Annotated in this window: 57 protein-coding genes and 2 tRNA genes (1 of these 59 only partly in view); 33 read left to right on the forward strand and 26 right to left on the reverse strand. The window is 61.7% G+C overall.

What is annotated here, in order from left to right; all coding sequences use genetic code 11:
• Positions 1-408 precede the first annotated feature (408 nt).
• The gene (locus NTA49_RS15960; RefSeq protein ID WP_258295806.1) at positions 409-1,560 is read left to right on the forward strand and encodes an HPP family protein; all 1,152 of its coding nucleotides are present in this window, start codon (positions 409-411) and stop codon (positions 1,558-1,560) included.
• 138 nt (positions 1,561-1,698) lie between these two features.
• On the opposite strand, the gene NTA49_RS15965 is transcribed toward NTA49_RS15960, so the two are convergent.
• Positions 1,699-2,127, reverse strand: a complete 429-nt coding sequence (locus NTA49_RS15965) for an RrF2 family transcriptional regulator (protein ID WP_261368375.1) — start codon at positions 2,125-2,127, stop codon at positions 1,699-1,701.
• 82 nt (positions 2,128-2,209) lie between these two features.
• Between NTA49_RS15965 and NTA49_RS15970 the strand changes: the two genes are divergently transcribed.
• From NTA49_RS15970 to NTA49_RS15990, 5 genes are all read left to right on the forward strand, one after another.
• A complete protein-coding gene (locus NTA49_RS15970; protein WP_258295808.1) occupies positions 2,210-2,365 on the forward strand; it encodes a hypothetical protein in 156 nt (51 codons plus the stop codon).
• A gap of 2 nt (positions 2,366-2,367) precedes the next feature.
• Entirely contained in the window at positions 2,368-2,769 is a 402-nt protein-coding gene (locus tag NTA49_RS15975) for a group III truncated hemoglobin (protein WP_258295809.1), read from the forward strand.
• Between the two features lie 238 nt (positions 2,770-3,007).
• Positions 3,008-3,460: an Rrf2 family transcriptional regulator gene (locus NTA49_RS15980; RefSeq protein WP_258295810.1), complete on the forward strand. Its 453-nt coding sequence runs from the start codon at positions 3,008-3,010 to the stop codon at positions 3,458-3,460.
• Between the two features lies 1 nt (position 3,461).
• Positions 3,462-3,770 carry a DUF6522 family protein gene (locus tag NTA49_RS15985; RefSeq protein WP_258295811.1) on the forward strand — a complete coding sequence of 103 codons (309 nt, stop codon included), beginning with the start codon at positions 3,462-3,464 and terminating at the stop codon, positions 3,768-3,770.
• A gap of 282 nt (positions 3,771-4,052) precedes the next feature.
• On the forward strand, positions 4,053-4,436 hold the full coding sequence (locus tag NTA49_RS15990; RefSeq protein WP_258295812.1) for a DUF1127 domain-containing protein: 384 nt from the start codon (positions 4,053-4,055) through the stop codon (positions 4,434-4,436).
• Between the two features lie 407 nt (positions 4,437-4,843).
• On the opposite strand, the gene NTA49_RS15995 is transcribed toward NTA49_RS15990, so the two are convergent.
• Both NTA49_RS15995 and NTA49_RS16000 read right to left on the reverse strand, forming a co-directional pair.
• Complete coding sequence (locus NTA49_RS15995) at positions 4,844-5,134, reverse strand: DUF488 domain-containing protein (RefSeq protein ID WP_258295813.1); 291 nt, start codon at positions 5,132-5,134, stop codon at positions 4,844-4,846.
• Between the two features lie 56 nt (positions 5,135-5,190).
• Entirely contained in the window at positions 5,191-5,403 is a 213-nt protein-coding gene (locus NTA49_RS16000) for a hypervirulence associated TUDOR domain-containing protein (RefSeq protein ID WP_258295814.1), read from the reverse strand.
• Between the two features lie 275 nt (positions 5,404-5,678).
• Here NTA49_RS16000 and NTA49_RS16005 point away from each other — a divergent pair, with 275 nt between their 5' ends.
• The 8 genes from NTA49_RS16005 to NTA49_RS16040 all read left to right on the forward strand — a co-directional run bounded on the left by NTA49_RS16005 (position 5,679) and on the right by NTA49_RS16040 (position 13,530).
• Positions 5,679-6,485 carry a hypothetical protein gene (locus tag NTA49_RS16005; protein ID WP_258295815.1) on the forward strand — a complete coding sequence of 269 codons (807 nt, stop codon included), beginning with the start codon at positions 5,679-5,681 and terminating at the stop codon, positions 6,483-6,485.
• 149 nt (positions 6,486-6,634) lie between these two features.
• The gene (locus tag NTA49_RS16010) at positions 6,635-6,862 is read left to right on the forward strand and encodes a helix-turn-helix domain-containing protein (RefSeq protein ID WP_258295816.1); all 228 of its coding nucleotides are present in this window, start codon (positions 6,635-6,637) and stop codon (positions 6,860-6,862) included.
• 27 nt (positions 6,863-6,889) lie between these two features.
• Positions 6,890-8,995, forward strand: a complete 2,106-nt coding sequence (locus tag NTA49_RS16015; RefSeq protein ID WP_258295817.1) for a tyrosine-type recombinase/integrase — start codon at positions 6,890-6,892, stop codon at positions 8,993-8,995.
• Positions 8,996-9,032: 37 nt separating this feature from the next.
• Positions 9,033-10,352, forward strand: coding sequence for a hypothetical protein (locus NTA49_RS16020; protein WP_258295818.1), 1,320 nt, complete (start codon positions 9,033-9,035; stop codon positions 10,350-10,352).
• A 450-nt stretch (positions 10,353-10,802) separates the two neighbouring features.
• Positions 10,803-11,231, forward strand: a complete 429-nt coding sequence (locus NTA49_RS16025) for a hypothetical protein (RefSeq protein WP_258295819.1) — start codon at positions 10,803-10,805, stop codon at positions 11,229-11,231.
• 86 nt (positions 11,232-11,317) lie between these two features.
• Positions 11,318-11,761, forward strand: coding sequence for a hypothetical protein (locus NTA49_RS16030; RefSeq protein ID WP_258295820.1), 444 nt, complete (start codon positions 11,318-11,320; stop codon positions 11,759-11,761).
• A gap of 484 nt (positions 11,762-12,245) precedes the next feature.
• The gene (locus tag NTA49_RS16035) at positions 12,246-12,458 is read left to right on the forward strand and encodes a helix-turn-helix domain-containing protein (RefSeq protein ID WP_258295821.1); all 213 of its coding nucleotides are present in this window, start codon (positions 12,246-12,248) and stop codon (positions 12,456-12,458) included.
• The gene (locus NTA49_RS16040; RefSeq protein WP_258295822.1) at positions 12,445-13,530 is read left to right on the forward strand and encodes a tyrosine-type recombinase/integrase; all 1,086 of its coding nucleotides are present in this window, start codon (positions 12,445-12,447) and stop codon (positions 13,528-13,530) included. The genes NTA49_RS16035 and NTA49_RS16040 overlap by 14 nt, the downstream gene beginning before the upstream one ends.
• Before the next feature lie 86 nt (positions 13,531-13,616).
• On the opposite strand, the gene NTA49_RS16045 is transcribed toward NTA49_RS16040, so the two are convergent.
• A tRNA-Leu gene (locus NTA49_RS16045) sits at positions 13,617-13,700 on the reverse strand.
• A gap of 135 nt (positions 13,701-13,835) precedes the next feature.
• Between NTA49_RS16045 and NTA49_RS16050 the strand changes: the two genes are divergently transcribed.
• Positions 13,836-14,414: a YqaA family protein gene (locus tag NTA49_RS16050; protein WP_258295823.1), complete on the forward strand. Its 579-nt coding sequence runs from the start codon at positions 13,836-13,838 to the stop codon at positions 14,412-14,414.
• Entirely contained in the window at positions 14,411-14,869 is a 459-nt protein-coding gene (locus NTA49_RS16055) for a disulfide bond formation protein B (RefSeq protein ID WP_258295824.1), read from the forward strand. The genes NTA49_RS16050 and NTA49_RS16055 overlap by 4 nt, the downstream gene beginning before the upstream one ends.
• Here NTA49_RS16055 and NTA49_RS16060 read toward each other — a convergent pair.
• Entirely contained in the window at positions 14,866-15,291 is a 426-nt protein-coding gene (locus NTA49_RS16060; protein WP_258295825.1) for an Lrp/AsnC family transcriptional regulator, read from the reverse strand. The genes NTA49_RS16055 and NTA49_RS16060 overlap by 4 nt on opposite strands.
• A 108-nt stretch (positions 15,292-15,399) precedes the next feature.
• Here NTA49_RS16060 and rocF point away from each other — a divergent pair, with 108 nt between their 5' ends.
• Positions 15,400-16,323, forward strand: a complete 924-nt coding sequence (gene rocF / locus NTA49_RS16065; protein ID WP_258295826.1) for an arginase — start codon at positions 15,400-15,402, stop codon at positions 16,321-16,323.
• A gap of 11 nt (positions 16,324-16,334) precedes the next feature.
• Complete coding sequence (locus NTA49_RS16070; protein ID WP_258295827.1) at positions 16,335-17,381, forward strand: ornithine cyclodeaminase; 1,047 nt, start codon at positions 16,335-16,337, stop codon at positions 17,379-17,381.
• Positions 17,382-17,423: 42 nt separating this feature from the next.
• Here the strand turns inward: NTA49_RS16070 and NTA49_RS16075 are convergent, their stop codons facing one another.
• The 6 genes from NTA49_RS16075 to rpiB all read right to left on the reverse strand — a co-directional run bounded on the left by NTA49_RS16075 (position 17,424) and on the right by rpiB (position 21,476).
• Positions 17,424-18,008: an HNH endonuclease gene (locus NTA49_RS16075; RefSeq protein WP_258295828.1), complete on the reverse strand. Its 585-nt coding sequence runs from the start codon at positions 18,006-18,008 to the stop codon at positions 17,424-17,426.
• 241 nt (positions 18,009-18,249) lie between these two features.
• The gene (locus NTA49_RS16080; protein ID WP_258295829.1) at positions 18,250-18,858 is read right to left on the reverse strand and encodes a hypothetical protein; all 609 of its coding nucleotides are present in this window, start codon (positions 18,856-18,858) and stop codon (positions 18,250-18,252) included.
• A gap of 91 nt (positions 18,859-18,949) precedes the next feature.
• On the reverse strand, positions 18,950-19,615 hold the full coding sequence (locus NTA49_RS16085; RefSeq protein WP_258295830.1) for an alpha/beta hydrolase: 666 nt from the start codon (positions 19,613-19,615) through the stop codon (positions 18,950-18,952).
• Positions 19,612-20,256, reverse strand: coding sequence for a DNA-3-methyladenine glycosylase family protein (locus NTA49_RS16090; protein ID WP_258295831.1), 645 nt, complete (start codon positions 20,254-20,256; stop codon positions 19,612-19,614). Before NTA49_RS16090 ends, NTA49_RS16085 begins: the two co-directional genes overlap by 4 nt.
• Positions 20,253-20,990 (reverse strand): precorrin-6A/cobalt-precorrin-6A reductase, encoded by a 738-nt coding sequence (locus NTA49_RS16095; RefSeq protein ID WP_258295832.1) that lies wholly within the window; start codon positions 20,988-20,990, stop codon positions 20,253-20,255. Before NTA49_RS16095 ends, NTA49_RS16090 begins: the two co-directional genes overlap by 4 nt.
• A 15-nt stretch (positions 20,991-21,005) precedes the next feature.
• A complete protein-coding gene (rpiB, locus tag NTA49_RS16100) occupies positions 21,006-21,476 on the reverse strand; it encodes a ribose 5-phosphate isomerase B (RefSeq protein ID WP_258295833.1) in 471 nt (156 codons plus the stop codon).
• Positions 21,477-21,674: 198 nt separating this feature from the next.
• On the opposite strand from rpiB, the gene NTA49_RS16105 reads away from it, so the two are divergent.
• Positions 21,675-22,949 carry an MFS transporter gene (locus NTA49_RS16105; RefSeq protein WP_258295834.1) on the forward strand — a complete coding sequence of 425 codons (1,275 nt, stop codon included), beginning with the start codon at positions 21,675-21,677 and terminating at the stop codon, positions 22,947-22,949.
• Between the two features lie 16 nt (positions 22,950-22,965).
• On the opposite strand, the gene NTA49_RS16110 is transcribed toward NTA49_RS16105, so the two are convergent.
• From NTA49_RS16110 to cysS, 5 genes are read right to left on the reverse strand one after another with little or no spacing between them, the layout of a single operon-like run.
• On the reverse strand, positions 22,966-23,733 hold the full coding sequence (locus NTA49_RS16110) for a squalene/phytoene synthase family protein (protein ID WP_258295835.1): 768 nt from the start codon (positions 23,731-23,733) through the stop codon (positions 22,966-22,968).
• Positions 23,723-24,709, reverse strand: coding sequence for a lysophospholipase (locus NTA49_RS16115; RefSeq protein WP_258295836.1), 987 nt, complete (start codon positions 24,707-24,709; stop codon positions 23,723-23,725). Before NTA49_RS16115 ends, NTA49_RS16110 begins: the two co-directional genes overlap by 11 nt.
• Before the next feature lie 19 nt (positions 24,710-24,728).
• Positions 24,729-25,760, reverse strand: coding sequence for an alpha/beta hydrolase (locus NTA49_RS16120; RefSeq protein ID WP_258295837.1), 1,032 nt, complete (start codon positions 25,758-25,760; stop codon positions 24,729-24,731).
• On the reverse strand, positions 25,750-27,363 hold the full coding sequence (cimA, locus tag NTA49_RS16125; RefSeq protein WP_258295838.1) for a citramalate synthase: 1,614 nt from the start codon (positions 27,361-27,363) through the stop codon (positions 25,750-25,752). Before cimA ends, NTA49_RS16120 begins: the two co-directional genes overlap by 11 nt.
• The gene (gene cysS, locus NTA49_RS16130; protein ID WP_258295839.1) at positions 27,360-28,718 is read right to left on the reverse strand and encodes a cysteine--tRNA ligase; all 1,359 of its coding nucleotides are present in this window, start codon (positions 28,716-28,718) and stop codon (positions 27,360-27,362) included. The genes cimA and cysS overlap by 4 nt, the downstream gene beginning before the upstream one ends.
• A 256-nt stretch (positions 28,719-28,974) precedes the next feature.
• Between cysS and NTA49_RS16135 the strand changes: the two genes are divergently transcribed.
• A complete protein-coding gene (locus NTA49_RS16135; RefSeq protein ID WP_258295840.1) occupies positions 28,975-30,153 on the forward strand; it encodes a pyridoxal phosphate-dependent aminotransferase in 1,179 nt (392 codons plus the stop codon).
• A 122-nt stretch (positions 30,154-30,275) separates the two neighbouring features.
• On the opposite strand, the gene NTA49_RS16140 is transcribed toward NTA49_RS16135, so the two are convergent.
• Positions 30,276-30,857, reverse strand: coding sequence for an outer membrane protein (locus NTA49_RS16140; RefSeq protein ID WP_258295841.1), 582 nt, complete (start codon positions 30,855-30,857; stop codon positions 30,276-30,278).
• Between the two features lie 457 nt (positions 30,858-31,314).
• Here NTA49_RS16140 and NTA49_RS16145 point away from each other — a divergent pair, with 457 nt between their 5' ends.
• A complete protein-coding gene (locus NTA49_RS16145) occupies positions 31,315-32,853 on the forward strand; it encodes a trimethylamine methyltransferase family protein (protein WP_258295842.1) in 1,539 nt (512 codons plus the stop codon).
• 106 nt (positions 32,854-32,959) lie between these two features.
• Positions 32,960-33,874 carry a YghX family hydrolase gene (gene yghX, locus NTA49_RS16150; RefSeq protein ID WP_258295843.1) on the forward strand — a complete coding sequence of 305 codons (915 nt, stop codon included), beginning with the start codon at positions 32,960-32,962 and terminating at the stop codon, positions 33,872-33,874.
• Between the two features lie 69 nt (positions 33,875-33,943).
• Here the strand turns inward: yghX and NTA49_RS16155 are convergent, their stop codons facing one another.
• The 4 genes from NTA49_RS16155 to NTA49_RS16170 all read right to left on the reverse strand — a co-directional run bounded on the left by NTA49_RS16155 (position 33,944) and on the right by NTA49_RS16170 (position 40,937).
• On the reverse strand, positions 33,944-34,390 hold the full coding sequence (locus NTA49_RS16155) for a DUF4126 family protein (RefSeq protein ID WP_258295844.1): 447 nt from the start codon (positions 34,388-34,390) through the stop codon (positions 33,944-33,946).
• A gap of 152 nt (positions 34,391-34,542) precedes the next feature.
• Positions 34,543-35,781, reverse strand: coding sequence for a saccharopine dehydrogenase family protein (locus NTA49_RS16160; RefSeq protein WP_258295845.1), 1,239 nt, complete (start codon positions 35,779-35,781; stop codon positions 34,543-34,545).
• A gap of 28 nt (positions 35,782-35,809) precedes the next feature.
• Positions 35,810-36,904: a carboxynorspermidine decarboxylase gene (locus NTA49_RS16165; protein WP_258295846.1), complete on the reverse strand. Its 1,095-nt coding sequence runs from the start codon at positions 36,902-36,904 to the stop codon at positions 35,810-35,812.
• Between the two features lie 388 nt (positions 36,905-37,292).
• On the reverse strand, positions 37,293-40,937 hold the full coding sequence (locus tag NTA49_RS16170) for a vitamin B12-dependent ribonucleotide reductase (RefSeq protein WP_258295847.1): 3,645 nt from the start codon (positions 40,935-40,937) through the stop codon (positions 37,293-37,295).
• Between the two features lie 541 nt (positions 40,938-41,478).
• On the opposite strand from NTA49_RS16170, the gene NTA49_RS16175 reads away from it, so the two are divergent.
• Positions 41,479-41,943, forward strand: coding sequence for a hypothetical protein (locus NTA49_RS16175; RefSeq protein WP_258295848.1), 465 nt, complete (start codon positions 41,479-41,481; stop codon positions 41,941-41,943).
• Between the two features lie 75 nt (positions 41,944-42,018).
• Here NTA49_RS16175 and NTA49_RS16180 read toward each other — a convergent pair.
• From NTA49_RS16180 to pdxH, 4 genes are all read right to left on the reverse strand, one after another.
• Positions 42,019-42,095, reverse strand: a tRNA-Pro gene (locus NTA49_RS16180).
• A gap of 64 nt (positions 42,096-42,159) precedes the next feature.
• Positions 42,160-42,630, reverse strand: coding sequence for a DUF192 domain-containing protein (locus NTA49_RS16185; RefSeq protein ID WP_258295849.1), 471 nt, complete (start codon positions 42,628-42,630; stop codon positions 42,160-42,162).
• A 2-nt stretch (positions 42,631-42,632) separates the two neighbouring features.
• Positions 42,633-43,184 carry a cold-shock protein gene (locus NTA49_RS16190; protein WP_258295850.1) on the reverse strand — a complete coding sequence of 184 codons (552 nt, stop codon included), beginning with the start codon at positions 43,182-43,184 and terminating at the stop codon, positions 42,633-42,635.
• Between the two features lie 113 nt (positions 43,185-43,297).
• Positions 43,298-43,909, reverse strand: a complete 612-nt coding sequence (gene pdxH / locus NTA49_RS16195; RefSeq protein ID WP_258295851.1) for a pyridoxamine 5'-phosphate oxidase — start codon at positions 43,907-43,909, stop codon at positions 43,298-43,300.
• 159 nt (positions 43,910-44,068) lie between these two features.
• Here pdxH and fabI point away from each other — a divergent pair, with 159 nt between their 5' ends.
• The 7 genes from fabI to NTA49_RS16230 all read left to right on the forward strand — a co-directional run bounded on the left by fabI (position 44,069) and on the right by NTA49_RS16230 (position 51,703).
• On the forward strand, positions 44,069-44,872 hold the full coding sequence (fabI, locus tag NTA49_RS16200) for an enoyl-ACP reductase FabI (protein WP_258295852.1): 804 nt from the start codon (positions 44,069-44,071) through the stop codon (positions 44,870-44,872).
• Positions 44,873-44,879: 7 nt separating this feature from the next.
• Positions 44,880-45,482 carry a LysE family translocator gene (locus NTA49_RS16205; protein WP_258295853.1) on the forward strand — a complete coding sequence of 201 codons (603 nt, stop codon included), beginning with the start codon at positions 44,880-44,882 and terminating at the stop codon, positions 45,480-45,482.
• 4 nt (positions 45,483-45,486) lie between these two features.
• Positions 45,487-45,990 carry a xanthine phosphoribosyltransferase gene (gene gpt, locus NTA49_RS16210; protein WP_258295854.1) on the forward strand — a complete coding sequence of 168 codons (504 nt, stop codon included), beginning with the start codon at positions 45,487-45,489 and terminating at the stop codon, positions 45,988-45,990.
• Positions 45,991-46,035: 45 nt separating this feature from the next.
• A complete protein-coding gene (locus NTA49_RS16215; protein ID WP_258295855.1) occupies positions 46,036-47,217 on the forward strand; it encodes an aminotransferase in 1,182 nt (393 codons plus the stop codon).
• 62 nt (positions 47,218-47,279) lie between these two features.
• The gene (locus NTA49_RS16220) at positions 47,280-49,124 is read left to right on the forward strand and encodes a peptidyl-prolyl cis-trans isomerase (protein ID WP_258295856.1); all 1,845 of its coding nucleotides are present in this window, start codon (positions 47,280-47,282) and stop codon (positions 49,122-49,124) included.
• 14 nt (positions 49,125-49,138) lie between these two features.
• Complete coding sequence (trpE, locus tag NTA49_RS16225; protein ID WP_258295857.1) at positions 49,139-50,647, forward strand: anthranilate synthase component I; 1,509 nt, start codon at positions 49,139-49,141, stop codon at positions 50,645-50,647.
• 18 nt (positions 50,648-50,665) lie between these two features.
• The gene (locus tag NTA49_RS16230; protein ID WP_258295858.1) at positions 50,666-51,703 is read left to right on the forward strand and encodes a succinylglutamate desuccinylase/aspartoacylase family protein; all 1,038 of its coding nucleotides are present in this window, start codon (positions 50,666-50,668) and stop codon (positions 51,701-51,703) included.
• A gap of 3 nt (positions 51,704-51,706) precedes the next feature.
• Here the strand turns inward: NTA49_RS16230 and NTA49_RS16235 are convergent, their stop codons facing one another.
• Positions 51,707-53,152: a divergent polysaccharide deacteylase family protein gene (locus NTA49_RS16235; protein WP_258295859.1), complete on the reverse strand. Its 1,446-nt coding sequence runs from the start codon at positions 53,150-53,152 to the stop codon at positions 51,707-51,709.
• Between the two features lie 233 nt (positions 53,153-53,385).
• Here NTA49_RS16235 and NTA49_RS16240 point away from each other — a divergent pair, with 233 nt between their 5' ends.
• The 3 genes in view from NTA49_RS16240 to trpC are tightly spaced (at most 37 nt apart) and all read left to right on the forward strand, a layout consistent with a single transcriptional unit that may run on beyond the window.
• Complete coding sequence (locus tag NTA49_RS16240; RefSeq protein WP_258295860.1) at positions 53,386-53,967, forward strand: anthranilate synthase component II; 582 nt, start codon at positions 53,386-53,388, stop codon at positions 53,965-53,967.
• The gene (gene trpD / locus NTA49_RS16245; RefSeq protein ID WP_258295861.1) at positions 53,964-54,980 is read left to right on the forward strand and encodes an anthranilate phosphoribosyltransferase; all 1,017 of its coding nucleotides are present in this window, start codon (positions 53,964-53,966) and stop codon (positions 54,978-54,980) included. The genes NTA49_RS16240 and trpD overlap by 4 nt, the downstream gene beginning before the upstream one ends.
• Positions 54,981-55,017: 37 nt before the next feature.
• Positions 55,018-55,590, forward strand: partial view of an indole-3-glycerol phosphate synthase TrpC gene (gene trpC / locus NTA49_RS16250; RefSeq protein WP_258295862.1) — the 5' portion only. It continues 243 nt past the right edge of the window; the window shows 573 of its 816 coding nt (coding positions 1-573); the start codon lies at positions 55,018-55,020; its stop codon lies off the right edge, out of view.

The following is a 55,590-nucleotide window of genomic DNA, read 5'->3' on the forward strand; positions in this document are numbered from 1 at the left end:
TCAAAAATCCCATGTCGATCACTCCATATCTCCCTGATCAGAATCGTCAGGGCAATGTGTTCACATGGGTCAATTCTCAGTGAAAATTTATGGGGCTACCGGGTCAGTTCTCAATGAAAACCAACACCGTCAACAAGGCGAGAGCGAGAGAATGTTCGTACGGCCCGCTTGAAGCAGCGTAGATAGAAGTCCGCACACAGCTTCCAGAATCCACGCCGCGGTCGATCAGTTCTGAGCTGGAAGACCTTGGCCGCATTTGCTTAAAAGTGCACTTGGGGAGGAGAGCACGTTAGGCCCTGACCCCCTCAGGAGGTACTTTGATTCCACCTTATCGGGATTGGACCGCAAGACGCTCGACGTTGAGTTCTGGCTGTGTTCATAACACCCGAGACGCACGGGAGCTCGGGATTGCACATTTTTAGATCACTCGGCCCTGCCGTTGCCCGCGTTTCAGGCATCGAGGCCATGCGTGCAGGGCTTGGGGCGCTGATCGGTCTGGGACTGACCGGCCTGTTGCTTCTGTCGCCACATGTCGATCCGGAACTGGGCCTATATCTTGTTGCGCCCTTCGGAGCCTCATCCGTGCTGCTTTTTGCCGTACCAAACTCCCCCTTGGCGCAGCCTTGGTCCGCGATTGTCGGCAACACTGTTGCAGCGATCGTGGGAGTGGCGGTGTGCCTATCCGTAACGGACCCTACTCTGCGGATCGCGTTGGCGGTTGGCCTCGCGATCACTGCCACTATCCTGTGCCGCGCGCTCCACCCCCCTGCCGGTGCCGTTGCCATGACGGCCGCCATGTCCCCGGACGCGATTGCGGAGTTGGGTTTCTGGTTTGCACTCACACCCATTGCCATAGGAACAATAGCCCTTGTGTTACTCGCGACGGCCTATGCGCGGCTCACCGGAAGGCGTTATCCATTTCGGCAGTTCGACGACCTGAGCAGACATAGAACAGAAGATCGCAATCCCACTGAACGGCTGGGGCTCGCGGAAGAAGAACTGACAGGTATCCTTGAACGCTACAGCCAGTCGTTCAATCTGGGCGTCGAGGACCTGGCGCGGCTGATCGGTGCGGCAGAGTTACAGGCCGCCGCGCAGTCCTCTGGCCCCCTCACAGCGCAGGACATCATGTCCCGCGACCTTGTCACGGTCCGTCCCGAAACGGCACTGGGTGAGGTTGCAGACCTCTTCAAGCAGCATCGGTTTACCTCTCTGCCCGTCGTCGGGGCGGATACCAAGTTCTTGGGTATCATTTTTCAGATGCACCTCATCAGCCAGGCAAGAGCGGACGCTCTACGCCTTGATCGGCGTTACGGGGCTGCTCTCAGGCGGCTTCTGGATCCAGACCGCGAAAAACCGGTAAACGCTGGCGATATCATGAGCGTCGCCGGGCCCCGTGCCACCACGAACACACCCGTTGGTGCCTTGCTGCCGATGATGGCGGACGGAGAAACGGATGCGGTCCCCATCATAGAATATGGAAAGATCGTGGGCATCGTCACCCGGACAGATCTCGTCGCCGCGCTTGCCCGAACCGCAGCGCGTGCTGGCAGTGCCTGACGGACCCGCGCGGAACAGAGATGGTCGCGGGAGTGCCGATCAGTTGGAAAGATGGATCACATGCCGAAAGAAGTGAGCCAAAACGAGCGAGTCAAAGACCATGTCAGCGCTGCCAACCATGACAAGTGACTTGCATCGCTATATGGCCAATAAATCCTGCAAGGCTCCGCGCGCGCGCGTTACTTCCGCCAACGTGTATGCATCCAGCGTGGCGAAAAAAGCCTCCTGCGCCTCGGCAAGTGGGGCGCGCAGTCCGCAGGCGGGAAGGATCAAACAAGACCGGTTGGTGCCGAAACACTCAACCACCGCATCATCACGCTTCATTGCCCGCACCACCGCTCCGATACTGATCTGCTCGGCAGGCCGAGCCAGCACCAGCCCGCCGTTGCGCCCGCGCTCAGAGGTCACGAAGCCCTCGCGCGCCAATTGGGTGGCTACTTTGGACAGGTGATGATCAGAAAGATCAAATAGCGCCGCGATCTGCGAGGTCGGCACCCGTTGGGGCGCGCGCACTGCAAGAGTTATCAATATGCGCAGGGCGTAATCTGTGAATTTGTCCAACTGCATCTGCGGTATTTAGCATTTACAATGCGCAATTAAAAGCGCTATATATTCCGCAAAGTGAATACTTATTTAAGGAGTCCCCCTGATGACACTTTCTGAAGTCTTTCTCTGGCCGGGCACCAAGGCCTGCGAGCGTCTGGGCGTCGACCCCGAGGGCGACGCAGGCCTGATCCGCTGGATGATCAATACGCTGGTTTATTTGATTCTCAGCCTGGTTGTCGTCTGGGCCATCGTGGTGTGACCATGCCGCCGCGTATCCCCGTAACCGAAGCGCAAATCGACCACGTCGTATCTCGGTTTTATGCCCGCGTTCGCGCAGATCCATCTCTCGGACCAGTGTTCCGGGCGCATGTCTCGGACTGGACCGCACACGAGGAAAAGATCGGTCGCTTTTGGCGAAATGCGCTGCTGCTGCAACGGTGCTATGATGGCAATCCGATGCAGGTGCATATGGCCGCAGGCAACGTCAAATCACAGCATTTCGCGGTCTGGCTGTCGCTGTTCGACGAGGTTCTGGAACAAGAATTGCCGCAATCGCTCGCGCGGTCTTGGTCCGCCCTTGCCCACCGCATTGGTCGTGGTCTCAGCTATGGCCTGCCCCAAGACCAAAGCGCCGATCCGGTTCCCTTTTTTGGCGACGGTTGAACCGAAGAAACCACTGGCAAGGCTGCAGACAACAAGGCTGAATAAAGCCGCATCCCCATGGCAGGCGTCTCTTCTTTGTAACCGCGGCTCATCGACCTTCGATAGCGGCGACAATAAATTTAGGGGGTCCCGACAAACCGTGTTGGTCGGGAGTGCATGCGGATCGGAGGAAGGGCGAATTGCATCCGGGACATGGCTGAAACAACCTTAGCGAGTGTTGCAAAAGGGGGATAGAGCGATGCTAATTCAGAGCGAGAGCAGGATGCGCCTGACCAGTTACACCGACTTCGGGCTTCGCGCGCTTATGCGGATGGTCAGCGCGCGTAACCGGGTGTTCTCGACGACCGAGATCACCGATGAGTTCGGCATTTTGCGCAATCATCTCAACAAGATCATCCAGTGCCTTTCGCAGTATGGGTTCGTGCAAACCCATCGCGGCGCCGATGGGGGTGCGATGCTCGCCCGGCCTGCCGGTGAAATCGGTCTCGGCAACCTCGTCCAGCTCCTCGAGCGAGATCAGGCGCTGGTCAAATGTTTCTCACCGGATGGGTCGTGTTGCATCACTCTATCTGGTTGGCTGAAGGGTAAGCTTCATGCCGCGGAGGTCGCCTTTCTGGCCGAACTCGACCGATCGACGCTGGCGGACATCGCCTTGCCCGCGCGGGTCGCCGCAGTGGCAGATGGAGGGTAACATGGGTGAGGTTTCCCTCTTGGCCGATGGTTTCGTCGTCGATGCCGGGATCGTGGGCGCGGCGTTCGATCTTCCACCCGCCGACGTTCCGGCAAAGCTCCGTCTGGGCCAGATCACCAGTCGATGCGAAACTGGCGTCGATGACGATGCGGGCCGTTGGCGGCTGACCTTTTATTGTGGCGGTCGGGCTCTGCGACTTGTTGTCGACACAAGCGGCGCGATCATGTCTCGTGCCACCTTCCCCGCACATGCGCCGAAGGCGGGTCCGATTGACCTCTCCACCATGATTGCGAAAGAAAAGGAGGCGTAGAGCCTCCAATTCAGGCGAACTGCCCAAAACTCACCTCTTTGTGGCGCCAGAAGGTCGCAGAGCGGCGCCGCGCTCTTGATAAGCGCTCCGGGAAAGCCGAAATCAGGTTCATGACCATGTTCAGTCTCCATACGAGGTTCCTGCTCAACGCGGGAAATACACTTAACCGCCGGTAACCCCGGGCGGGATCGGGCTACTTGCCTGTCCGCGCCTCGGGGTCTTCTCGATCTTATCCAGATCAATTGGAATTGACGGGCGCGCCTCAGCGGCAGGTCATCGTGTATGCGCGAATGGACCAGTTCGATGGGTAGCGGACGTCTGGTTCACCCTCTTTTCATGGAGCACGTCATGCACCCTTACATGTTCAACCCCAACATCCTATTTCTCCGTCCTTCTTCCTCCTCAAAAAGCACTAAGCGCCCGGGGGCCTTGCGCCGAATGGCCGGCGCTGCATTTCGCAACTTGAAACGACGCAAGATGATCGCGACCCTGCAACGCATGGACGATCACCTGCTTCGCGACATCGGGATCGAGCGCAGCGATATCCCGCGTGTCGTCGAAAGTTTTTCGACTCGTGAATTGGGTATGCGCCCGGTGTCCCCTGACGTCGCGCGCACGAGCCTGAAACAATCTCGCGCGGCGAAGTCAGATAAAGTTTCGGCATAAGGTGAGCGCCACCGGCAATTCAGAGGCGGGTCGTTCAACACGCATATCGGTTCAATCAGCAAGCAAGGAGCGGCAAAATGATGATTTGTCGAGCGGATTTCGAGGAGTTGTTTCCTGAAACCTTCCGGCCCACCCCGAAGTCAGACAGCGGGCAATCGCGCACTGAAGAATGCCTGGCGCGCTGGGAAAAAGACGGCGGGCGGCCATCGGTAAGGGCGCGAGTGTTCGCGGAACGTCCGCCGAACCGACGGGACCAACCCAGTGCTGAACGTCGCCATGGGAATGGCAATGATCAATACGGCTGTTCACATGGTGACGAAAAATGCGGTCGGCCCCAGTCTCCGCGCCGACCCGCAGGCTGCTGCCATGTAGGCTGATCGCTCACCCGATCATGTGGCCGAAAAAGATCACTGATGATCTCTCGGACGCGCCCGAGGCCCTTCGACAAAGGAGAAACAGATGTCATTCGAATTGATGCGCAACAGCACCCAACCTGCGTCTTCCCATTTCACCCTCGCCGCCGTCACCGAAGAGCTGCAAGGTGTGCTGCGACCTCCGAGCGCCAGGACGTGCCGGTAGGCAATTTGATGCTCAGCCAGCCTATCGGCAAATACGTCATCATTGAAGTCGGGATTGCGTTTGGATTTCGGGAAGGATCGCACGTCCACCACCACTCGCACCCCGGCCTCGCGCAGCATGTCGGTAACCGTCTACTGCGGCCGGTTTGAATGTCCGATGATCGCGAAACCGCCGCTCACGAGTCGGGCTGGGTCAACGCGTCTTCCTTGTGCGCCGCGATGTGGTCCGTCTTGTCGCTCTCAATCTCGTATTGTGGCTCATCTTTCGAAGCGCGCCTGCGGTGCCCCTTGTAGTCGAAATCTGCCTCATGGACCCTCAGGATGTGGCCGCTGACGCGACCCGCTTCGGAATTCCAGCTTACGTTATCGCCTTTCGAATATTTTGCCATTTGTTTTCTCCTTTTTCCTTCTAAACACATGGACCCATGTTCCCTTCAAAGCGTCAAAAACCAGTAGATGCGGGGCGGGCAGGCAAATATAGCCACTCGGCGCGAATTACATGAATGGCCGCCCTTAACTTGTGAAATGGCCATTTTTTCCCGAAAATGGCCAAAACAAGGTTGTCGGAATATGAGCGTCGACAACACCGCAGGGTCGCGCGACATTTTTGCGTGGGTGCGATCACACCAATATTCCGCCTCCACACCGCAGCAGGAGGTTTATCATGCCGCTCGACAACGGAAAGGTCATGATCCCGTCGCCGCTTGCTAAAACGGTTCTTTCATTCGACCTTGGGGCACCGACGCTTCGTCTCCTCATCTCAATGCTGCACCAGCTCGATCTTCGCGGGGTCTGCGGTCCGAACAGCCCTGAGGTTAGCCCGGTCCTCTGGGCAAGCTGTGCGGACCTTCGGGAACGCGTCGGTCCCAAGGGGAGCAACAGCGCACGCGAGATCCGCGACGCTGCCCGCGCTTTGAGCACTTCAGGTTTGGTCGAATACGTCGCCCTGCTGAACAGGGATACGAAGCTGCAAGGGCAGTGCAGCGCGTTGGTCTGGGAAGAGATGCGCATCCGAAACACGAGTAACTATGTGCTCGTCGACCTGGAGGAACTCGGTCACTTCCGCTCGACTTTTCAGATCGGCGTCTACTTAAACGCGCAAAAGCGAAGAGGGTCCAGAGCGCCGCAGTTCATTCTCCCTTACGACTTCCGGGTATCGGAGGAAGCGAATTTGCGTCGGCTGACCAAGACTCTGGAAACAGTCGCAAAAGTGTTGGACTGGATTTGCTTCACAGCACTCGAACTGCGCGAGGACGCGCCGGAGCCGGAGCACTTCAGGGTGCGGATGATCCATCCAGCTGCACGTTGGCACTTCCACGCCTACATGAAGTTTACGCGCCCAAGAGCCGTCTGGAGAGTGGATCGAACCGGCAAGATGAAGTTCGACCCCAAGGTGGCTCGTGATGCCCGCGCTGATCTTGTTGAAGCGGACGACTTGGGGTTGAACCATCAGATCTCCGATAGCGCGTAATCTTATTTGGTGATCTGAATACTCGCTTTGAGCACAATCCCGATGAACTTTTCCTGGTGCAAGCGGCGAACAGAGCCGCTCCATTTTGGGCATTTTTTGGTTCACCTCCGAACCTTCCTAATTCCCCGTGGCCAACAACGGAGGAAACCATGTCGGCACCAAAATACTACTCAGCCAAAAAGCTGGGCGAGATATTCGAGCGCGACCCGCACACGATCCGCGATTGGATCAATAAGGGCTGTCCGACCCCGGACGGTCTGGTGAAGTTGCAGGCCGTCAAACTGGGAAAATCCTGGCAGATCAAAGACGAATGGCTCGCGGTCTTCGAGCTTCGAGCCCGGCCTGACGTTGGAAGGCCGGACCTCGAGCTCGAGTGAGCCGGTCGCCAGTTCAGGAGAAAACCTATGACCCTTGCCGAAACTCTGAAGCAATACCTCGAAGCAAACCAGGAATCCAAGCGCGGTCTCTCACTCCGCTCCGGTCTTGGGGAGAAAGTGGTGTCCGACATTTTGCGGATTCCCGGCCTGAGACCCCGCGCGACGACCCTCACTGCCCTGTCACGCACGACGGGAATCGATCTTTTTCAATGCCTGGATCATCCGCCGGTCTACTACGCGGATCTCATCGCGCGGTTCGACGCAGAGGGGGAAAAACGCAAGGCGACAAGGGTGCGCTGGTTGACCCGCGTCGCCAAGTGGGTTCCCGAGATCACAATCGTGTGCCGCCGTGACGTCATTGAGTTCCTCCGGGACCACCGGGCCGCGGAATTCAACCTGACAAAGGGCAGCTACGCCACTTACTCTTCCGAAGCGATCGAGATCGTCAACAGCTCAGCCATGCGCAATCGGAAGCGTGGTTCCCGCGATCTGACCGGGACGCATGCGGAAATTCTCGCGGCAATCTCCGCCAAGGAATGCGATCTTCGGGAATGGCAAGTCGGTGTCGCACGGCCTTTCTTGGTGTTCTTGCATGACCAGCAAATACTGGTCCCGGAAGTAACGACGGATACGCTCGCAGCCTACTATGCGGAGCGTATGGAGACTTCGTCGAAGAGTGAGGAGAAGTGTCGGCAACATGTCATTGAAGTCGCCAAGTTCTTGAAGGACGCCCGCAGGATAGAACTGTTGCAGCCCTTTGGTTTCTGTCCCGTCGAGACCCCCTTCGAAAAGTATGCTGGTAAATACGGCGTTGCGGACGAAGTCGTCTCCGAGGTCATGATGGAATTCGATCGCGATGTGGCGCCGTGGGCAATTGGGGAAGTATCCCGGACAGGTCAGCCGCTTGCTGCGTTCATCCAGGAATTGGATAAGTGCGAAACATCGGTTTCCGTAAAGAAGGCGCTTTTGAAGAAGCGGCGGGCGGAGAACGCCGCGCGCCCCGGCCAGAAGCCGGTCGAGGACACATGGTCGGATGACGACTTGCTGGCACAGAACGGGTTCCTAACTGACAAGCAGAAGTGGTCGGCGAGAACGCTGAAAACCCGGCGTGGCTACATTGCGTCGTTGGCGAAATCAATGGTCGCGACCCTCGACATCGTGCCTGAATCATTGGAGGAACTGCTCGACCCGGACTTCCTGCACGCCGCCGCCGATGGCATCAGGGATGCCAATGTCGGCGAATTCTCAAGCAGCTATCTTGGGAGCGTTCTGAAATGTGCGCGGAAGATCGCCAAGGAATTTCAGTGCCGATCGAAGAAGGATCTGAAGCGGATCAAGAAGCTGATCAAGATCCACGACCGCAAGCGCAGGGGCATTGCACCGCGCAACAAGGCAAAGCTTCGCGAATTCGATGATCAGCGCATCCAACGCACCATCGACCTGGGCGACGTGATCATCACTGACGTGAACGCTGAGATCGACCGGCGACGGGTGGCCCACCGGAAGAAGCATGGCGTGCTGCCCTCCCGCGTCGATGTGATCGACGCCGAGCTCGGGCGGAACATCATGGCTGCGATCGCGCACGAGATCCTGCTCCGCAATGCGCCGCGCAGCGATAACCTGATCAATGCTCGGCTGGACTGGATCAGTTGGCGAGGAGAAGTGGCGCGTATCACTGTTCCGGCCTTGCATGTGAAAATGCGCGGTCCGGATGACGATGACCTCACGCTGTTTCTCAACGGACGACAGAGCAAGCTTTTGAGGTCCTATCTCGATACGGTGCGGGCGAAATGTCTCGTCAGCGGCGATGATCGGAACCCCTACCTTTTCCCCGCACAAGTCCGGAAAGAGAAGGCCGGGCAGCCCTACAAGACTGTCCTCAAGCGGGTCACCCGCATTCTCAACGACAAGGTCGGCAGCAGGATCAACCCGCACCTCTACCGCCATCTGATCGGGTGGATCTGGCTGAAGCAAAGTATCGATAACCTGCCAAAGGTCCAGAGAATGCTGGGGCACGCGAGCCTCCCGACAACGATCGACTACTATGCCGAGCTCGATCCGAGCTTGGTTTTCGACGCCTGGAACGAACATCTCAACAACAAGTCCAGCACCGGCAAGGTCAGAGCTGCGTAGAGCGCCCTGATCGATGCGCACGGATAGGAGAATAAGCATGAACGCCCATCTCGCCATGCTCGCCGACGTCCGGTCCGGCGAGCCCACGCAACCCGTTCCCGGGATCAGCGCACTGACCGAGCATCTGCGCGAGCGGATGGCGGCGGTCGGTGACGCCGCTTTCCAGGAATTTGCGTATCTGCAACAGGTGGCCGCCGAGACATGGGGCCCGGAGCGGACAAGCCACTTCGCCATCGTCCTGCGGAAGGCGCGTGTCGCGCCGAAAGCGCCCAAGGTCAGCCGATGGAAGATGGCCAGCACCGTCATCGATCGCCTTCCGGCGGATTGGCAGACCTCTTTGCGAGCAGTTGCCGAGCGTTCCGAGGCAGGCCAAACTAAGTCAGGCCTCCCCATTCTGAGTTCCGATTACCTTGGGGCGGTTACGACTGCGCTCTGCCGCTACGTCGAATATGCGCGCAGTCGCGGTGTCGCCCTGGTTCCCTCCGGGTCGGACCTGCATTGCTACGCGCTTTGGCTGACAGATCCGGCCAATGCCGAGCATGGTGTCTCAGTCAGGGCGGCCGCGGATTATCTCTCGCGGATCAAGGCGGGGCTGGCGATCATAGCGCCCTCAGCTGTGTCGTCCGCGCGGGAGTTTGTCTGCCGTTACTGGCGCGAGAAGGGCAGAGCGGGCGGCTCGCCGACGAAGACCGGGAACCAGCTTGTCGGCGCCGTTGCGATCTACGACCTGGGATTTCGGCAGATCGAGGAAGCGCGGAGCAAATCCGTGCGCGGTGTCCGAGCGGCAACAATTTTCCGCAACGGGTTGATCTTGGTCTTGGGCACGGCCTTGCCGCAGCGGGCACGCGCACTCTCGGCGCTCGAGGCCGGAACCACTCTATGGGTCGAGCAGCCTGATCGCCTGCATGTCCGAATCCCGGCGCGGATGTTGAAGAGACGCGAGGACCAAAAGGCCGGCGACCCCTTCGACATCGTGTGGCACAATGCACGCCTCGTGGCGGCACTGGAAGAATATCGTCGCAGTTACCGGCCGCTCTTCGACGAAGGTGCGTGTCTCTTCCCGTCCGTTCATGCGCCGGGGCAATCGATCAGCGAAGGTCGGATCGGACAATTGTCCGCGGAGATCACCGATAAGGAATTCGGTGTGCGCATCCCGATCCATCGGTTGCGGGACAATGTGGGCACTGATGCAGCTGAGAACTTGGTGGGCGGTCGCCTCGCGACGAAGGCGCTGCTCGACCATGCCGACATCGGCACAGGCGATCACTACGACCATTCAACCGCAGCAAAAGTGGCTGCCGAGTTCGGGGACTATATCGACAGTTGCCGCACTACGCCGACGGATCTCGCGCTGTGACGCAGATCCGGTTCAGGCCCCGTCCACCGCTGCGTGCCGCCGCAATTTCCGCAATTTCCGCATCGGGTTGAAAACGGGGTGGCATCACCCGCATGGGGTGATTGCCTACCCTTCTCAACTTTTTCCGTCCATCACCTCAACTTCCTGAGACCGCTGCTGGCCAGAGGGATAACGTTCAACTTTTCGATATAAATGCTTTGGATGGCATATTTTTGGATGTGGGAAAGAACGCAGAATGAGTTGTGGCGTCGTGTTTTTTGTCCGCCGCGCTCCTCTTTCTGAGAGCGCGGCGGACAAAAACACAAACGCCGTATTGAAAACTGATCGGTCAGGATAAACCCTCTTGCTGCTGCCGAGGACCGATCCACAACACGCCCAAGACAGAGGAAGGAGGAAGCGGGCGCTTGACGCTGCCGAAATTGGCGCAGCCCAACCGAGAGACAACACCCAATGACAATCCATACGAAACCGACCACAGCAACTGCCGTCGCGCGATTGACGGACCTCGCCGCGGTTCGAACATTCTTAAGAAAACACGGAACCGCACTGGCAAAGGCCGCACACATGCTTGGAGGAGCAGCCGCCAGTAGACGAGTGTTCATTCTGATGGCAGCAGTGCAGGAAGCATGCAGACTGTCCCATGTCCAGAGGCGTCAGCTGGTTGATTTGCACAGGCTGCTGACCCTCGAGTACGTCGGCGATCCGGAGAGGATCGAGACAGCGCTCTTCAGCGAAATCGATCCAGACTCATCAGTCGTCGACGACATCTGCTTTCTTGCGGAAGCGCTCGAAGCCTTACTTCAGCAGATCTCTGAAGCGGTTAACGTGGAGCCGCGTCTCCTGCACGCCCATCTGACATCCAAAGCAGACGCTGCCTAAGCGGAGTGACGATATGGCCGACCCTACTGGGTCGGCTAACTTGAAGGTCGACCGCGGGGATCGGCCAGAGACCAGGAGATCTGGACATGTCTAACCAAACAGAACCAAAGACACTCGACGAGCTGGCCGTCGACGCTGTGCGCTTTGGCCGAGAAGTCGCAGAAGCGGCGAAGGCTATGCACTTGGGCGGGAACGCAAAGGATGCTGCTTTCGTGGCGCGCGCGCTTTCAAGACTGCACGACCGCCAGCCCTTGCACGATGCAGATGCCGGTGGCCTGATTGCCGTCCGCGAGATACTCGAAGCGGATATTGCTCGTGAGGTTGCAAGCCACGAAACCCGGTTTTTTCCCACTGATTACGATGAATGCGGTCCGATTGGCGAAACGCGGGAAGTACCAATCTATACTGAACGCGGCGAAGAGCTTATCAAGCTGAAAGGCATGTTCGAACAATTCTCAGATGTTCGAGCCGCGCTGTTCGATCATTTAGCGGCGCATCAACTTCTCATTACGAAGTTGGATCGCCTCTGAAGCCGCAATGCCCAGCGATTCAATGTCGCTGGGCAATTTTTTATTGGGCCTTTTCGGCCCTTTCGAGCGTTGGTCTGATAACCAAAAGCGGTGTTCACCACGGCGCTAACCATCGGCTTGTTGGCCTTGTTTGCCTGCATCTTGATTAACCATGGGCCCACCCCAGAGAATGCTGTGCCCGCACCGTAAGACAGTCGACGCCGAGCGTCCTCAATGCCTTCAGCACACCTCAGTCTGACTTCAAAAAAGTATTTCCTTCCGGTTTGCTCTGATCAGCCAATTTTGCAGCTGTGAATGAACGACCGGCGAAAATCAGGGGTAGAAAATGCAGCAACCAGACGGACCCAAGAGACTGGTTTCGATGAGGGCTCCCGATCATAGCCCAGGGTCCCAAATTTTGGCTGCCGCTATATTTCTTCCTTTTTCGTTCCCCCACGAAAATGATCGAACCCAATTCCCGATCTCCAAACAACGGAGATCATAGATGCAACAACGTCCACAACCGATTGCGGTCAAAGACACGACGGCAGCCGCTATGCTCGACATGCCCGCGTCTGAGTTTCGCAGGTTGGTCGACCGCGGTGCATTACCACCGCCCAAGGAAATCGGTGGAACCACAAGGTGGAGGGTAGCTGATCTTGAAGCGATCATGATGGGCCTTGCCGGAAAGCCTGGAGACAACGATGACTTCGAGTAAGAAACGACCACCGAAGCCCAAAATAGCTCGGGAGCGTTTGAAATGGGTTTGGCCAAGGAGCGGCGGTGAATGGGTTCCGTATCATCGCATCACCTGGACCGATGCAACCGGCAAACGGAAAGAGCGAGCAATCAAGCTCAATTGGTGTGGCGACGCCAAGACACTTGATGATGAATATTGGGCGGCAGAGGCTGGTCGGCATCAGAGCCAAGTCAAGGCTGCAAAGCACACATGGGCTAACTGCATCAAGGAGTGGCGGGCAGACGCAAAGATCCAAAAGAAGCTCTCGCTGGGTACGAAAAAGTCCTACAATCGCGAATTTGAAAAAATACTCGACAAAAATGCAGGCAAATCGATGTCGGCGACGACGCGCCAAGCAATAAGAAAGAAACATATCGCGATGTCCGAAACACCCCGCGCAGCAGACTGGATGCTGCAGTCGGTATCCATTTTATGGAATTTTGCGAAGAATCAACTGGATTGGCCGCTTGGTGACAACCCAGCAGCACGTATGGAAAAGTATGGTGCGCAGAGAGAATTTCGAGCCTGGCCTGACTGGATGCTGGATGCACTGGATGATGCTCCCCAAGTCGTTAGGATTGCTGGTGGGCTTATCCGTGGTACAGGTCAGAGACCATCAGCGGCGGTTGCGATGCCCAGAACCGCATTCCAAGGAGAATGGGTGACGGTCGTTGATGAAAAGGGCGATAGTTCCTTTCCCATTTATTGCCCAGAAAATCTGAGATCACTGATCGATAGCTTGAAGACAGGTTCGCAGCACGTTTTGCCGAAATCTGACACAAGTCCGTTGTCGTATAGTTCAGTCGAAAAAGAATTCAGAGCATGGCGCGAAACCCTCGACGACCTGTCTGAATTCCATGACGACAATGCAAGGAAATACAGCCTTCATGGATTACGAAAGCGCGCATGCGTGGAGTTGGCTGAAGCCGGATGCTCTGATGCTGAGATCCAATCTGTTACCGGTCAGAGCCTTGAAATGGTAGCAAAATACCGCAAGGAAGCACGTCGTAAGGAGATGTCGCGCACGGCGCAAATGCGGCGGTCAATGTGATGATGTGGGAGTCCGGTGTGGGAGTCAGCCCAAAATCGCTTCATGTCAGAATCGAAAACTTTGCGAAAAACCCTGAAAAAACAGGGTGGTACCCAAGGCCGGACTCGAACCGGCACGCCTTGCGGCGGGGGATTTTGAATCCCCTGCGTCTACCATTCCGCCACTTGGGCCTCACACAGGCCGTTTACCGTGCACTCTTGCACGCGTCCAGAGGCTTTTTGCACCGGGGCGCCGCGCACCATGGTCTTGACGGAATTTGTCCTGCATGGTCTTGGACAACAAAACACCCGCAACGAGGGCCACAGGTGATACGGACATTATACGATTGGGTTCTGCGCATGGCGGACCACCCCAACGCGCTGTGGCTTTTGGCGTTCATCGCATTCATCGAAAGCTCGGTTTTCCCTATCCCGCCCGACGTGCTGATGATCCCGATGATCATCGCCCGCCCATCGCGGGCCTGGCTGATCGCACTGGTCGCTCTGATCGCCTCGGTTCTGGGCGGCATTCTGGGCTATGCCATCGGCGCGCTGGCGTTCGAGCAGCTGGGCCAGCCGATCCTTGCCGCTCTGGGCAAGGGCGATGCGATGGCGGAATTCAGCACGCGGTTCAACGACATGGGGTTCTGGGCGGTTCTGGCCGCGGGCATCACGCCCTTCCCGTTCAAGGTGATCACGATCATGTCAGGCTGGACCGGCATGCCGCTGGGCGTCTTTATCACCACGTCGATCCTGGCGCGCGGCATCAGGTTCTTTGTCGTCGCCGGATTGCTGTGGAAGTTCGGCGCACCCATTCGTGATTTTATCGAACGCCGCCTGGGGCTTATGTTCACGCTATGCCTTCTGCTGCTGGCAGGAGGCTTCTTCGCCACGAGGTATCTATGACGCAGCGCCACTGGATCGCGATCGCAACGCTGGGTTCGGCGGCGCTGATGTTGGGCGCGCTTGGGTTTCAGTATCTGGGCGGATTCCACCCCTGCAAGATGTGCTACTGGCAGCGCTATCCCCATGTGATCGCGGTAGTGATCGGTGCCATCGCGCTGTGGATGCCTAACCGCCTGCTGATCCTCGCGGGCGCGCTGAGTGCTGCCACGACGGGGGCGTTCGGCGTCTATCATGCGGGCGTCGAATGGAAATGGTGGGAGGGTCCGACCACCTGCACGTCGGGTGACATATCGGGGCTCAGCACCGATGCGCTGCTGGACCAGATCATGAGCGCGCCGCTGACCCGCTGCGATGACATCGTGTGGCAACTGGCCGGTCTGTCGATGGCGGGCTGGAACGCGGTGATCTCGTTTGTGCTGGTCGGGTGCTGGCTGATGGCGCTGCGCCGCGCCTAGGACGACTTGCGCGTCGACAGCAGCAGTGACGTTTCGGATGCGACGATCCCCTCCAGACGGCGGATTTCGAACAGAACCCTGTCAAAACTCTCCAGAGTTTCAGTGCCGATCTCGATGATCACGTCCCAGCGGCCATTGGTCGAATGGATGTGGCGCACGGCACTCATGCCCTGAAGCTGGCGGATAATCCGCTCGGTGCCGCGCCCTTCGATCCCGATCATCATCAGTCCGCGCACCGGGTCTTGCAGAGCGTCCTCGCGCAGGACAACCGAGAACCCAAGGATATCGCCGCGCGCCTGCAGCTTTTCGATGCGCCCGCGCACCGTGGTCCGGGTGACGCCCAGACCGGCGGCCAGATCTGACAGCGACGCGCGCGCGTCGTGGCGCAGGGCGGCAATCAGCCGCTTGTCCATATCGTCCATATTGTCATTCCGTTTTGATCAATCGGCACCCAATACGATCAATTTGTTCGCTTGTCGATGACCCGTTTCGCGCAATACCTCTTGTCCAAGCCAGACAGGAGAACCGCCATGACCACGCAAAACTGCATTTTGATCGGGGCACCGATGGACTGCGGCAAACGTCGCACCGGGTGCCTGATGGGCCCCGACGCCTATCGCACCGCCGATCTGGCGGGGGCGCTGCGATCACTGGGACACACAGTGCAGGACCGTGGCAACGTCACCCCTGCCCCCGTCGATCCGATCCCGCATGACCGCATTCACAAACTTGCCGAAACAATCGCCTGGACCGAAAGCCTGGCCAATGCCAGCGAAGCCGCGCTCAGAGACGGGTTCCCGATCTTCATGGGCGGCGATCATGCGGTGGCGCTTGGCACCGTGCTGGGAGCCACCCGCCATGCCGCCGCCGCAGGCAAGCCTCTGTTCGTGCTGTGGCTGGACGCACATACGGATTACCACACGCCGCAGACATCCGGGTCGGGCAATCTGCATGGCACGCCGATGGGCTATCTTGCAGGTCTGCCCGGCTTTGACGGCTTTCCGGTGGTCGATTATCCGGTGCCGCATGACAACATCTGCATGCTGGGCCTGCGGTCGGTCGATCCGGAGGAACGCGCGGCGCTGCAGGACACAGATGTCACCTATATCGATATGCGAGCCATCGACGAACACGGGATTGCCGGACCGCTCAGCGCCTTCCTGGACAAGGTCCATGCAGCAGGCGGCCATTTGCACGTCTCGCTGGATGTCGATTTCCTTGATCCGTCGGTCGCGCCCGCTGTAGGCACTACCGTTCCGGGCGGCGCCACCGTGCGCGAGGCGCATCTGGTGATGGAGATGCTGCACGACAGCGGCCTGATGACCTCGCTCGACCTGGTCGAACTGAACCCGTTTCTGGATGACCGCGGCCGCACTGCGCAGCTGATGGTCGAGCTGACCGCCTCTGCCCTCGGCCGCCGCATCTTTGACCGCCCCACACGCGCATTCAGCTAAGGAGAGCCCACATGCTGACCCCTTCCGACAAGGCCCTGGTGCCCTTCGTATCCGTTGATCACATGATGCAACTGATCCACCACATCGGCATCGAAGCTGCCCTGCAAGGTCTGGCCGACTATATCGAAGCCGACTTTCGCCGCTGGGAGCTGTTCGACAAATCCCCCCGCGTGGCGTCCCATTCCGCAGAAGGCGTGATCGAACTGATGCCAACCTCGGACGGCGAGGTTTACGGTTTCAAATACGTGAACGGCCACCCCAAGAATACCGCCGACGGATTGCAGACCGTCACCGCCTTCGGCCTGCTGGCCGACGTGGCGACGGGCTATCCGGTGCTGTTGTCGGAAATGACGATGCTGACCGCGCTGCGCACTGCCGCAACCTCGGCGCTGGTGGCGCGGGTGCTCGCACCCGAGGGGGCCACCACTATGGCGATGATCGGCAATGGCGCGCAATCCGAATTTCAAAGCATCGCGATGAAGGCCATCGTGGGCATCGACACAGTCCGGCTCTATGACACCGACCACAAGGCAACGGCGAAATGTGCGGCCAATCTGGCGGGCAGCGGTCTGACCGTGGTGTCGTGCACCAGCGCCCAAGAGGCCATCGAGGGCGCGCAGATCCTGACGACCTGCACGGCGGACAAGCAATATGCGACGATCCTGACCGACAACATGGTGGGCGCCGGTGTGCACATCAACGCCATCGGCGGCGATTGCCCGGGCAAGACGGAGCTGGCCCCCGCGATCCTTGAGCGGTCTGATATCTTTGTGGAATTTCCGCCGCAGACCCGTGTCGAGGGCGAGATCCAGCAATTGGATGCGGATCATCCCGTGACCGAGTTCTGGGAAGTGCTGAGCGGGGCAAAACCGGGACGCACATCGCAAGCGCAGATCACGTTGTTCGACAGCGTGGGCTTTGCGACCGAGGATTTCAGCGCACTGCGCTATGTGCGCGACCAGATCAAGGGCACCGCTTATTTCCACCCGCTCGACCTGCTGGCCGATCCGGACGACCCGCGCGACCTGTTCGGAATGCTGCAAAGGTCGAATGGCTGAGGCAGTCAAAGCCCGGCATCAGGCCGCCGGGCAGAACCGCCCTTACGCTTCCAGTTCCGCATCCCAATAGAGGAAGTCCATCCACGCTTCGTGCAGGTGGTTGGGCGGGAACTTGCGGCCCATGTTGCGCAGTTCTTCTGCGGCGGGCTGACGGGGTGGTTTGCGCAGGGCCATGCCGGTGCGGTGCAGCGCCTTTGACCCCTTCTTGAGGTTACACGGACTGCACGCCGCCACCACGTTCTGCCAGCTGGTCACGCCACCGCTGGCGCGCGGCACCACGTGGTCAAAGGTCAAGTCGCCCTTTGCCCCGCAGTACTGGCAGCGGAATTCATCCCTCAGAAATAAATTAAAGCGCGTGAAGGCCACGCGCTTTTGAGGTTTGACATAATCTTTGAGGACGACAACCGACGGTATCCTGAACACCGTGCTGGGGCTTCGGACCACCTCGTCGTATACGGCGACGATGTCCACCCGGTCGAGCCAGGCCGCCTTGACCGCTTCCTGCCAGGGCCACAGCGACAAGGGGTAGTAGCTGAGAGGCCTGTAATCCGCATTCAGCACCAGTGCCGGATGCTGTTTCAGCGCGCCCGGAGCGCGTGTGAATTCCGTTCTGAAGTCGCCGTCCATTGGTGCAATCATCCTCACCCGATGTGGCACCCGATCCGCGTCTGGCAGTATCGGGTCAGAGCCTGTGCTCCCGCCTGCTGAATTTGACTATATCTCGTAGCAAGCATCTGACAAGTCCGGTTTTTGCCACTAGATGTTCGAAGCGTTCAAGGGGCCGAAATTTCACGCTACCGTTACAAAACGGGGCGCCTGTGGACCGCAACGCAGGCGAGACACCGCCATTGGGACGGTCGAATCACCCCTACTTGCTGGCGACAGGCATGTCGCTCCAGCCCTCGCGCATGCATTTTCGCGCCCGTGCCGACCGTGTGGCGCTGCCGTTCAGGCGCAGTTCGGGCATCACCTCGCGGCTCAGATCATAGACCGCAAGGGCCAGGCACAGGGGCGGCACTTCGCTCACTTGCGACAGGTTCACGAAATGCACGTCGATATGCTGGCCGGTGTGCACGCGCCACTGAAACGACCGGAACAGCGAGGTTTCGGGGCTTTCGCTCAACCGAGCGGCGAAAAGCGCGTGCCAGGGGCTGTCCTTCAGCCAATCGGTCTGATGCCAGTCCTCCAGACCCACCACCCAGACATCGGCACCTGACAGATCGGACACAGGCTGGCGGTTGTTCATCGCCTGGTCGGCGGCGTCGATCCGCATCATTGCCTGCCCGATGCCATCGGGCATTCCAGCCATGCGCAGGACAAATTTGCGCCCCAGCTCTTTTTCCAGCGTGACCGGCGGAACAAAATCACCGGTGCTGCGTTTGGCCGAGGCTGAGGGTGCGTAAAGCTGTGCCCCCAGCACGACCGAGATTGCCATAACTGCCCGCCGCAAGGCGGATTTTGCGCGTGTGTTCAACATGTTCTGCCCCTGTTGCCGTTGCCCTTCTTTGATTGGGGTTCAGTCAGGCACAAAATCTTGTTGAAAAATAGTGTTAAGATACCACCCTTGGCTAAAATCCCAGCTTGTCGCGCAAAAACGCCAGTGAAATGCTCAGACCATCGGGCGCGATACCATGGGCCGTGCCCTTCATCACATGTGCAAAGACGTCCTTCCAGCCGGCCTCCTGCAAGGCTTCGGCGGCCTGTGGCAGCGACTGCGGGGGAACCACGTCGTCCTGATCACCGTGCACCAGAAGGATCGGAGCGCGCGATACGACGTCATCGACCAACGCCTCGGGGTTCAGCAGACGGCCCGAAAACGCCACCACACCGGCCAGCGCGTCCTCGCGGCGCGGGGCGACGTGCAGGGCCATCATCGTGCCTTGGCTAAACCCGAAAAGCGCGACCTGTTCAGGCATCAGATCTTCATCGACCATCAGCGCATCGAGGTAGGCGTTCAGATCCTCGACGGCGGCATTCATCCCGCGTTCGGCCTCTTCCTCGCTGGAATTGTCGATCCATGGGATCGGGAACCATTGAAACGCGTTGGGCATGCCGTCGATCCGCTCGGGCGCATCTGGCGATACGAACAGCGTGTCGGGCAGATGCTCCGACAGCGGATCGGCCAGCCCCAGCAGATCGGCCCCATTGGCACCGTAGCCATGCAGAAACACCAAGGCCGAGCGGACCTCGCCCGATGTCGGTTCGCGGCGCTGCGATTTCAAAACACGTGTCATGTGATCCCTTCCCTGCCTTTTGCAATTCGGTAGTACGCAAAGAGACAGCGCGCCGCAACCGACCGCCACGGGCTCCAGGCCTCGGCCATGATGCGCAATGCCTTTGGCGTGGGGCGCTGGGGCAGATCGTAGAGCACCCGCGCCGCCTCTTGCAGGGCCAGATCGCCGGGGGCGAAGACGTCCGCGCGGCCCAGGCTGAACATCGCATAGATTTCCGCAGTCCAGACGCCGATGCCCTTGACCGCGATCAGGGTCGCGATGACCTGCGCATCCGGGGCCTCGCGAAGGGCGGCATAGTCGATGTCGGCAGCGGCCAGCGCCTGTGCATAGGCAATCTTTTGTCGGCTTAGACCCACGGCGCGCAGGCCATCGTCGCCCGCTGCCAGCACGGCGGTCTCGCGGGTCAGCCCCGCGTCTTCCATCCGCGCCCAGATCGCGGCGGCAGAGGCGGTGCTGACCTGCTGGCTGACGATCGCCGACAGCAGTTGCGCGAAACCATCAGCGCGGCGGCGCAGCGGCAGCGGGCCGGTCTGCGCCAATGCCTGCGCGATACGCGGATCGGAAGCGGCCAGCCACGCGGCCCCTTCGGCCACGTCCGCATCGGTTTCGATGATGCGTCCTATGCCCGCGGGTCCGATCACAGCGTATCGAGCCAGCTGGAAACGGCAGCAATATCCGGCAGATGCATGCCCTTGGGTGCCGCTGGGCGGGCCAGCATCACCATCGCCAGCCCCAACGCACGGGCCGCCGTCACCTTGGTCTCGGACGCCGCACCGCCGGTGTTGCGATAAAGAACCGCCTCGGCCCCCAGATCACGCAGCAAGGCAACCTCGCCCTCATGCAAAAACGGCGGCGTGCCAAAGACAAAGCGCATGTTGTCAGCAGGCGGGGGCGCGTCGTGCCGCGTGGTCTGGCGCACGTAAAGCTGACCTTGATACCCGCACAGGGCAGGCAGCAACGCCCGCCCGACGTTGGTAAAGACGCTTGAATATGGCGCAATCGCGCACGCCGCCGCGTTGATATCCGGCACGTCGGTCCAGTCGTCCCCCAGCTGCGCGCGCCATGCCGGGCGGCGCAGCATGGCATAGGGCAGGCCCGCATCGGCACAGGCCGCTGCCGCGTCGATGCTGATCTGCCCGGCAAAGCCGTGGCTCACATCGAGAAGATGGGTAAAGCGGCCTGAATGCAGCGCCGCCGCAATACCGGCCCGGTCCAGTGTGACATCGGCCAGGTCAGACGCAACGCCCTGATGCGACGCACCGTTTGAAACCACGCGCACCGAGACACCCCGCGCGCGCAGCAACGACAGAACCTGCGCGGTTTCGCCCGCGCCGCCCAGCAGCAGAATGTTCACATCATGTGCCGGTCGGTCCATGCGGGCGCCTCTGGTCTAAGCCATCAGTCCAGCCTCTTGCGTCTCTTGCGCCTCGATCATGTCCACGCGCGTGGCATGGCGTCCACCCTCGAATTCTGCAGTCAGAAACGCATCGACGATCTCCAGCGCCAGCCCCTCGCCCAGCACGCGCACGCCCAGTGACAGCATGTTGGCGTCATTGTGCTGGCGGATCATCCGGGCCGAGAATGTATCGGAACACACGCCACAGCGGATGCCCGGAACCTTGTTCGCGGCCATCATGATGCCCTGCCCCGTGCCGCACAGGATGATGCCAAAGCGGCAATCGCCCGAGGCGACGCGTTCGGCGGCAGCCTTGCCGTGCAAAGGATAATGAGTGCTTTCCGGCGTGACCGGGCCGATATCGACCACCTCCCAGCCCAGATCGGCGACATGTGCGGCGATGGTCTGGCGCAACTCGATGGCGGCGTGGTCGCTGGAAAGGACGATACGTTTGGTGTGTGTCATGAGAGAAGCGTTCCCGGTCGGATGGTGGTGGCGTGTGGAATTTGACGATACGCCGCTGATAGCACAGCGCCCAAAGCTGCGCAGCCGCTGAATCGCACCGTTGCGCCGCGACGTCTCAGCGCAGCGCCGCAGCCCAGGCCATAGCCGTGTACGTACAAGCGCTTGCCGCGCCCGGTGTTCAGGTTTACGCATCTGCAAATGACAGATTCAAATGACAGCCGGGCCAGACGCAATGTGGCCGTTCTGGTCTGCGCGCAGGCGCTCTTGGGCAGCCAGATGCCGATGATTTTCGTGGTGGCGGGGCTGGCGGGGCAATCGCTGGCCTCCAACATCTGCTTTGCCACGCTGCCGATATCGCTGATCGTTCTGGGTTCGATGCTGTCGGCCACGCCGGTGTCTGCGATCATGCAACGCTTTGGCCGTCGCACCGGATTCTTTGTGGGCGCTGCGGGCGGTGCGGTGGGCGGGATCGTCGGGGCCTATGGTCTTTACCTCGGGTCGTTCCCGATCTTCCTTGCAGGCAGCTTCCTCACCGGCATCTACATGTCGGCCCAGGGATTCTATCGCTTTGCCGCCGCCGACACCGCCTCTGACACCTTCCGCCCCAAGGCGATCTCTTACGTGATGGCCGGTGGTCTGGTCTCTGCGGTCATAGGCCCGCAGGTGGTGAAGCTGACCGCCGACGCCTATGTGATCCCGTTCCTTGGCACCTATATGGCGGTGATCGCGGTCAACCTGGTCGGATCGCTTCTGTTTCTGTTCATCGACATCCCCAAGCCGCCGGTGCCCGAACTGGATGCACCGAAGGGCCGCAGCCGGATGGAGCTGTTGCGCACACCGCGCATCGCCGTCGCGGTGATCTGCGGCACGGTATCCTATGCGCTGATGAACCTCGTGATGACCTCGACGCCCCTTGCCGTCGTGGGCTGCGGGCTGTCGGGCGATCTGCTGCCAGCCTCCGAGCATGCGGGGCTCACCCAGGCCGAGCAGCGGGTGGAATTCATCAACATCGCGTCGAACGTGGTCACCGGGCACGTGCTGGCGATGTTCGCACCGTCCTTCTTTACCGGCCACCTTATCAACCGCTTCGGCGTGGAAAAGATCATGGGACTGGGCATCGCCATTCTGGCTGCTGCCGGTGTGGTGGCACTGATGGGCGTCAGCCTGGCGAATTTCTTCATCGCGTTGATCCTGCTGGGGCTGGGCTGGAACTTCGGCTTTATCGGGGCGACCACGATGCTGTCGGGCGCGCATCTGCCGCATGAGCGTGGGCGGATGCAGGGCCTGAACGATCTGCTGGTCTTTGGCGGCGTCACTATGGCCTCGCTGGCCTCGGGCGGGTTGATGAACTGTTCGGGGGGCAGCGCGGTCGAAGGCTGGGCCGCGGTCAATATCGCGATGGTGCCGTTTCTGGTGCTGGCGGGCGGATCGCTGATCTGGCTGATGCTGCGCCCGAAGGAAGCAACGATCTAGCGATCACGACTGCCAATCACGACCACCGCCAGAGCAGCAGCGATTGCAGCGCCGGATTGACCTGAAGCGCCCCCGCCCCCACGCGCGCCGGGGCGCGGGCGGCCTGCTGCAGCAGGTTGCGTGTCAGAAACCCCTCGATCAGCGCGGGCTGCGCGTCCTTGCCGACCGAGCGGCGCAGCGCATTGCGCGACGGCATCGCGGCCAGCGCGCCCTCGGCAAGTGCTGAAATACCCTCTGCCCGGCCATCGACCAGCGGAATGCGCTTTTGCGCCTCAAGCTCGGGCACCGCCTGCAAAAACCGCGCCAGACCCGTGGCGGCACCGAACGCGCGCACCGGCTCTTCGGCATCATCCTTCGCCCCCAGCGCCTGCGCCGCCGCCCACATCAGCGCACCGGAGGTGTCCGCCAGATAGGCGTCGAAATGTTCCGCATCCTCGAATGGATCGCGGTAAATATCCCAGCGGCGCGCAGCCACCAGCCGGTCAAGTGCCCTTGCCGCCTGCGGATTAAGCACGCCTGCCAGCGGTGTCACGACCTCGTGTCGGCGCACCGGAGCGCCCTCGGCGATTTCCTCAAGCGCATCACGCCACCATTGCAACCGCATCTCGGCAATCATCGCCTCCTTCGTGACCCAAGGGGCGCGCGCCACCTCGACGTTGAACGCATAGAGCGCAAACAGCACCGGGCGCGCGGCAACGGGGGCTGCCATCGCGGCGCGGAACCGGTCGTTGTCGGCCCGCTCGACCAATGCGGCGCAGGCGGTCAGGTCGGCATCAAAGGGCATGGATCACCTCTCGGATCAGCTTGGCAGTTTGCGGGGTATCCACGATGCCCATATGTCCTACATCCGGCACCATGTGATAGAGGCCCTTGTCGGTGACGGCGCGCATCAGCGGCGCATAGGCTTCGGCGTAGAACGTCTCGTCCGCCGTCCCCACGATCACGGCAAAGGGCGGCAGGGCCGCGATGTCCCGTCTGAAATCCATGCGCGGACCGTAAGAGGCGCTGAGCCGGTAGGAATAGGCCTTGCAGGTCAGATGGCCCCCCGGCTTGTCCTGCACCTGGCGCGGAATGTTGAATTGCACCACACTCAGGTGGTTCAGTGCCCGGATACCGATGGCGTTTAGCATGTTCAACCCGATCGTGCGGCGCACCATCACCCGTGCCCAGCCGCCGGTCTTGCGCCGGGTAGTGGCGGCAAAGTGATTGAGGAACGGAGCCAGCAGAACCGCATGGTCGATCAGCCCGCCATGGGCACCGCCCGCCATCCGCACGACCAGACCGCCGCCCAGCGAATGACCTCCCAGAACAACCTTCTGTCCGGGCCGGGCCACTGCCGCGATCAGATCGGCCAGATCGTCCTCCATCTGTCCGATATAATCCACATCGCCGCGCCGTCCCGGATGAAGCCCGTGCCCGCGCAGATCGGGCACCACGACATCCGCGTCCCCTGCCAGCGATTGCGCGAGCCCGTGCATCTGCATCCCGAAAAAGCTGGAGGCGTGGATCAGCACGACCAGCGGCACGTCGCGCCCTTCCGCCCCGTAGCACTGGCAGTGCAGGGCAAAGCCATCGCGCATCTCGACTTCGTGGGCAGGCGGCAGATCCACCATGCCGCGCGCCAGCTCTTTGGACAGGTCCACCCCCAGATCCCCCTCGCCCGGCATCGCGACCTCACGCTCGGACAGGATCAGCCCAAGGGCGACCAGCACCGCAGCACCCGCGACGGCAACGACCCAAAAGAGAATATCCAGTAACATTGCCCTGCTCGCTTTCGGTTCAGGTAGGCACCCCTTCGGTGCTGCAAATGGCGTCGCGGCGGCCTTCCAGCGCGTGCAGTGCGGCCCGGATCGCCGCGCGTGTTTCGGGCGCATCGACGATGGCCATATGCCCGACCCCCGGCACGATATGATAGAGGCCCCGGTCCGTGACCGCGCGCATCAGCGGCGCGTAGGCTTCGGCATAGAATGCCTCGTCTGCGGTGCCAACCACCACCGTGAACGGTGGCAGGGCCGCGATGTCACGCCTGAAATCGTTGCGCGGCAGGTACGAGCGGTCAAGCCTGTAGGTGTAGAAAGTCGTCACCGCGTCCCCCTGCGGACCGCCCAGGATCTCGGGCGGCATGTTGAACTGCACTACGGGAAGGTGGTTCAGGGCGCGGATGCCCAGCGTGTTCAGCAGCGCCAGCCCGACAAGGCGGCGCACCATCAGGCGCACCCAGGCGCTGGTCGTGCGCCGCATCGTCGCCGCAAAGTGGTTGAGGAACGGCGCCAGCAGCACCACCCGGTCGATCAGCGCGCCGTGTTCGCCCCCCGCCATGCGCAGCACAAAGCCGCCGCCGACCGAGTGCCCCACCATCATCACCCGCTGACCGGGGCGCACCTGATCGGCGATCAGGTCCGCAATGTCGTCTTCGAGCTGACCGATATAGGTGACGTCGCCGCGCCGTCCGGGTGCGGGGCCATGGCCGCGCAGATCAGGCACCAACACATCCGCCACATCCGACAGAGAGCTTGCAAGGTCATGAAACTGCACCCCGTGCCAGGCGGATGAATGAACCATCACGATCAGCGGCACATCGCGCCCCGACGTGGCATAGCGGCGGCACTGCAGAGCGAAGCCGTCACGCATCAGCACCTGACCGGTCGGTGGTGCTTTCTTGACAGAGACGGCGATCGGCACTGTCAGATCGACGCCGACGTCGCCCGCGCCCGCCATCGGGACCATGCGTTGCGAGGCGATCAGCAGCAGGGGTATCGCCAGAACGATCCCCGCCGCCAGCGCGCCCCACAAGATCAGTTCAGTCCACATCCCGTATCAGTTTCCACCTTATGGCATCCAGCAATGCCTCGAAGGACGCGTCAACTATGTTGGCGCTTACGCCCACCGTCGACCACCGCCGCCCCTGCCCGTCCTCGCTGTCGATTATGACGCGGGTGACGGCCTCTGTACCACCTTGGGTGATGCGCACCTTGAAGTCCACCAGCCGCAGATCTTCCAGATGCGATGAATAGCGGCCAAGGTCCTTGGACAATGCTTTTGACAATGCATTGACCGGGCCGCGGTCGCTGCCGGTCTCGTCCATGCTTTCGCTGACCGACAACAGCTTTTCGCCATCCACTTTGACGACCACAACCGCCTCAGACAGGCTTATCATTTGATCATATTTGTTCTTGCGCCGCTCGACGGTGACGCGGTAGCGTTTGACCTCGAAGAAGTCCGGCAGCTGGCCCAGCTCTTCGCGCGCCAGCAGCTCGAACGAGGCCTGCGCGGTATCATAGCTGTAGCCTTCGGCCTCGCGCGCCTTGATCCGGTCCAGAATACGGCCCAGCGCCGGGTCGGCGCGGTCGACCTGCAACCCCATGCCTGTCAAACGTTCGCGCAGATTCGACTGTCCCGCCTGGTTCGACATCGGAATGATGCGCGTGTTGCCGACCCTCGCGGGGTCGATATGCTCGTAGGTCGAGGGGTCCTTGGCAATCGCGCTGGCATGCAGCCCCGCCTTGTGCGCGAAGGCCGACGCCCCGACGAAAGCCGCCTGTTTCTGCGGCACGCGGTTCAGTATCTCGTCCAGCATTCGGCTGATCCGTGTGAGGTTCTCCAATGCGCTTTCCGGCACGCCCGTCTCGAACCGGCTGGCATAGGGTTCCTTCAGCAGCAGGATCGGGATCAAGCTGGTCAGGTTGGCATTGCCGCAGCGTTCGCCCAGCCCGTTCAGCGTGCCCTGGATCTGCCGCGCGCCCGCGTCCACAGCCGCCAGCGCGCAGGCCACGGCGTTTTCGGTGTCGTTGTGGGTGTGGATGCCCAAGCGGTCGCCAGGAATGCCCGCCGCGATCACCTGGGCCGTGATCCGCCCCACATCGGCGGGCAGCGTACCACCATTGGTGTCGCAGAGAGCAATCCACCGCGCGCCCGCGTCATGGGCAGCGCGGATCGCGCTCAGCGCATAGTCGGGGTTGGCCTTGAACCCGTCAAAGAAATGCTCCGCGTCAAAGATCGCCTCACGGCCCTGCGCCACCAGGTGAGCGACAGATTTGGCAATGTTGTCGGTGTTTTCGTCAAGCGTGATGCCCAGCGCGGTTTTCACGTGAAAGTCGTGGGTCTTGCCCACAAGGCAGACGGCAGGCGTGCCCGCGTTCAGAACGGCGGCCAGCACATCGTCGTTTTCGGCAGACATGCCGTTGCGCTTGGTCATGCCGAAGGCAGTCATCGTGGCGCGGGTTTGCGGTGCCGTGTCGAAAAACGCACTGTCGGTGGGGTTTGCACCTGGCCAGCCGCCTTCGATATGGTCGATACCAAGGCTATCGAGCGCACGGGCGATGGTGATCTTCTCGTCGGTCGAGAATTGCACACCTTGGGTCTGCTGCCCGTCCCGCAGGGTGGTGTCGAAGAGGTAGAGGCGCTCGCGGGTCATGGCATGCTCTCCAGCTTGACAGGATCGAACGAAGGCCCCGCCACCAGATCGACGCCATCTTTGCGCATCTTCACCTCGACGCCTGCGGCAATCAGCATCTGCTTCATCGCATCCAGTTTCGAGAAGTCCTTGGTTTGCATAGCGTCGGCACGTACGGAAGAAAACGCCGCTTCATAGGCACTAAGATCAGCGTCCGAGACGGCGGCCCAACCCGGGACGGCATCGCCCATGACCCCGAGCAATCGCATCGCGGCCCAAAGGGCGGAGCCATCACCTTTCTGAGAAAGCTGGTGCAGTTCGACAATCGCTTGAGGCGTATTCAGATCATCAGCCAGCGCGGTCGTTACCGCCTCCGTCACCTTGCCCTCGTTGGCCCCCTCAACCTGCGCATACCACTTGCGCAACGTCGCCTCTGCCTCTTCCCGCTTCTTCTCCGTCCAGTCCATCGGCTTGCGGTAATGCGTCGACAGCATCACGAACCGGATCACCTCGCCCGGCACGCCCTGCTCCAGCAGATCGCGGACCGTAAAAAAGTTGCCCAGGCTCTTGGACATCTTCTTGCCCTCGACCTGCAACATCTCGTTGTGCATCCACACGTTCGCCATCCGGTCGGTGCCGTTGGCGCAGCAGCTCTGCGCGATCTCGTTCTCGTGGTGGGGAAACATCAGATCGTTTCCGCCTCCGTGAATGTCGAACTGCGGACCCAGCAGCGCCTTGGCCATCGCCGAGCATTCGATATGCCATCCCGGCCGCCCGCGCCCCCAGGGGCTGTCCCAACCGGGGGTTTGCGCGTCCGACGGCTTCCACAGCACGAAATCCATCGGGTCCTCTTTATAAGGCGCCACCTCGACCCGCGCGCCCGCGATCATGTCGTCGACCGATCGCCCCGACAGCTTGCCGTATCGGGCATATTCACGCACCCGAAACAACGCATGGCCCTCTTTGGCATACGCGAAACCACCGTCGATCAGCCCCTCGATCATCTCGACCATCTCGGCGATATAGGCGGTCGCGCGCGGCATGTGGTCGGGTTCCAGCGCGCCAATCGCGCCCATGTCGTCCAGAAACCACTGCGACGTCTCGGCGGTGATCTCGCCGATGCTGCGCCCGCTTTCCGCAGCCCGCGCGTTGATCTTGTCATCCACGTCAGTGAAGTTCCGAACATAGGTTACGTGCGGATACTGCGTTTTCAGCAGCCGGTAGAGGATATCGAACACCAGCACGGGCCGCGCGTTGCCCAGGTGCGCGCGGTCATAGACCGTGGGTCCGCACACATACATCCGCACGTTTTCCGGGTCGAGCGGCGCAAACAGTTCCTTGCTGCGGGTGGCGGTGTTGTAGAGGTGGATGTCCATCAGGCGTCCTTGCGCAGGGTGTGGCGCGGGCCTAGCAATTCTGATGTGTCATGGAAACAAAGAACCGGCCCGCCGAGTGGATCAGCAGATAATGCAGCAGGTGGTAATGATGCAGGTTCTTGTCATGCCGCCAGCTAACCCAGAGGCGCGCGCGCGGTCAAGTCTTTGATGGCGCGGGCGGTACACGCGTGGCGGTGTTGACAATTCCTGGTCGCTCTGACCCCTTGGCGCAAAATCTCAAGAATAGGAGCGGCGGATGAAGATTTCGCATCGGATTGCAAACATCAATGGCGGTGGATCGGACGGCTGGGACGTGTTCCTGAAAGCGCGCGGCATGATCGCCGAAGGCATCGCCGTGACCGAACTGACCATCGGCGAACATGACATCCGCACAGCATCCCCCATCCTGCAGGAAATGCACCGCAGTGCGATGGCGGGCCACACCGGCTATGCAATGGTGCCGGGCATCGACGATCTGCGCGACACAGTGGCCGCACGGGTGCAGGCGCGCACCGGCGTGCCCACCACGCGCGACAATGTCATCATCACTCCCGGTGGTCAGGCCGCCCTCTTCGCGGCGCATTCCGCAGCTTGCGATCCCGGCGAGACGGCGCTTTATATCGACCCCTATTATGCCACCTACCCCGGCACGATCCGGTCGGTCAGCGCTGTGCCGCGTTCGGTGCCCGCCCATGCCGAGAACGCCTTTCAGCCGCGTGCAAAGGATATCGCGGCGGCGGCGGAAAAGGGGGCCGTGTCCCTGCTGGTCAACTCGCCCAACAACCCCACAGGCGTCGTTTACAACCGCGAGACGCTGGACGGCATCGCTCAGGTCTGCAAGGCACACGATCTGTGGCTGATCTCGGACGAGGTTTACGACAGCCAGGTGTGGGAAGGCGAACACATCAGTCCGCGCGCCCTGCCCGGTATGGCCGAACGCACGCTGGTCGTGGGGTCGATGTCGAAATCCCACGCCATGACCGGTTCGCGCTGCGGCTGGATCGTTGGCCCCGAAGAGGTCATCGCCCATCTGGTCAACCTGGCCACCAACACCACCTACGGCGTGCCGGGCTATATTCAGGACGCCGCGAACTTTGGCCTGAAGCAGGGCGCCGAGGTCGAAGCCGAGGTGGCCGAGCCCTTCCGCCGCCGCCGCGAGAAAGCCATCGACGTCCTTGCCTCCCAGAACACCGTGACGCTGGTGCCCGCACAGGGGGCGATGTACCTGATGCTGAATATCCGCGCGACGGGCCTCAGCGGTGATGACTTTGCCAACGCCCTTCTGGATGCGCACCACATCGCCGTGATGCCGGGCGAAAGCTTTGGTCAGGCGGCGGCGGGTCATGTCCGTGTCGCGATGACCATTGACGACGAACGCTTTATCGCGGCGCTGAAAACGCTCTGCGCTTTCGCCGCGGAACTGGCGGACAAATAACGCACAAGCGCTGAAAACACGAACGGCGGCGCGTCGGGCAGGTGAAACCCGTCGACGCGCCGCCGCTGTCCTGCGTCACGCCGCCCCCCGCTGAGGGGGACGGCGCGACAATATCGCAAGATTTAGAAGTTGTACGAGCCGCGCAGGGTGAACGTGGTCGCATCCGCGTCAACGCCCGAGCCGCTGATGTCGTCAAAGTTGTGCTCGAGCACTTCGCCACCCATGGTGAACTGGTCGTTCACCTTGTAGGCGACACCCAAACCGTAGAACTCGCCGCTTTCGCTGCCAACGGATGTGTCGACGCTGGCGGCACCGGCTGTTGCATAGACCAGAGTGCGGCCCAAGTCATAGCCTGCCTTCAGTTTCAGACGCGCGACGCTGTCTGCGTCGGCCACGCCTCCCAGATCAACGTCAAGCTTGTCATAGTCGATTTCGCCACCGAGGACGAAGTTGCCAAAGTCATAGTTGTACCCGCCGTGGATACCATAGGCTGCGCCGTCGCCATCAGCAGCACCTGTGCCGTCGATATCGGCATAGCCCAGCTGGCCACCAGCGTAGAAGCCGGTCCAGTCGCCGCCGACAAAGGCGGGGGCCGCCGTCGGTACGATGACCGGTGCTTCGATGACCGGGTCGGCCGGTGCGCCGGCATAAAGCGGTGCTGCGGCTGCCAGTGTGAGGGCGCCTGCGTAAACGATACGTTTCATAGTGTTGCTCCTGATTATCTTTCTTTTCGTCTTCATGACCGTCGGGGCACTGCATGCGCGCAAACAGCCTTTCGTCCCCACGGACTGTCACCAAAACGCCAGAAGCAGGGGATGGTTCCACCCACGTTTTCGTGTGCTGCTGCAGCGCGGCGGGAACACGCGCACAACCTGGGGCTGATCGGCGGCAAACGGCCATAGGCCGAATGCGACCGAATGTCGCGATTGGAGCGGACAGGCCGCACAGAGGCGCGCAGGATCGAATAATTCCCAGTCCCGGACCCCAGCGAAAGGCGGCCCGCAAAGGAGCAAGATATGCAGGCTGATCTGTGCAAAATCGCCCTTGTCGTGCGCACCATCGGTGCCGAGCGTGGTCGCGCCGCACGCGGCAGGCCCTGAGCGGCGCACGCTGCCCGACACCCCTGCCCTTATCCCCTCCTTTGCATACGGATCTCATCACATGACCGACCAAGCCCCCCTGCGCACTGGCGGGCGCGCCGCACGCCGTGCCGCACGTGCCGCCCCGCTGGCAGACCACCTGCGCCCCATCCGTCCCGGCATGAGCGGCGGACAGTACAGCCCGCTGAGTGACGCAGATGTCTTGCGCCTTCACACCGCCGCCCTCGATGCGCTGGAACGGATCGGGTTGGCCGACGCGCCGCCCTCCGGCGTGGCCTATCTGACTGCGGTCGGCGCTGTCTTGGGCGACGACGGGCGCATCCGCTTCCCCCGCGCGCTGGTCGAGGACACGATTGCCAAGGCCAACCGCACCCTGACCCTGCACAGCCGCGACGGGCTGCACGATCTGGACCTGTCGGGCACCCGCGTGCACTACGGCACCGCGGGCGCCGCGGTGCACATGGTCGAACCCGACGGGCGCAGCTATCGCGAAAGCACGGTGCAGGATCTGCACGACGCGGCGCGCATCTGCGACCGGCTGGACAACATCCACTTTGTCCAGCGTCCGATGGTCTGCCGGGATATCACCGACAACTTCGAGATGGACATGAACTCGGTCTATGCCTGCACTGCGGGCACCACCAAACACGTGGGCGTGTCCTTCACCGATCCCGCCTATGTCGCGCCCGCCATCGAGATGTTGCAGATGATCGCGGGCGGCGAAGCGGCCTGGCGCGCGCGACCCTTCGTCAGCAATTCCAACTGCTTCGTCGTGCCGCCGATGAAATTCGCCACCGAATCCTGTCTGGTCATGGAGGAATGCATAAGGCATGGCATGCCCGTGCTGCTGTTGTCCGCAGGCATGTCGGGAGCCACAGCACCCGGCAGCATCGCAGGCGCCATCGTTCAGGCGGTCGCGGAATGCCTGGCAGGTCTGGTCTATGTCCACGCGGTCAAACCCGGCGCGCCCGCGATCTTCGGCACCTGGCCCTTCGACCTGGACCTGCGCACGGGGTCGATGACCGGCGGATCGGGCGAACAGGCCCTGCTGACCGCAGGCTGCGCACAGATGCACCGGTTTTACGATCTGCCCGGCGGGGCCGCAGCAGGCATCGCCGACAGCAAACTGCCCGACATGCAAGCCGGGTGGGAACAGATGTGTTCCAACGTCATGGCGGGCCTGTCGGGGCTGAACATGGTCTACGAGGCGGCGGGCATGCATGCGTCATTGCTGGGATTCTGCCACGAAAGCCTGATCATGGGCGACGATCTGATCGGCCAGGCCATGCGCTGCGTTCGCGGCATCGAAGTGACCGACGAGACGATGGCACTCGATCAGATGGCGGCGGTCTGTATGGGCGGTCCGGGGCATTACCTCGGCACCGCCGAGACGCTGGGCCGGATGGAGATGGACAATGTCTACCCGGCCCTGGGCGACCGCACCTCGCCCAAGGAATGGGCCGAGCGCGGCAAGCCCGACCTGATCGCGCGCGCCACGCAGCGCAAGACCGCGATCCTGGCCGAGCGGTCAGCCGCCCGGTTCGACCCGGCACTGGATATGGCGATAAGGGCCCGGTTCAACATCCACCTGCCCGCCTAGAATCGCTCCGCAGGCGGCGTCAACGGATCACCGCTGACGAAAATCTGATTTAGCGCATGGGGAAAACTGCCTTAGGGTAAGGTTCTGGACATGGAGATTGATCACAATGAATAAACCCGCCGAAACATCCCGTTTGACTGCAGCCGATTTCGATCAGGACCTGCTCGACCTTTATGACTATTACGCGCATGGCAAAATCTCGAAACGCGAGTTTTTGGACCGCGCCGGAAAATGGGCCGTGGGCGGCCTGACTGCGGCTGCGATCCTCGGCACCCTGTCACCGAACTATGCGCTGGCCCAACAGGTCACCGAGGACGATCCCGACATCGTGGGCGAAGACATCACCTATCCCAGCCCCGATGGCACCGGCGAGATCACTGCCTATCTGGTGCGCCCGGCCAACATGGACGCCGACAACCCGCCCGCCGCCGTGCTGGTCGTGCATGAAAACCGTGGCCTTAACCCCTATATCCGCGATGTGGTACGCCGTCTGGCCAAGGCCGGGTTTATCGCGATGGGCCCTGACGGTCTGTCCTCGCTGGGCGGCTACCCCGGCGGCGACGACGAGGGCCGTGCCATGCAAAGCACGCTGGACCAGGCGGCGTTGCTGAATGATTTTTTTGCAGGGTTCGAGTATCTGCAAGCGCTTGAGGGCACCAACGGCAAGATCGGCGCAACCGGCTTTTGCTATGGCGGCGGCGTGGTCAACAGGCTGGCCGCAGCCTACCCCGAGATGGCGGCGGGCGTGCCGTTCTACGGCTCCTTCCCCAGCGCGGATCAGGTCGCAGGCGTGCAGGCCCCGCTGATGATCCAGCTGGCTGCCCTCGATCAGCGCATCAACGCGATGTGGCCGGATTTCCAGGCCGCACTCGAGGCGAACGATAAGCGCTACGAGGCGCATATCTACCCCGAGGTGAACCACGGCTTTCACAACGACACGACCCCGCGCTATGACGAGACCGCGGCCAAGCTGGCAGAGCAGCGCATGGTCGCGTGGTTCCGCACCTATCTCGCCGGCTGACGGCCAGCGCGCACAACAACGGGGGCGGGGCCGCAATACCCTGCCCTTCGCATTTGATGAATCGTTTCCTTACCGCGCGTTTGCGATCGCCAACGCCGCCGACATCACGATGGAATCTTCGATCAAACCGGACGTTGTCTGATCGGTGTGCTGCATTGACCGTTTGCGCGCAGCCAGCCCGCAGTATGACGAAGCGACCGCCGCGCCGATGCCAAGCGCCGCACCTTCCCACCTGCGTTGTGACGGTGCAAGACAGGCACCTGCGAAACCGCCGGTGATGGTTCTTGCAAGCAGGCCAAGGAACACCGTTCGGTCGGGCGCGGTCTTCATCTTGTCTCCCGCCATTTCTGCTGCAGACATCGCCACGCCACCTGCGGCGACAAGCGGATGCTGCATCAACCGCGCCTCGGCAGTGTCATGGGGGAGCGTGCCGCTTCGCGCGGCGACTGCCAACGCAGCAAGCGGCGCCATCGAACGCTGGCCTGCGACAAGGCCCATAAGGATCGAACGTAACATATGCGTCTCCTGACCGTTGAGTTGCAGGAACGCGTACTTGTCAAGACAAGTTCCGGGAGCGGGGCGGCGAGGCGCGGCGGGGCGAATGTTAAAGTTCACCGCCGAACCGCCAAAAATCATAAAGGGGGGCAGCGACGCCCCCCCTTATCAACTCATTCGTTCCAAGCCCGGTCGCCATCGGCATCCTTCACCCGTGTCGGAAGGCCGATACCGTCCAGCAGCGTGAACAGCGGCTTGGGGTCCAGCTCCTCGACGTTGACCATCTTCGCCACGTCATAGGTGCCGTCGGCGATGAGCATCGCAAAGGCCACTGGCGGCACCCCGGCGGTATAGGAAATGCCCTGGCTGCCCACCTCTTCATAGGCGTCCTTGTGATCGGCCACGTTGTAGACGAACACCTCCGCCTCCGCGCCGTTCTTGGTGCCCTTAACCAGATCGCCGATGCAGGTCTTGCCGGTATAGTTCGGCGCAAGGCTCGACGGATCGGGCAACACGGCCTTGACCACCTTCAGCGGCACAACCTCAAGCCCCTCGGCGGTGACGACAGGCTGTTCGGACAACAGCCCAAGGTTCTGCAGCACGGTAAACACGTTGATGTAGTGATCGCCGAAACCCATCCAGAACCGCACATCGGCCTGCGGATAGTTGGCCGCCAGCGAGTGCACCTCGTCATGGCCCGACATATAGGCCTTTTGCTTGCCGACGACGGGCAGATCCCATTCGCGGCCGACCTCGAACATCTTGTTCTCCTGCCAGGCACCCTGCTGCCAGCTGTAAACGGTGCCGGTGAACTCGCGAAAGTTGATCTCGGGGTCGAAGTTGGTCGAGAAGTACTTGCCGTGGTTGCCTGCGTTGATGTCCACGATGTCGATGGATTTGACCTCGTCCATGTACTCGTCCACCGCGAAGCGCGCGAAGGCGTTGACCATGCCGGGATCGAAGCCCGCACCCAAAATCGCCGTCACGCCCGCCGCCGCACAGTCGTCGCGGCGTTTCCATTCGTAGTTGCCGTACCACGGCGGGGTTTCGCAGATCTTGGCGGGGTCTTCGTGAATCGCCGTATCGATATAGGCCGCACCGGTCTGGATACAGGCCTCGAGCACCGTCATGTTCACGAATGGCGACCCCACGTTGATCACGATCTGCGCACTGGTGCCTTTCAGCAAATCGACCACAGCGTCGGTGTCCATCGCGTCGATCCTGTGGGCCCTGAAAATGCCGTCCTGTTTCATCGCGCCCTTGTCGTGCACGCTCTGGATGATGGCTTCGCATTTCGAAACCGTCCGGCTGGCGATATGCAAATCCCCCAGCACATCGTTGTTTTGCGCGCATTTGTGCGCCACGACCTGAGCGACGCCACCTGCGCCGATGATAAGAACATTGCGTTTCATGTATCCAAGAGACCTCTTATGTTGATTGTCAGGAAAGGGCGGCCGAAAAGTCGGCGTAGTCGAATTCGCGCACCATGCGCAGGGTTCCATCCAGCTCGCGGATGGCGATTCCGGGCATCTTCACGCCATTGAACCAGTTTTTCTTAACCATTGTGTAACCGGCGGCATCCTGAAACGAAATCCGGTCACCGGGTTTGATCGGCTTGTCAAAGCGGAACTCGCCAAAGATATCACCCGCAAGGCAGGACTTGCCGCAGATCATCCACGGATGATCACCGGTATCGGGGCTGATTTTCGCGGGCTCGCGGTAAATCAGCAGGTCCAGCATGTGCGCCTCGATCGACGCATCGACAATCGCCAGATCCTTGCCGTTGTAGAGCGTGTCTAGCACGGTCACCTCCAGCGTCGCGGCCCCGGTGATCGCGGCCTCGCCGGGCTCCAGATAGACCTGCACGCCGTTTTGTTCCGCGAACGACTTGAGCCGTGCCGCCAGACGCTCAATCGGATAGCCTTCGCCGGTAAAGTGGATGCCGCCCCCCAGACTGATCCAGTCCATGCGGGCAATGATCGCGCCAAACCGGTCCTCGATCAGGGTCAGCATCTCGTCGAACCGCTCAAAATCGTCGTTTTCGCAATTGTTGTGGAACATAAGCCCGCTGATCTTATCGGCCACTGTTGCGATCTGCGCGGGGTCATGTTCGCCCAGACGGCTGAACGGGCGCGCAGGGTCGGCCAGATCAAACCCCGAGGTCGACACGCCGGGATTGACCCGCAGACCGCGCGTGTGCCCTTGGGACTGCGCATCGAACCGTTGCAACTGACCGATGGAGTTGAAGATGATCTTGTCGCTGTGGGACAGCACCTCGTCGATCTCGTGATCGCCGTAAGCCACGGAATAAGCATGGGTTTCACCACCGAACTTCTCGGCCCCCAGCCGCACCTCGTAAAGCGACGAAGACGTCGAGCCGTCCATGTACTGCGCCATGAAATCGAACACCGACCAGGTGGCGAAACACTTCAACGCCAGCAGCGATTTCGCCCCCGACGCGTCGCGCAGCCAGGCGATCTTTTCCATGTTCTTCAACAGCTGTGACTTGTCGATCAGGTAATAGGGCGTTTGCATGGGCGGGCTTCCCCTGTTGCCGTGGCTCAAGCCGCCCACGTAAGGCCGCGGGGGCGGCATGGCAAGCGGGTCGGCCCAGATACATTGGCCGCGTCCGTCCCGCCCCCGAGATTGTGAACCTCGCGACCAGACGATCATCCTCAGACAGAAAAAAGGGAGAGCCGAAGCTCTCCCATCAAGTTTCGCCGTCCAGGCTCAATATGTTAACCGCTCGGAAATTTTTTTGCCTGCGGCCTGAACGTCGTCAGGGGGCGAGCGCACCCGCCCCGTGTCAAGGTGAGAAGGACAGTCTTCCGCCCCACCCTATTTCGTCGGGGGTCCGGCCTGATCTGGGTCAGCCGGACCCCCTGCACGTTTTCCCCTGGAGCGGGAAACGCGATCTCTTGTCTCAGCTACACCCAGACGTTCCGCCGCAGGTGTTGCACTTCATGCAGGTGCCGTTGCGCACCAGCGTGTAGTTGCCGCATTCGCCGCAGGCTTCGCCCTCGTAGCCCTGCATCTTCGCCTTGGTCCGCGCGTCCAGGCTAACTGTGCCCGACGCGACCGAGGTCGATGCCATCGCGGCGCCGCCGGTGCCTGTTGCTGAGGGCACCAAGGTCTGCAAGGTTGCGACAGGATCGGACATGCCGCCCTGCAACAGTGTCAGATCCTGCGGCAGACGCTTGCGCAGGTAGCCGGTGGACGAGATCTGCTTGAGCACTTCCAGCGACCGGCTTGCCGCTGTTTCGCTGATCTCGCTCAGGTTGCTGACACCTTCCTCGACGCCGCGCCCGATGCTGTCGAACGATGCGCCCTCGGGCTGCACGTGGGCGAGGTCAGTGCGGTCCAGATAAGACACGGCCAGTTCGCGGAAGATATAATCCAGGATCGACGTCGCATTCTTGATGCTATCGTTGCCCTGAACCATGCCCGCCGGTTCGAACTTGGTGAAGGTGAAGGCGTCCACGAACTCCTCCAGCGGCACGCCGTATTGCAGACCGACGCTGACCGCGATGGCAAAGTTGTTCATCATGGCGCGGAACCCCGCACCTTCCTTGTGCATGTCGATGAAGATCTCGCCCAGGTTGCCGTTCTGGTATTCACCGGTGCGCAGGTAGACCTTGTGCCCGCCGACGATGGCCTTCTGGGTATAGCCCTTGCGCCGCTCGGGCATCTTTTCACGGTGCGACTTGATGATCTCCTTGACGATGATCTTCTCGACGATCTTTTCGGCCAGAACCGTGGCCTTTTCCTGCATCGACCCGGACGCCAGCGCCTCTTCGGCCTCTTCGTCATCCTCGACCAGCGCGGAGGCCAGCGGCTGCGACAGTTTGGATCCGTCACGGTACAGCGCGTTGGCCTTCACCCCCAGCGACCACGACAGCTCGTATGCCTTCTGGCAGTCTTCGATGGTTGCGTCGTTGGGCATGTTGATCGTCTTGCTGATCGCACCCGAGATGAACGACTGCGCGGCGGCCATCATGTAGATGTGACTGTCGACGCTCAGATAGCGCGTGCCCTTCTTGCCGCAGGCATTGGCGCAATCGAAAATCGCGTAATGCTCTTTTTTCAGGAACGGCGCACCTTCCAGGGTCATCGTGCCGCAGACGTGGTCATTGGCCAGTTCGATGTCGCGCTTGGTAAAGCCCAGGTGGCGCAGCAGATCGAAGGTGGGGTCGTTCAACTTCGCTTCGGGGATGCCCAGCACCTTGGTGCAGAAATCGGCGCCCAGCGTCCACTGGTTGAACACGAAGCGGATGTCGAATGCACTTTCCAGCGAGGCGTCGATCTTTGCCAGTTCACTGGGGCCAAAGCCGTGACCCATCAGCGAGGTGTGGTTGATACCGGGCGCATTGCCGATGGTGCCGTGACCCACGGCATAGCTCACGATTTCCTCGATCTGGGCCGAGCCATAGCCCAGCTTTTCCAGCGCCGCAGGCACCGACTGGTTGATGATCTTGAAGTAACCGCCACCGGCCAGCTTCTTGAACTTGACCAGCGCAAAGTCGGGCTCGATCCCGGTGGTGTCGCAGTCCATCACCAGACCGATGGTGCCGGTGGGCGCGATCACCGAAGTTTGCGCGTTGCGATAGCCGTGTTTTTCACCAAGGCTCAGCGCCTCGTCCCAGGTGGTCTGGGCCATTTCGACCAGACGCATATCGGGACAACCGGCAATGTCCAGCGGCACGGGTTTCACCGCCAGCTTTTCATAGCCTTCGTCGTTGCCATAGGCGGCATTGCGGTGGTTGCGGATGACGCGCAGCATGTGCTTGGCGTTCTTCTTGTAGCCGGGGAACGCGCCCAGCTCACCCGCCATTTCCGCGGATGTGGCATAGGCCACGCCGGTCATGATCGCAGTCAGCGCACCGCAGAGCGCACGCCCCTCGGTGCTGTCATAGGAATACCCCATGTTCATCAGCAACCCGCCGATGTTGGCATAGCCCAGACCCAGCGTGCGGAAATCATAGGACCGCTGCGCGATTTCCTTGGACGGGAACTGCGCCATCATCACGCTGATTTCCAGCGTAACCGTCCACAGACGCGAAGCGTGCATGTAGTCCTCGACCTGGAATTCCCCGTCCTTGAGGAAGGTCAGCAGGTTCATCGACGCGAGGTTGCACGCGGTGTCGTCCAGGAACATGTATTCCGAGCAAGGGTTCGACCCACGGATCGGACCATCTGCCGGGCAGGTGTGCCATTCGTTCACGGTGTCGTGGTACTGGATGCCCGGATCGGCACAGGCCCATGCGGCATGGCCAACCTGCTCCCACAGATCACGGGCGCGGATCGTCTTGGTCACGCGCTGGTCGGTGCGGCTGATCAGCTCCCAGTCGGCGTCTTTTTCGACGGCTGTCAGGAACGCATTGGTCACGCGGATCGAGTTGTTTGAGTTTTGCCCCGAGACCGAGCTGTAGGCTTCGGAATCCCAGTCGGTGTCATATGTCGGGAACTCGATGCTGGTGTGGCCCTGCTTGGCATAGTCCAGCACGCGCTTGATGTAAGTCTCGGGGATCGCGACCTTCTTGGCGTCACGAATGGCGGACTTCAGGCTTTCGTTTACCTTGGGGTCATAGGCGTCGGCTTCGGCGCCGTCCCAGGCCTTGATCGCGGCGAAAAGCGCATTCAGCTTCTGTTCGTGCATCTTCGAGCCTGCGACGATGCTTGCCACTTTCTGCTCTTCGATGACCTTCCAGTTGATGAAATCCTCGATGTCGGGGTGGTCCGCATCGACGATCACCATCTTGGCCGCACGGCGCGTGGTGCCGCCCGATTTGATCGCGCCGGCCGCACGGTCACCGATTTTCAGGAACCCCATCAGGCCGCTGGACTTGCCACCGCCCGACAGTTTTTCGCCTTCACCACGAAGCGAGGAAAAGTTGGTGCCGGTGCCCGAGCCGTATTTGAACAATCGCGCTTCGCGCACCCACAGGTCCATGATGCCGCCGTCACCCACCAGATCGTCTGCAACCGACTGGATAAAGCAGGCGTGGGGCTGCGGATGTTCATAGGACGACTGCGAACGGGTCAGTTTGCCGGTCTGATAGTCAACGTAATAGTGGCCCTGCGCAGGGCCGTCGATGCCATAAGCCCAATGCAGGCCGGTGTTGAACCACTGCGGGCTGTTGGGCGCCGCGCGCTGGGTTGCCAGCATGTGCCGCATTTCGTCGTAATAGGTCTGCGCGTCGGCTTCGGTCGAGAAATAGCCGCCCTTCCAGCCCCAGTACGCCCATGCGCCTGCCAGGCGGTCGAACACCTGCTTGGACGAGGTTTCGCCGCCCATTTCGGCACCCTCGGCAGGAACCGAGCGCCACAGGAATTCCGGCACGCCCTCTTCAGCGACCTTCTCGACCTTGCTTGGCACTCCGGCCTTGCGGAAATATTTCTGCGCGATGACGTCGCTGGCCACCTGGCTCCAGCTGCTGGGCACTTCGACGTTGTCGAGATGAAACACGATCGTCCCGTCGGGATTGCGGATTTCAGAGACGGTCGAAATGAAATCCAGCGATGCGTAGGCATCTTTTCCGGCTTTGGTAAACTTTCGGTCAATTTTCATCGCGCTGCCTCATATTCAGCTTTTCATACAGAAACGCTGACGTTGCAGCGGTTCGCTCGGGTCGTTCGTGGGACGACAAACCGCGCGGCTTTAAGGGGCTGAAAACAGGTCTCAATGCCCCTGGCCTTGGCGCGTTTCTAGCTCAAATTGCCTATCCCGAAGGTGCCAGTCGCTTCTTAGTGTTGTCCACTAAATGTTGTGGTGACTAGCGCCGCCTGCACAACCTGACGTATGCGCGGGCCCTGCGTCAACGAAAATTTTACGTTTTATTTGGACACTCGGGGCTTGACCGGTGGACCGGTTTGGGCCGTTTGGGCGACACAGTGATTCAGTTCACGACAACCGCGGAAAGCCGCCTCGATCTTACCCACAGGCACGGGATGAATTTTCTGAATGCAGGTGGAAACTTAGCCACGCCGGATCACGTTGTTCATTAAGTTGTACCCAGCTTCATCCACAGTTCTGCACCGCAGCACGAAACGGTTTGTTCTTGATCGGTATTTATGGTGGTCTGGGTGTAATTGGCAAAAAGGGCACGCTCATGAAACCGATTTTAGCACTTCTGCCCATCTTGTTGGCGGCCTGCGCGCCACAATATGTAGAGACGGTTGTGAACGACCCACAAGATTTGCCCGTGCGTCGCGCGTTGTTTGCCGAAAACCCGGAAGGGTTGCACGAAGCGTTCCGCGAGGCCTGCGACTCGCCCGGCGACAAACTGGCGACGCCCGCGCGGGGAATCGTTCAGTGCCGCACCCTGCCGACGCCCGATTTCGCGGCGTTCTTGTTGCTGGAATATGACGGCGCGCTGAAAACCCCTACCGTGGTCATGCAAAAACAGCAGCGTGTCGCCGATGCCGGGCCTGACAGTGCCGTGATCGAATTCAGCTATTTCGCGGAAGTGCCGCAAAAATCGGGCACATCGCGGCGCATCTATTACAAGGATCGCCAGCTGGATCAGCTGCTGGATCAGATGATGCGCGCCGCCGGTGGCGAAACCTTCGACTGACAGCCATCTTATCGACAGGAGCAGCGTGTCATGCGCGCGACCCCGGATCGAATGAAATTTCTTGGGGAATATATATGGTCGGGGCGAGAGGATTCGAACCTCCGACCCCCTGTACCCAAAACAGGTGCGCTACCAGGCTGCGCCACACCCCGAACCATGGGCGGTGCATAACGACCGCTCTGCCGATTGAAAAGAGCAAAAGCGCTTCAAGTTGCCCTAATCGGAACAAGGCCACGCGACATCGGCACCGACCAGCGCCGGATGGCGTAGTTCGGTGCCCACGGTGATCCCCAAACGCTTGGCGAGACCGCCGTTGATTTCAAGCGCGATCAACAGATCGTCGCCACCGACGATTGGCGTTTCATCCAGCGGAACAGCGCGGTGGTGGATGTTCCGCACCACGCCCTGCGCATCGACAAAAAGCATGTCGAGCGGGATCAGCGTGTTGCGCATCCAGAACGACAGCCTGCGCGGACTGTCATAGACAAAGAGCATTCCCGCCGATTGCGGCATCGTTTCGCGGTGCATCAGCCCGCGCGCGCGCTCTTCATTGTCGTCGGCCACCTCGACGTTGAACCGCGCCCTGCCCCAGTCGCCGCGCAGATCAACGGCGTTTTCAGAGCATGCAGCCAGCACCGAACCGGCACCGGACATCACGAAAAGACAGGTATAAAGAATGCCGCGCATCGTCAGTCGTCCTTTGACAGCGCCGCCTCCCAAGCGTGAACTTCGGCGGCCATGCGACCACGTTTGCCATCAATCACCCGCATTGCCAAGGCTTCCCCCGGTTGCAGGTCCGCCAGACCAGACCGGCGCAACACCTCGACATGCAGAAAGACATCGTCAGGCTGCCCGAAGACGTTGGCAAAGCCGAACCCCTTGCTTTTGTCGAACCATTTCACCCTGCCCGGCTCCAACGGCACATCGCGCACATCCGCGATGCCAATCTCGGCCAGATCGGTCAGCGGCAGCGCCTCGCTGCCGTACTCGGGGGGCATGATCGACAGAATCTCGACGGCCTGCACACCGCGGTCGGTGTTCTGGGTCAGCACATTTATCCGCGCCTGATCCGAGATCGAGCTTTGTCCGAAATTGCGCAAGACATTGACGTGCAGAAGGATATCCGGTCCACCAGTGTCGGCTATGATAAAGCCGAAACCCTTGACCGGATCAAACCATTTGACCAGCCCCGAGACGGTTTCGCGGTGATGTTCTTCGTCTTCCACAGGGTTGTCTTTCATCGCTCGGTTCGCGCAGGAATTATGTGGTTCCAGACTTGCACGATTTCGTTATCGCTTTTCAAGCGCGAAAAACGTATAAAAATCAACAATCTGCATTTCACGCTACGCAAGTTTCATGGGTTTAGTCGGGTAATCTCCCATGGTTTGCCTTCGGTTTCGCGCCGCCACCTGTATCTGTCGTGCAGTCTGAAATCACCGTCGGCCCAGAATTCGATCTCAACGGGGGTGATGCGGTAGCCGCCCCAGAATGGCGGGCGCGCGGGGTTGGTTCCGTGCTGAGCCGTGACCTTGGCGACCTCGGCCATCAGCGTCGCGCGGTTCTTCAACGGGCGGCTTTGGCGCGACGCCCAGGCGCCGAGCCTGCTTTTCAGCGACCGCGACGCATAATATTCATCGGCAAGCGGACCGTCCTCGCGCGTGATCGTGCCGCGCACACGCACCTGTCGACGCAGCGATTTCCAGTGCATCACAAAAGCCGCCGTTCCCGCGTGCTCCAGTTCCTGCGCCTTGGCGCTTTCGTAATTGGTATAGAATATGAACGCGTCATCGGTGATGTCCTTGAGCAGCACCATCCGCGCATTGGGCAGCCCTTGGGCGTCCACCGTCGCCAGAGCGATGGCGTTGGGGTCGTTCACCTCGGTGGTCTCGGCCTCGGCCAGCCACGCGCGCACTAGGGCAAAGGGATCTTCGCCCGCGAATTTACCACTGCGTTCCGCCATTCTCATCTCCTTCGATACCGCACATGCGTTCACCTATCCCTACCGCAGCCACGCAACACGGCGCGGTTGGACAATAACTCATGCATACCAACTCTCTTGCTGGGGCCGGGTCAATCGCCTAAAGGTCGCATTGAAAAAGTGGCTTGAAGGCAAAAGGGGTTTTTGATGGCGCATGATCTAATGAAGGGCAAGCGCGGGCTGATCATGGGCCTTGCCAATGACAAGTCAATCGCATGGGGCATCGCAAAGATGCTGGCGGATGCCGGTGCGGAGCTTGCGTTTTCCTATCAGGGCGATGCGCTGAAAAAACGCGTGGACCCGTTGGCGGCCTCACTGGGCAGCGATATCGTCCTGCCCTGCGATGTGGGCGACGAGGCGTCGATCGACGCGCTGTTCGCCTCCCTGAAAGAGACCTGGGGCAACCTTGACTTTGTCGTCCATGCCATTGGTTTTTCTGATAAATCCGAACTGCGTGGGCGCTATGTCGACACCAGTCGCGGCAATTTCGCGATGTCGATGGACATCTCGGTCTATTCCTTTACCGCCGTGATGCAGCGTGCCGAAAAGATGATGAACCCCGGCAGCAGCGCCGTGACCCTTACCTATTACGGCGCGGAAAAAGTCATGCCGCATTATAACGTGATGGGCGTGGCCAAGGCCGCTCTTGAGGCATCGGTACAGTATCTTGCCGAAGATTTGGGCAAGGACGGTATCCGCGTCAACGCCATTTCGGCCGGTCCGATCAAGACGCTGGCGGCCTCGGGCATCGGTGATTTCCGGTACATAATGAAGTGGAATGAGTACAACTCTCCCCTGCGCCGCAACGTGACCATCGAGGATGTGGGCAAGGCAGCGCTTTATCTGCTCTCCGATCTGGGCAGCGGCACCACCGGCGAGAACTTGCATGTCGACGCAGGCTATCATGTCGTCGGCATGAAGGCGGTCGACGCCCCCGACATCACGAAGTGAGCCTGCGATGACGCCAGAGAGCCTGCTTGCCTTCAACGCGATCCTGATCGCCGCCCTGCTCAGCCCCGGCGCCGCCTTCCTGGTGTCGGTGCGCATGTCGGTCAGCGCGGGGCGCGCGGCGGGCATCGCCACGGGCTTCGGCCTGGCGACGATGGCGGCCCTGTGGACCACGGCGGCGCTTTTGGGGCTCGGTGGGATCTTCGCGCTGTTTCCGTGGGCCTATACCACCTTGAAGATCGGCGGTGCGTTTTACCTGATCTGGATCGCCATCCAGACCTGGCGCCATGCCCGCGACACGCTGGGCGATGTATCCGTGCCGCGCGGGCGGGCCTTTCTGGCGGGGTTTCTGGTCAACCTCGGCAATCCGAAATCCATGCTCTTTGCCGCAGCGCTGATCGTCGTGGTCTTTCCGTCGGCGTTGAGTCCCGCGCATATCGCGCTGATCGTTGCCAACCACTTCGTGCTGGAAATGCTGTTTTACACCGCCTGCGCCCTGCTGCTGTCCAGCGGCCCTGCCCGTGCACGCTATCTTGCGGCCAAACCCGTGCTGGACCGCATCGCGGCGCTGGCGCTGGGTGGCTTTGGCCTGAAACTTCTGACAGGAAAGTAATCCGATGACCGACCGCTTGCCCCACGAAAAAGGCTTTCACATCAGCTGGGACCAGATCCACCGCGACAGCCGCGCGCTGGCGTGGCGACTGGCCGAACATGGCCCGGATGAGGGCGGCTGGCGCGCTGTGGTTGCGATCACCCGTGGCGGTATGGCGCCCGCGATGATTGCCGCGCGCGAGCTGGACATTCGCACTGTGGATACAATCAGCATCAAATCCTATGACCATCAGGACCAGTCCGAGGCGCGCGTGCTGAAATCGCCTGACCCCGAACTGATGGGCGACGGAACCGGCATCCTGATCATCGACGATCTGGTGGACAGCGGCAAAACTCTCGAAGTGGTGCGCGCGATGTACCCCAAGGCGCATTTCGCCACGGTCTATGCCAAGCCCAAGGGCCGCCCGCAGGTCGACACCTTTGTCACCGAAGTCAGTCAGGACACGTGGATTTTCTTCCCCTGGGACATGGCGCTGCAATACGTCGATCCGTACCGCGGCAAGGACTGATCTGCCCATCATACACGCCTGCCCTTTCTAAACCGGAGCCGTCCCATGTCCCTGCCACGCACCGCGACCACATTCGCCCCTCCGGTGATGGAGGCGCGCCGCTGGCTGGACGGTGTCACCCATCCCGAAGGCCGTCCGCTGATCAACGTGAGCCAGGCCGCCCCGGTCGAGCCGCCCCCCCAAGCGCTGCGTCAGGCGATGGCCGATGCGGCGCTGACCCGCGACGATGCGCATCTTTATGGCCCCGTTCTGGGCATGCCCGCACTGCGGGACGCGCTGGCCGCACAGATCAGCAGCCATTACGAAGCGCAGGTCGCGGGCGATCACGTGGCGATCACCTCGGGCTGCAATCAGGCTTTCGCTGCCGCCATCGCGACGCTCTGCGCCGAGGGCGACGAGGTGATCCTGCCGACGCCATGGTATTTCAATCACAAGATGTGGCTGGACATGTCGGGCGTCGCTTCGGTTGCGCTGCGCACCCGCGACGATCTGCTGCCCGACGTCGATGACGCGCGCGCGCTGATCACGCCGCGCACCCGTGCGATTGCGCTGGTCACGCCCAACAATCCCGGCGGTGTGGAATACCCCGCCGATCTGGTCCGCGCCTTCTATGATCTGGCACAAGAGACGGGCATCGCCCTGCTGGTCGACGAAACCTACCGTGATTTCGACAGCCGCACCGGCGCGCCACATCCTTTGTTCCAGCGGGACGGATGGCAAGACACCTTCATCCACCTCTATTCCTTTTCAAAGGCTTACCGCCTGACCGGCCACCGTGTCGGTGCACTTGCCGCGTCGCCTGCGCGTCTGGCCGAGGTCGAGAAGTTCCTCGACACCGTGGCGATCTGCCCCGGTCAGATCGGCCAGTACGCTGCCCTGTGGGGGCTGGAAAACCTGTCGCAATGGGTTGCGGGCGAGCGCGACGAGATCCTGGCCCGCCGCGCGGCCATCGCCGACGGGTTTGACGTGCTCAAGGCGCAGGGGTGGCGGCTGCTGGGTCTGGGGGCTTACTTCGCCTATCTCGAACACCCCTTCGCGATGTCCTCGGCCGAACTTGCCCCGCGACTGGTGCGCGATGCGGGCATCCTGTGCCTGCCCGGCACCATGTTCTGCCCCGACGACGATACCACCGGCGCGCGCCAGTTGCGGATCGCTTTTGCCAACCTCGATGTGCCGGGAATCGCCGCGTTTTACAGCCGTCTCGCGGCATTGGACCTGCTGCGCTGACGCCCCTTGCCCCTGCCCTGCACGCTCGGTAGACAAGGCAAACTTTATCGAGGACCCGCATCATGGCAGTACGCACGAAGAACATGTCGAAAACCCTGGTATGGATCTTGATGGGTCTGCTGATACTGGGCCTGGGCGGCTTTGGCGCGACCAACCTGTCGGGCACCCTGCGCACCGTGGGCACCGTCGGCGACAAACACATCGACATCGACCAATATGCCCGCCAGCTCAGCCAGGAAATCCGCGCGGTCGAGGCGCAGACCGGCGAACAGCTGCCCTTTGCCCGTGCGCAAGCGATGGGCCTAGATCAATCCGTTCTGCAACGTCTGGTCCGCCAGCGCGCGTTGGACAACGAGACCGACAAGCTGGGCCTGTCCATCGGTGACGCAGCCCTGCGCGACGAGATCCTGCAAATCCGCGCCTTTCGCGGTGTGGACGGTGAATTCAACCGCGAAGGGTATCGGATGGCGCTGGAACAGTCGGGGATGAGCGAGAGCGAATTCGAGACAAGCCTGCGCGAAGAAGCCGCCCGCAGCCTGCTGCAAGGCGCCATCGCCTCGGGCGTCGTGATGCCCGACACCTATGCAAAGACGCTGGTGGACTACGTGGGCGAGACCCGCGATTTCACCTGGTCGCGCCTGAACGCCGACGATCTGGACACGCCGATTGCCGCGCCGACCGAAGAAGAACTGCGCGCCTATCACAGCGAGAACCAGGCCGACTATCAGCGCCCCGAGACCAAAAAGATCACCTATGCGTTGCTGACCCCCGACATGCTGGTGGACACAGTCGAGGTCGATCAGGCCGACCTGCAAGCTGCCTATGACGCGCGCGCCGAGCAATACCAGCAACCCGAGCGTCGCCTGGTCGAGCGCCTGCCGTTCCTGGATGACGAGGCTGCTGACCGGGCCGCCGCGGCGCTGGAAATGCAGGGCACCACATTCGAACAACTGGTGCAGGATCGCGGTCTGGATCTGGCCGACGTCGACATGGGCGATGTCGCTCTGGACGAACTGGATGCCGCCGGCGAGGCCATCTTTGCCGCCGAAGTGGGCGATGTCGTGGGCCCGCTGCCCTCGCCGCTGGGGCCTGCGCTCTACCGCGTCAACGGCGTGCTGCCCGCGCAGAACACCACCTTCGAACAGGCGGAACCCGAACTGCGCGCCACGCTGGCCGCCGACCGTGCCCGCCGTCAGGTCGAAATTCAGATGAATGATTACGACGATCTGCTGGCAGGCGGCGCGACGCTGGAGGAACTGGCAGGCGAGAGTGCGATGACCGTCGACACCATCGACTGGTTCGAGGGCATGGATGACGCGATGTCGGGCTATACCGAATTCCGCGAGGCCGCGCAGGCGCTGACGCTGGACGACTATCCGCAGATCGAACGCCTGAGCGATGGTGGCATCTTTGCCCTGCGTCTGGACGAGGTGATCCCCGCCCGCGACGCGACCTTTGAGGAGGCGCGCAAGGATGTGGCTGCCGACATGACCGCCGCCCGCACCGAGGCTGCGCTGACCGCCCGCGCCGAAGAGCTGCTGCCGCAACTGAAAGAGGGCGCAGGCTTTGCCGATCTGGAACTGGATTCCATCGAAGAAGCTGATCAGGCCCGCAACGCGTTCATCCAGAACACGCCGCGCGGCTTCATGGCGCAGGTCTTCGAGATGGACGAAGGCGACATCAACCTGATCACCGGTCAGGGCATGGTCGTGATCGTGCGTCTGGACGACATCCTGCCAGCCCAGGACAACGCCGAAGCCACTGCCCTGCAAGAGCAGCTTGCCGAGCAGATGAACCAGTCGCTGTCGCAGAACATCCTGGACATCTACACCGCTGACACCACCATTCGGGCCCGGCCCCAGATCGACCAGCGCGCGGTACAGGCCGTTCACGTGAACTTTCCCTGATACGGGATTTTGAAATGGCTCTGACCCCCGCATATGACGACTTTGCCGCCGGTTTCGACGCTGGCCGCAATCAGATTGTCTATACCCGCCTTGCCGCAGATCTGGACACGCCGGTGTCGTTGATGCTGAAACTGACGGGGGCTGCCGAAAACGCTTTCGTGCTGGAATCGGTGACAGGCGGCGAAGTGCGCGGGCGCTATTCGATCATCGGCATGAAGCCCGACCTGATCTGGCGCTGCACCGGCGAGACATCCGCCGTGAACCGCGCTGCGCGCTATGACGCCGATGCGTTTCAGCCGATGGAGGGCAATCCGCTCGACGCGCTGCGGGCGCTAATCGCGGAATCGAAGATCGATCTGCCCGACGATCTACCGCAAGCGACGGCGGGTCTGTTCGGCTATCTGGGCTATGACACCGTGCGCCTGGTCGAACATCTGCCGGATGTGAACCCCGACCCGCTGGGCCTGCCCGATGCGTTGATGCTGCGCCCGTCGGTCGTCGCCGTGCTGGACGGGGTCAAGGGCGAGGTGACCGTGGTGTCGCCCGCGTGGGTCAATGACGGCCAATCGGCACGCGCGGCTTATGCGCAGGCGGCCGAGCGGGTGATGGACGCGGTGCGCGATCTGGAGCGCGCCATGCCCCGCGAAACCCGCGATCTGGGCGAGGCATCGGTCAGCGTCGAGCCGGTCAGCAACTTCAGCCATCAAGGCTATCTTGAGGCAGTGGAAAAGGCCAAGGACTACATCCGCGCCGGTGATATCTTTCAGGTGGTGCCAAGCCAGCGTTGGTCGCAGGCGTTTCCGCAACCGCCCTTCTCGCTCTACCGGTCGCTGCGCCGCACCAATCCGTCGCCCTTCATGTTCTATTTCAACTTTGGCGGCTTTCAGGTGATCGGGGCCAGCCCGGAAATCCTTGTGCGTGTGTTCGGCAATGAAATCACCATCCGCCCAATCGCGGGCACCCGGCCACGTGGCGCCACGCCCGAGGAAGACCGCGCGCTTGAGGACGATCTGCTGGCGGATCAGAAGGAACTGGCCGAGCATCTGATGTTGCTGGATCTGGGCCGCAACGACGTGGGCCGTGTGGCCAAGATCGGCACAGTGCGCCCGACGGAAGAATTTATCGTCGAACGCTACAGCCACGTGATGCACATCGTGTCGAATGTGGTGGGCGAGATGGCCCCCGGCAAGGACGCGCTGGATGCGTTTTTCGCAGGGATGCCCGCAGGCACGGTATCAGGCGCGCCCAAGGTCCGCGCGATGGAGATCATCGACGAACTGGAGCCGGAAAAGCGCGGCGTCTATGGCGGCGGTGTCGGTTATTTCAGCGCGGGCGGCGACATGGACATGTGCATCGCGTTGCGCACCGCCGTGGTCAAGGACCAGACACTCTACATCCAGGCAGGCGGCGGCGTGGTCTATGACAGCGATCCACAATCGGAATACATGGAAACCGTTCACAAATCCGGCGCGATCCGCCGTGCGGCAGAAGATGCGGCACGGTTCGGCGGCGGCAACGGATAGACAGAGGCCACCCATACCATGAGCCGTCCCCCCTTCGAGATTGCAGGCAAACGCATCGCGGCGGGCACCAGCGACACCGTGGATCTGCCGGTGTCGATCCTGCCCGACCACACGCCGGTGCATATGTCCGTTCAGGTGCACCACGGCAAGCGCGAGGGCCCCGCGATGTTCGTCTCGGCTGCGGTCCACGGCGACGAGGTGATCGGCGTCGAGATCGTGCGCCGCCTGCTGCGCGCGCCGCAATTGTCCAGCCTTCGCGGCACGCTTCTGGTGGTGCCTGTGGTCAACTCATTCGGCTTTCTCAACCGCTCGCGCTATCTGCCCGACCGGCGTGATCTGAACCGGTGTTTTCCCGGCACGCCCTCGGGGTCGCTGGGGTCACGGCTGGCGCATCTGTTCCTGCACGAGATCGTCATGCGCTGCGATTTCGGGATCGACCTGCATTCGGCGGCGATCCATCGCACCAACCTGCCGCAGTGCCGCATCACGCCGGGCGACAAGATCACCGCAAAGATGGCGCGCGACTTCGGCGCGCCGGTCATCCTGAACTCGCCGCTGCGAGACGGGTCGCTGCGCGGCGAGGCTGCCGCGCGGGGCACACCGGTGCTGCTCTATGAGGCGGGCGAAGGGTTGCGGTTCGACGAATTTGCCGTGCGCGCCGGTGTGGCAGGCATCCTGCGGGTCATGCGCGCGCAGGACATGCTGCCGGCCAAGGGCATCGCACGCGGCAAGGCCGCATCGCTGATCTGCAAGGGCTCGCATTGGCTGCGCGCGCCTGCGGGCGGCTTGCTGCGCACCTTTCGTGACACCGGCGAAGTGGTGGAAAAGGGCGATGTGCTGGCCGCCATCTCAGACCCCTTCGGCCACATCGAGGTCGAGTTGAAAGCCCCCGACGGCGGCATCCTGATCGGGCGCGCGATCCTGCCCGTGGTCAACGAGGGCGACGCGATCTTTCATCTGGCGGAACTTGGCCCGCGCGCCGACGAGGACACGGTCGAGGATATGACCGCCCAGCTTGGGGCCGACCCGATCTTTGACGAAGACGAGATTATCTAGCGGCTAGTCGTCCACCTGCGCCTTCAGCAGCGTCGACACAGGCACCAGCGCCACGCGTTCGGCCCGGTCCTGCAAGCCCCAGAGCAGCAGCGCAGAGATCGTGTCGGGGCGCACGCGGCCCAGCATGATCACGCCGCCCTCTTGCCCTGCCCGGAACGCCGCCTGATCCAGAAAACGCCGGATCACGGTGGGCGTCTGGTCGGCACTGTCGAAATCGCGAAACACGGTGGCGGCGGGTATGCCTTCGCGCAGGGCCAGCTTTTGCGCGGTGTTCAGCCCCTTGGACTGCATCACGATGCCATGGCCGCTGCCACCCAGAATGCCGACCACCTGATCCGAAAGAGCACGGTCGGCCTGAAAGCCGGTGCCGACCCCCTCCAGCACGCCGATGGCCTGCGGCACCGCGTCGAGCGCTGCGGCAACGCCGACTTCGGCATCGGACGGCGTGGCCCCTGCGGGCAGGTCGATCAGCGCCAGAACCTCAAGCCCTTCGGCGCGGTAGGCGGCAGCACGCTCGGCGGCGTCAGGCAGGGTCGCGTCGATGGCAAAGCTCAGCGGATAGGGAAAGCTACGCAGGGCGGCCAGACCGACGGTGCCGCCGCTCAGATCGGCACCATTGTCGATCAGCACGATGGACATCATCGGCTTCGACGGGTCGATCGCGTCCTGCTCGGTCATGAAGGCATAGGCGTCGATGGGGTCCTGGTCGGGTTCGAGCGCGGCTTCAGTTTCGGCCGCAGCTTCCGGGGCCTGCGCATCGGGAATTGGCACAGACGGCGTGTCACGATCCACCAGCGAGCCGACGCGCTGATCCAGCAGGGGCGTCTGCGCGGGCTCCTCTTCGGCAAGGGTGTCTTCTTCGGCTGCGGTGTCTGTTTCGGTGCCAGCGTCTGCGTCGGTATCTGCTTCAGAGACGACCTCCTCTTCTGCTGCGGGCGCGTCCACATCTGGCACAACCACCACCGTCACGCCATCATCCTCGACGTCAGCTTCGGAGGTGTCGAAACCGCTGTCCTCGGCCACTTCGGGCGCGGGCGGTTGGGCCGGTTCGGTGGAAATGCTCAAATCGTCCGCATCGGGCTGCGCGGGCAGCGCGGCCTGCGGGCTGGGCAACACCGGCTCGTCGGATTGGACAACCACGCCACCGTCGGCAACGGGCGCTTCGGGCGCGACAAGCCCGGCAGTGCCGCCGGTTTCGGGACGCAGCGGCGTGTCGGTGCCCGCGTCGCTCGCGGCGGCCACATCATCGGCCTGAGGCTCGGGCACCATCGGCGCACCTGCACCGGTCGCAAGATCGGCATCGCCCGCCATTTGCGGGGTCTCGGCGCTGCCCTCTTCGGGCGCGGCACCCACGACGGGGGCGGACACGACCATATCAGGTGCAGCCGGTGCATCGGCCTGAATCGACGCGATCCCCACCGCACCGACGCCGACCAAGGCCCCAACCATTGCTCCGCTCAAAAACCCTCGCGCCATGTCTGTTCGTCCCTGCCTGTTGCGTGCTCACCCTAACGGGTTTTTTGTACTCTTGTCATCGCCCACTGTGCCCTGTCTTCGGCCACTCTGCCCTGTCTTCCGGCCCCCGCCCCCTTGACGCTGACGGGCAAGCCTGAACAAGTGTGCCTCGCTTATACAGTGCAGGTGGCCTTGGCCTCCAGCCCCCTAAATGCAAAGTTTGACCCATGCTGCTGCTGATCGACAACTACGACAGTTTTACCTATAACCTCGTGCATTATCTGGGGGAATTGGGCGCCGAAGTTGCCGTTCACCGCAACGATGCGCTGGATGTTCAGGCGGCGATGGCGATGAACCCCGCGGGCATCCTGCTGTCGCCGGGGCCTTGCGACCCCGATCAGGCGGGCATCTGTCTGGCGCTGACGCAGGCCGCAGCCGAAACCCGCACGCCGCTCATGGGCGTGTGCCTGGGTCACCAGACCATCGGACAGGCCTTCGGCGGCAAGGTCGTGCGCGCGCCCGACATCGTGCATGGCAAGATGGGCGCGATGCAACACGAGGGTCGCGGCCTGTTTGCCGGTCTGCCCACCCCATTCGAGGCGACGCGCTATCATTCGCTGATCGTCGAACGCGCCACCCTTCCCGACTGCCTGGAAGTAACCGCCGAGCTGGACGACGGCATCATCATGGGCCTGCAGCACCGAGACCTGCCGATCCACGGCGTGCAGTTCCACCCCGAGAGCATAAGGTCGCAACATGGCCATGCGCTGCTGAAGAATTTCCTGGACGTGCTGAAGGTGCCCGCATGAGTGATACCCTCAAACCCCTGATCGACGCCGCCGCCAATGGCCCGCTGACCCGCGCGCAGGCCGAGGCCGCGTTCGCGATCCTCTTTGACGGCGAGGCGACGCCCGCCCAGATCGGCGGACTGCTGATGGCGCTGCGCACCCGAGGCGAGACGGTCGACGAATACGCCGCCGCCGCAGCCGTCATGCGCGCCAAGTGCAATCCGGTTCAGGCCCCTGCGGGGGCGATGGACATCGTGGGCACAGGCGGCGACGGTAAGGGCACGCTGAACATCTCGACCGCGACGGCCTTTGTGGTGGCAGGCGCGGGCGTGGTGGTGGCCAAGCACGGCAACCGCAACCTCAGCTCCAAATCCGGTGCCGCCGATGCGCTGACCCAGATGGGGCTGAAGGTCATGGTCGGCGCTCCGGTCGTGGAACGTGCGCTGCGCGAGACCGGAATCGGTTTCATGATGGCACCGATGCACCACCCCGCGATTGCCCATGTCATGCCTGCGCGCACCGAGCTTGGCACCCGCACGATCTTCAACATCCTGGGGCCTCTGACCAACCCCGCGGGCGTCAAACGCCAGCTGACGGGGGCCTATCGGCGCGATCTGATCCGACCGATGGCCGAAACGCTGGGGCAGCTGGGCAGCGAAAAGGCGTGGCTGGTCCACGGCTCGGACGGCACGGACGAGCTGACGATTACCGGCGTCTCGTGGGTCTCGGCGCTGGATGGCGGCACCATCACCGATATGGAAGTGCACCCCGAGGACGCGGGCCTGCCTGTGCATCCGTTCGAAGAGATCGTCGGCGGCACGCCCGAACAGAACGCGACGGCCTTCAACGCGCTGCTGGATGGCGCGCCCTCTGCCTACCGCGACGCCGTGTTGCTGAATTCTGCGGCGGCCCTAGTTGTTGCAGATGCAGCCGCCGATCTGAAAACAGGCGTCGAAATGGCCCGCACGTCCATCGACAGTGGGGCCGCACGGGCCAAGATCGCGGCTGTCGCCAAAATCACGCAAGAGGGCTGACCGCCTGACGCCCGCATCTGCCACAGAAAGCCGACCCATGACCGAGACAATCCTAGACCGCATCAAAGCCTACAAACTGGAAGAAATTGCCGCCGACAAACAGGTAAAAACCCTGGGCGACGTCGAGGCCGAAGCGCGCAACGCGCCGCCGCTGCGCCAGTTCGCCGAGGCGCTTTATTCAGAGGCGCGCGAGGGGTACGGGCTGATTGCCGAGATCAAAAAAGCCAGCCCTTCCAAGGGGATGATCCGCCCGGACTTCAATCCTGCCGCCCACGCGCAGGCCTATGAACAGGGCGGTGCCGCGTGCCTGTCCGTGTTGACCGACACGCCCAGCTTTCAGGGGGCCAAGAGCTTTCTGGTCGAGGCCCGCGCCGCCTGTTCGCTGCCTGTGTTGCGCAAGGATTTCATGTACGACCCCTATCAGGTGATCGAAGCGCGCGCGCTGGGGGCCGATTGTATCCTGATCATCATGGCCTCTGTCTCGAACCCGCAGGCAGTCGAGCTGGAAGAGACTGCCATCGAGTGGGGGATGGATGTGCTGATCGAGGTTCACGACGAGGCAGAACTGGCCCGTGCCAGCGTTCTGAAAAGCCCGCTGATCGGGATAAAC

The sequence above is a fragment of the Pseudosulfitobacter koreensis genome, from assembly GCF_024733015.1.
GTDB lineage: Bacteria > Pseudomonadota > Alphaproteobacteria > Rhodobacterales > Rhodobacteraceae > Pseudosulfitobacter > Pseudosulfitobacter koreensis.

Bases quoted from the DNA above. Each gene is read 5' to 3' on its own strand.
- NTA49_RS16105 (WP_258295834.1), top strand. From the start codon at position 21,675: ATGACAGATTCAAATGACAGCCGGGCCAGACGCAATGTGGCCGTTCTG.
- NTA49_RS16160 (WP_258295845.1), bottom strand. From the start codon at position 35,781: ATGAAACGCAATGTTCTTATCATCGGCGCAGGTGGCGTCGCTCAGGTC.
- NTA49_RS16115 (WP_258295836.1), bottom strand. From the start codon at position 24,709: ATGTTACTGGATATTCTCTTTTGGGTCGTTGCCGTCGCGGGTGCTGCG.
- NTA49_RS16120 (WP_258295837.1), bottom strand. From the start codon at position 25,760: ATGTGGACTGAACTGATCTTGTGGGGCGCGCTGGCGGCGGGGATCGTT.
- NTA49_RS16135 (WP_258295840.1), top strand. From the start codon at position 28,975: ATGAAGATTTCGCATCGGATTGCAAACATCAATGGCGGTGGATCGGAC.
- NTA49_RS15980 (WP_258295810.1), top strand. From the start codon at position 3,008: ATGCTAATTCAGAGCGAGAGCAGGATGCGCCTGACCAGTTACACCGAC.
- gpt (WP_258295854.1), top strand. From the start codon at position 45,487: ATGACCGACCGCTTGCCCCACGAAAAAGGCTTTCACATCAGCTGGGAC.
- NTA49_RS16025 (WP_258295819.1), top strand. From the start codon at position 10,803: ATGACAATCCATACGAAACCGACCACAGCAACTGCCGTCGCGCGATTG.
- NTA49_RS16140 (WP_258295841.1), bottom strand. From the start codon at position 30,857: ATGAAACGTATCGTTTACGCAGGCGCCCTCACACTGGCAGCCGCAGCA.
- NTA49_RS16070 (WP_258295827.1), top strand. From the start codon at position 16,335: ATGCTGACCCCTTCCGACAAGGCCCTGGTGCCCTTCGTATCCGTTGAT.
- NTA49_RS16165 (WP_258295846.1), bottom strand. From the start codon at position 36,904: ATGCAAACGCCCTATTACCTGATCGACAAGTCACAGCTGTTGAAGAAC.
- rpiB (WP_258295833.1), bottom strand. From the start codon at position 21,476: ATGACACACACCAAACGTATCGTCCTTTCCAGCGACCACGCCGCCATC.
- NTA49_RS16020 (WP_258295818.1), top strand. From the start codon at position 9,033: ATGAACGCCCATCTCGCCATGCTCGCCGACGTCCGGTCCGGCGAGCCC.
- NTA49_RS16075 (WP_258295828.1), bottom strand. From the start codon at position 18,008: ATGGACGGCGACTTCAGAACGGAATTCACACGCGCTCCGGGCGCGCTG.
- NTA49_RS15975 (WP_258295809.1), top strand. From the start codon at position 2,368: ATGCCGCCGCGTATCCCCGTAACCGAAGCGCAAATCGACCACGTCGTA.
- trpE (WP_258295857.1), top strand. From the start codon at position 49,139: ATGGCTCTGACCCCCGCATATGACGACTTTGCCGCCGGTTTCGACGCT.
- NTA49_RS16230 (WP_258295858.1), top strand. From the start codon at position 50,666: ATGAGCCGTCCCCCCTTCGAGATTGCAGGCAAACGCATCGCGGCGGGC.
- NTA49_RS15985 (WP_258295811.1), top strand. From the start codon at position 3,462: ATGGGTGAGGTTTCCCTCTTGGCCGATGGTTTCGTCGTCGATGCCGGG.
- NTA49_RS16060 (WP_258295825.1), bottom strand. From the start codon at position 15,291: ATGGACGATATGGACAAGCGGCTGATTGCCGCCCTGCGCCACGACGCG.
- NTA49_RS16185 (WP_258295849.1), bottom strand. From the start codon at position 42,630: ATGCGCGGCATTCTTTATACCTGTCTTTTCGTGATGTCCGGTGCCGGT.
- cysS (WP_258295839.1), bottom strand. From the start codon at position 28,718: ATGGACATCCACCTCTACAACACCGCCACCCGCAGCAAGGAACTGTTT.
- NTA49_RS16110 (WP_258295835.1), bottom strand. From the start codon at position 23,733: ATGCCCTTTGATGCCGACCTGACCGCCTGCGCCGCATTGGTCGAGCGG.
- NTA49_RS16175 (WP_258295848.1), top strand. From the start codon at position 41,479: ATGAAACCGATTTTAGCACTTCTGCCCATCTTGTTGGCGGCCTGCGCG.
- NTA49_RS16015 (WP_258295817.1), top strand. From the start codon at position 6,890: ATGACCCTTGCCGAAACTCTGAAGCAATACCTCGAAGCAAACCAGGAA.
- NTA49_RS16055 (WP_258295824.1), top strand. From the start codon at position 14,411: ATGACGCAGCGCCACTGGATCGCGATCGCAACGCTGGGTTCGGCGGCG.
- NTA49_RS16095 (WP_258295832.1), bottom strand. From the start codon at position 20,990: ATGGACCGACCGGCACATGATGTGAACATTCTGCTGCTGGGCGGCGCG.
- NTA49_RS16240 (WP_258295860.1), top strand. From the start codon at position 53,386: ATGCTGCTGCTGATCGACAACTACGACAGTTTTACCTATAACCTCGTG.
- NTA49_RS16010 (WP_258295816.1), top strand. From the start codon at position 6,635: ATGTCGGCACCAAAATACTACTCAGCCAAAAAGCTGGGCGAGATATTC.
- NTA49_RS15995 (WP_258295813.1), bottom strand. From the start codon at position 5,134: ATGCTGCGCGAGGCCGGGGTGCGAGTGGTGGTGGACGTGCGATCCTTC.
- NTA49_RS16170 (WP_258295847.1), bottom strand. From the start codon at position 40,937: ATGAAAATTGACCGAAAGTTTACCAAAGCCGGAAAAGATGCCTACGCA.
- cimA (WP_258295838.1), bottom strand. From the start codon at position 27,363: ATGACCCGCGAGCGCCTCTACCTCTTCGACACCACCCTGCGGGACGGG.
- NTA49_RS16005 (WP_258295815.1), top strand. From the start codon at position 5,679: ATGCCGCTCGACAACGGAAAGGTCATGATCCCGTCGCCGCTTGCTAAA.
- NTA49_RS15965 (WP_261368375.1), bottom strand. From the start codon at position 2,127: ATGCAGTTGGACAAATTCACAGATTACGCCCTGCGCATATTGATAACT.
- NTA49_RS16040 (WP_258295822.1), top strand. From the start codon at position 12,445: ATGACTTCGAGTAAGAAACGACCACCGAAGCCCAAAATAGCTCGGGAG.
- NTA49_RS16155 (WP_258295844.1), bottom strand. From the start codon at position 34,390: ATGTTACGTTCGATCCTTATGGGCCTTGTCGCAGGCCAGCGTTCGATG.
- NTA49_RS15990 (WP_258295812.1), top strand. From the start codon at position 4,053: ATGCGCGAATGGACCAGTTCGATGGGTAGCGGACGTCTGGTTCACCCT.
- NTA49_RS16000 (WP_258295814.1), bottom strand. From the start codon at position 5,403: ATGGCAAAATATTCGAAAGGCGATAACGTAAGCTGGAATTCCGAAGCG.
- rocF (WP_258295826.1), top strand. From the start codon at position 15,400: ATGACCACGCAAAACTGCATTTTGATCGGGGCACCGATGGACTGCGGC.
- pdxH (WP_258295851.1), bottom strand. From the start codon at position 43,909: ATGAGAATGGCGGAACGCAGTGGTAAATTCGCGGGCGAAGATCCCTTT.
- NTA49_RS16190 (WP_258295850.1), bottom strand. From the start codon at position 43,184: ATGAAAGACAACCCTGTGGAAGACGAAGAACATCACCGCGAAACCGTC.
- NTA49_RS16235 (WP_258295859.1), bottom strand. From the start codon at position 53,152: ATGGTTGGGGCCTTGGTCGGCGTCGGTGCGGTGGGGATCGCGTCGATT.
- fabI (WP_258295852.1), top strand. From the start codon at position 44,069: ATGGCGCATGATCTAATGAAGGGCAAGCGCGGGCTGATCATGGGCCTT.
- NTA49_RS16035 (WP_258295821.1), top strand. From the start codon at position 12,246: ATGCAACAACGTCCACAACCGATTGCGGTCAAAGACACGACGGCAGCC.
- NTA49_RS16220 (WP_258295856.1), top strand. From the start codon at position 47,280: ATGGCAGTACGCACGAAGAACATGTCGAAAACCCTGGTATGGATCTTG.
- trpD (WP_258295861.1), top strand. From the start codon at position 53,964: ATGAGTGATACCCTCAAACCCCTGATCGACGCCGCCGCCAATGGCCCG.
- NTA49_RS16215 (WP_258295855.1), top strand. From the start codon at position 46,036: ATGTCCCTGCCACGCACCGCGACCACATTCGCCCCTCCGGTGATGGAG.
- NTA49_RS16080 (WP_258295829.1), bottom strand. From the start codon at position 18,858: ATGTTGAACACACGCGCAAAATCCGCCTTGCGGCGGGCAGTTATGGCA.
- NTA49_RS16205 (WP_258295853.1), top strand. From the start codon at position 44,880: ATGACGCCAGAGAGCCTGCTTGCCTTCAACGCGATCCTGATCGCCGCC.
- NTA49_RS16085 (WP_258295830.1), bottom strand. From the start codon at position 19,615: ATGACACGTGTTTTGAAATCGCAGCGCCGCGAACCGACATCGGGCGAG.
- NTA49_RS15970 (WP_258295808.1), top strand. From the start codon at position 2,210: ATGACACTTTCTGAAGTCTTTCTCTGGCCGGGCACCAAGGCCTGCGAG.
- yghX (WP_258295843.1), top strand. From the start codon at position 32,960: ATGAATAAACCCGCCGAAACATCCCGTTTGACTGCAGCCGATTTCGAT.
- NTA49_RS16145 (WP_258295842.1), top strand. From the start codon at position 31,315: ATGACCGACCAAGCCCCCCTGCGCACTGGCGGGCGCGCCGCACGCCGT.
- NTA49_RS16030 (WP_258295820.1), top strand. From the start codon at position 11,318: ATGTCTAACCAAACAGAACCAAAGACACTCGACGAGCTGGCCGTCGAC.